Genomic DNA, 57671 nt, shown 5'->3' with positions numbered 1-57671 from the left:
ACTGACACTGTTAATGGAACAGCAAGGTCAAATTATTACTAAAAATGTCATCTCCGAACAGGTATTAAAACGTAAGTTAAGTGCTTTTGATCGTAGTATTGATGTGCATATTGGCAATATTCGTCGTAAATTTCTCCCCTTTTGTGATGATGAAAAAATTAAAACTATTCGTGGTGTAGGTTATTTGTTCTTAACAGGGGAAACCGAATGATCACGGCTAAAACAATAAAATCTTTTTTTAGCTCTTTTACTTTAAAGCTTTTCGTTTGTTTTTGGCTTATTGCCAGTATTTCTGTGGTCAGTACTCGCTTTATTTCTCATCAAATATCACAACAGACATCGAGTCAACCAACAACGCATAATATCAGCTCAGAAGATCTAAAACAGTTACACTTTATACAACGACAGATAAAGCGTGACAAAATCAACACTGTAAGCGGATTACAAAGACATGCCAAAAACCTGATAAATAAAAGGGCTAGAAATATTTGGCTTAAAAAAGCAGAAAGCGGCGATATCATTGTTGAAAGCCTGCTACCACAGCGCCCTGAAGCTAAACAAATCATAGGCGACTTTATCGTTAAGGGAGAATTTAACAAACCAAAAGCTTACTTATTCCCTCATGAGCGCTTAATTGGTCCTAAAACGGTGCATTTGAATAGCGGTAAATATCAACTGTTTATTGCTCGTAAACATTACAAGCGTAATTTTAGTCAAATGGTAGGAGCGCTACCTTACTGGGTACGCATCGCTATCCCTACCGTTGTCAGTTTATTATTTTGCTTATTACTCGCTCGCTCTTTTAGTAAACCTATTCGTATTATTAAACAAGCAACAAGCCAATTAGGGGATGGCGATCTAAGTACCCGCGTAAAAAACCTGACACGACGCAGTGATGAGTTTGGGCAATTAGCCAATAGCTTCAACCAAATGGCTGAACAATTAGAACGGAACCAAAGCGCTCAAAAACGTTTACTTGGTGATGTATCCCATGAATTGCGCTCACCCATGACAAGGTTGCAAATGGCCTTAGGTTTAGCGCAGCAAGAGGCAACAACAGATCAAGCCAGAGAGCAATATTTACAACGCTGTCAAACCGAAGTTGAGCGTCTCGATCAAATGATCGCCAATGTATTATCTTTATCTCGTTTAGAAAACACATTGCAATCAATTGATATTGAAAAAATTAATTTCAACACACTGATAGCGAGCATCATCACTGATGAACAATTTGTTGCCAACAAACGAGCCATTACCATCGTGAGTGATTTTTCTGAAGAAGTCTTCATTGAAGGCGATAGAGTACTCATTACTAGCGCAATAAGTAATGTTTTAAGCAATGCTGTTAAATATAGTCCTGATAGCAGTGATATTAAGGTAACTTTACGCAAACATGAGCAGATAGCCACTGTAACGATTGATGATAATGGCGAAGGTGTACCTGATGAATCACTATCACAATTATTCAGCCCTTTTTATCGCGTTAACTTGGCAAGAGATCGAAAAACAGGTGGGACAGGCTTAGGATTAGCCATAGCAAAGCAAGCTATTTTGGCGCATCAAGGTAAAATAACTGCACAGAATAGAACAGAAGATAATCAACTAGTTAATGAAAAAAATAAGCTCTCAAAGTCAGGCTTATCTGTTAGTATTGAATTACCTTGTTTGTAAAATTTTTGTTACTCAGTTTTATTTACCATGAATTTAATTACTTTCATTAAAAATCTATCAATACCTCAAAAAATAATCGCCTTTGTATTCAGTTTGTACCTACTATTATGGCTCGTCTCTTCGCCAGCGATTAAATACTTCGCAGCCCCTATTCTTAAAGAGCAGGGATTAAGGATAGCTCCGGGTGCCAGCCTTAGTTTCAATCCTTTTTTAACGCAAATCACCATCAGTGATATGACCGTATTTAAAGGAGATGAGAAAGTACTTTATGCTGATGAACTGATCTTTAGAGTCACTTTATACCGCTTATTATTTGATGAAATTGCTATCAGTAAATTTACCTTAAACAACGGTTATATGACTGTAACACGTGAACAAGAACAATTATTTGTCGCTGGCATTAATACCAATCAAGGCAGCACCAACCAAGGTAATAGCGCAGAAACAACAACCGCCGAGCCACAAAATAGTAATCAAGCAGCTTTACCCTATTATGTGGTACTACCTGAGCTTACCTTTAACGATATTGATATTGATATCAAAAATGACGATAAAGCGCATCATGTAAAACTTAGTCAATTTACCATTAATGAACTCTATGCTGATGAAAAAAGACAACGAGCAAATATAGATATTCACAGCTTAATTGACCAAACCGAAGTCTCTTTGTCGGTTAAAGGGGAGATGATTCAAGGTGAAGGAGCAATTGAAAGTGAGCTATCTATTTCCGATTACCCGTTGGAGAAACTAGCACCTTATATCGATAAAATATCTGAATTAAATGGTTTACTATCACTATCCAGTAAACAAAGCGTTGCTATTTCCCCTAAGCAACTAACCGTAAAAGTCAGTGAAGCAAATCTTCATAATAAAAACTTTATTGTTGGCTATGAGCAACAATATTTCACCTTAGAAGATTTTCAACACAAAATAGTCGATCTCGTACTAACACTTAAAGACAGTCAAATTAGCGAACTAAGTGGTTCAGGTGAGTTAAGCATGGCTAATGCTAATGTCTATTACCAAGAAGCACATCAAAAATTAGGTCACTTTGATCAACTTTCATTAAATGAAATCAGTTTTCATCTTGAAGAAGTGCCCACTGTAAAAGTGTCAGAGTTAATCATTGATAACATTATTGCTTCGAAAAATGAAAATAGTGACCTACCTGCCATGGTGCAACTTAAACAATTTGCTGTCACTGACATCTTATTAAATGAAGCCAAAGTGACAGTTGATAAAATCATTCTCGATAGTCTGACTTCAGATATCATTCTCAGTAAAGAAAAAGAAGTGGCAAACCTAGTTACTTTACCCATTACAGAAGAAGAACAAGAAGTCATCACAGAGACAAGCGAAGAAGTCACTGAAAAAGTCACCGCATCTAAGAATAATGTCCAAATAGCTTTAGGTAGCTTCGCACTCATTAACGATAATCAAATAGTCTTTGAAGATAATAGTGTTGAACCCGTTAGAAAACGCCAATTATTCATTGATACTCTGACTCTTGGCTCATTAAGCAATGCTGACGAGAAAAAAGAGCAAAAAACGCCTTTTGAGTTTATTGGTCGGAGTAATAAATATGCTCACTTTAACTTTAAAGGTTTTACTCAACCTTTTGCGCAGCAGCCTAGTCATCATATTGAGGGTTTTTTAAAAGAGCTATCGTTACCGGCCTTGTCTCGTTACATGAAACAAGCCATGCAAATGGAATTAAAAAGTGGCCAGCTCAATGCTGATGTGGATGTAACCTTAACTGACGATCAGCTCGACGGTAACGTTGTGTTATTACTTCAAGGATTAGAAACCGCAATAGCGAATAGTGATGAAGCCGGCGCGTTAATTGATCAAGGGGCGTTACCCTTCAATATGGCGCTAGGTATGTTAAAAGATGGTAACGGCGATGTTGAACTTGATGTGCCATTATCAGGCTCAACGTCAGATCCAGAGTTTGGCATGAGTAGTATTGTCACCTTAATTACCCAGAAAGCCATTTGGATGGCAACTCAAGATTACTTGATGACAACTTTCATCCCATACGCCAATATCGTTTCTGCAGCGATGACAGTTGGAGAGTTTGCTTTAAAACTGCGCTTTGATGACTTGATGTATGAAGTAAAACAAATAGAGCCCAACGATAAACAGCAAGATTATTTACAACCTTTTATTGCCTTAATGCAAGATAAAGAAGACACTCGCATTAACATTTGTGCCATCAGTACCCCTGCAGATATAGGTTTGCCAGCGGGTGAACAGGTGGTTGATAAAGAGCAAATTCGCCGATTAAAAGATATTGGCGAACAGCGAGAAGAAGCCTTTAAAGCTTATATTATAAAACACGGCAATATTGCTTCATCACGTTTACTACTGTGCGCCCCGAAAATTGATAGTAGTCAAGATGCCTTACCTAGGATAGAGTTGTCAGTATAACTTGTGCTTTTCTCGATACTAACAATAAAAAGGAGCTAAGCAGTGAAACCAATGGATCAACGGGATAACTTTATCTATCTCACCTTTGCCTTAATATTGCTATTACTAGGCATAGCGTTAGCTCAACAGTTTTTTGATGATTCAGCGCAACGATTAGTGCAATCTACCACAGTAATCACGCTTATTGTGGCTGTTTGGGGAGTTGAATCTAAAAACTTCTTTTTACGTAAGAAATTACTTTTTCCTCTCGCTATTTTACTCGTCTCGATTGCTTCAAATTGGCTAGGTGATGCTGGTTTTGATCAATTTTATCTGCTTCTATTGTTAAGTTTTTTTATTTTCACTGCTTTTAAAACCGCTAAACAAGTACTGTTCACCGGTGAAATTGATGGCAATAAAATACTCGGAGCCATTTGCCTGTATTTATTGATGGGACTTATTTGGGCGGTTTTATTTACATTACTACAACTAAATTTTCCTGGCTCATTTCAAAGTATGCAGCATCACAACCAGTGGTTTATGTTATTCCCCGACTTTGTCTACTTTTCTTTTGTTACTATGACAACCTTAGGGTTTGGTGATATTTCCCCATCCTTATCAACAGCAAAATTTCTCGTATACTTAGAAGCCATCGTTGGGCAATTTTACCTAGCCATTTTAGTAGCAAGTTTGGTCGGCTCTCGAATGTCGACTATCTCAAATAAAACGCATTGATAAAAATATTACAAAAGGGAATCATTATGTCAGAGCAAGTAGAAAAAGCTGAAGCGTCAACACCAACAGACAAGCAATTTAATCGCCGAGTTATTGATGTTGCTATTAAGTTAAGCGCCATAGCTATCATCATCTATTGGTGCTTCCAAATTATTAAGCCTTTTATTCTTATCGTACTTTGGGGGGCTATCATGGCAGTAGCCTTATACCCGCTGCATATTAAATTGAGTAATTTCCTTAAGGGCAATCAGAAGCTCGCCGCGACTATTATTGCCTTAGTGGGTATCTCAATAATCGCATTACCTGCAGTAAACCTATCTTCCTCTTCATTTGAATCAGCACAACACCTTTACCAAGGCATTGAAGATGGCACACTGAAAATACCTCACGCAAAGGAAAGCGTAAAAGAGTGGCCCTTAATTGGCTCACAAGCCTATAGCCTTTGGCAAGCTGCCTCTGAAGATATTCAAACAGTAGCTAGCCAATACTCAGAACAAATAAAAGCTATCTCTGCAACATTGCTGACCAAAGCTGCTGGCATCGGTGGTAGTATTATTCAGTTTATTGTCTCGTTAATTATCGCTTCAGTCTTTATGGTTAAAGCTGCAGCATGCCGCCAAGGTGTTAGCGCTTTAATGTCACGATTAATGAATGAAAGTGGCGAACGTACGATTGAAACAACCGTTGCCACCATTAAAAGTGTTGCAACAGGTGTACTAGGTGTAGCAGTAATTCAATCACTTTTATCAGGTGTTGGCTTGCTTATCGCAGGCATTCCTGCCGCTGGACTTTGGGCGCTGGTTGTCCTTATTTTAGCGATAGCACAATTACCGCCAATTCTTGTATTAGGACCTATTGCCGCTTATTACTTTTCAGTAGCTGACACAACGCCAGCTATTGCTTTTCTTATCTTTAGTATAGTTGTCAGTATGAGTGACGCAGTGCTTAAGCCACTTTTCCTAGGTCGAGGTATGGATATTCCCATGCTCGTGATTCTTCTTGGTGCTATTGGCGGTATGATAATGTCGGGCATTATAGGCTTATTTGTTGGGGCGGTAGTATTAGCATTAGGTTATCAATTAATGATGGACTGGCTAGCCCATCAAAATAAATAACATCCAAAGATTAAGTACTGCGTATTGGCAACAACCGCTAATACGCAAGAGTTAAACATTTAAATACGAGATACACATGTCTGAAAATAATACTAAAAACAAAGCTGATTTTACCCAAAAGTTCACCAAAATCATCTTAGGCTTATCCTTATTATATTTCATTTGGTATCTCGTTGGTGATCGTATTACCCCAGCAACAGATCAGGCAAGAGTGCGTTCTTTTGTGACAGCGATTGTGCCGCAAGTTTCCGGAAAAATAACAAAAATTCATAAGCTTGGTGATAAAGAAGTTTCCAATGGAGAAACGCTATTTGAAATTGAAGATACTGACTATCAACTAGCCGTTGATAAAGCCAAAACCGATTTACAATTAGCAGGACAGAATGTAGGCGCAGATACAGCTGCCGTTGCAGCAGCCAAAGCTAACCTTGAAAAAGCCAAAGCAAACTTAATTGAAAAAGAAGCCAACGCCAACAGAATTTTTGAAGTGGAAGCTCAGGGCGTTGTCTCAAAAGCCCAAGGCGATCAAGCCCGTGGTGTTCTTGCTGCAGCACAACAAAGTGTATTGAATGCACAAGCCTCTTATGAGCAAGCACAACAATTACTCGGCGAAGAAGGTAGTGAAAATACCAAGATTCAAAATGCCTTAAATGCACTTTCAGCCGCCGAACTTGATTTAGCTCGCACCAAAGTAAAAGCACCAAGCAATGGCGTCATCTCTTACTCAAAGGTAAATGTTGGCCACTATGCAGCAGTTGGCAGCAAAATCATGACGTTTATCAATACCGATTACTTTTGGATTGAAGCCTCATACCGAGAAAATAACTTAGGTAATATAAAAGCTGGCGATCCGGTTGATATAGTACTTGATTCATCACCCGGCGAGATTGTTACCGGAACCATCGTCAGTATTGGATATGGAGTAAGCTTTGACAATAGTGTCCCAGGTGAGTTACCTACCCCTGAAAAAGCCACCGGTTGGATGCGTGAAGCACAACGATTTACCGTGATCATAAAATTCGACGGCAATATAAATAAAGCATTACTCAGAGAAGGCGGCCAAGCAGACATTATCACTTATACGGGTAATAATTTTATCTTAAATGGTTTAGGTAAAATATCCATTTGGTTAACTAGTAAATTAGCTTATTTATATTAATCAATAAGCCGATAGTATTTGAGCATGCAGCTAACAAACTTATTTCCAAGGATTAACAAATTATCTCAACAAGATGTTTATATGATGAGATTTTTTGTAGGCGTCATGCTTGCGATTATTATTGCCTTAGTATTTAACTGGCCATTTGCATTTATTACTCCTGTTTTTGTGGCAAAATTTTTAGGCAGCAAAAAAAACAAACTTCCATTTAAAAAACTGAGTGCCATTTTCCTCGTTATTGTCAGCGCCATGATTTTAGGGGGCATATTCACAAGAATTTTACTGCCCTTCCCGATTGTGTTTATGCTCATCATGACGTTGCTGATATTTTGGCTATCATATTGGAATAACTCTGGTGGCAATGAGTTTGTTATTACTATGCTATTAGTTGGCTTTACTGTTATCCCTATGTTGAGTTTAATGCATCAAGAAATAGCTCAAGTATTTACCATAGGTTTTTTGTTTTCATGTTTGATGTCATTAATTATTACCATGGTTATGCATGAAGTTATTACCGATAAAGCGTCAAGTAGTCATGCTCAACAAGCCGATAAACAAGAAGAAAAAAGCCTAGCAGACAAACCAACGCGCACAAAATTTGCGTTATTAAGCACCTTGATGATCATGCCGGTAATGATTTTTTTCTTTTCATTTAACTTGAGTAGTTCTTTGCTTATTTTGGTGTTTATCGCCTTACTTGCACAAAAGCCTGACCTTGTTGCTGGCGTAAAAGGGAGCAAAGCTTTACTGGCAGGTAATGCCATTGGTGGCATTGTCGCAATTGTGATGTATAACATTTTAATCATAGCTCCTAGCTTAAGTTTTTTAATGTTGATATTTGCCTTAGTTGTTATCACATTTTCAAGAATTATCTTTTCTGATAGAGCATTAGCCCCACTTTTTGCGATGGCATTTTCCACCATCATCATCTTAATATTTGGCTCAATATTAAGTACCGCAGATGCTGATGAAAAATTTTATACCCGTATTATGCAAATTGCTTGCGCCTGCAGTTATGTTATTTTTGCCACTATTGCTGCCAACCCCCTGATCAAAAAAATATCCCAAGCCTAAGTCATACCACAGTCAATCCGTTGTAATATTTCTGTCATTATCCTGCAACATCACCGTAATATTGACTTGCTACCTTACTGACACCTCTTAGCCTCGCCATCTAAAATCTGAGCTTTTACATGAAAAAACTCACGCGTGTTAGCAGCAAACTTATCGTTTTAATTCTTATCCCACTAATCACGTTAAGCCTTATACTTTTTACTAGCTTAACCATTTCCACTGAGCGACATCAGCACTCTCAACGCACAATTGAAGCTAGGCTAGTGCAAACACAAACCTTAAATACCATTATTAGAGCTTATTCTTCTAACATTATTGATACCGCCCATAAAACACGAAGTGGCATGATGATGTGGTCTGATGCCAAGGTGCAGATAGACAAGGGGCAAAAAATGATTGAGCAGCAATGGCAAGCTTATAGCAACAGTGATTTATCTGAACCAGAGCAAAAACTCGTAAAAACCATGGAACCTCTGTACCAAAAAAGTCATCAGGCATTAACCAAAATAGCTGAGTTTATCGAGGAAGCTTCTTCTTATAGTATGGGCAATTATGTTGATTTAAAAATGTATTCAGCATTAGAGCCATTCTTACTAAAATTGGATGAATTAGTACTTTTACAAAAGCAACTCGCGCATCTTGAAATTACCAACAGCGAACAACTTACTAGCCAAACTAATCAAATAATTTTAGCGAGCGTCTGTATTATTACAGTTTTACTGTTAGCACTGAGCTTCTACCTTTATAAATCGATTAAAACACCGCTACAACATTTACAAAAAGTTATGGTCGATGTTGAAAATAACTCTAATTTGGCTCTAAGAGTTCAAATCAATGGTCATGATGAATTAGGTGAAATTGGTCAGAGTTTCAACTTAATGATGGATAGAATTGTGGATTTTGTCGATAGCTTAGCCAATATAGGCACATCGCTAGATTCTGCAGCAGAAAATACCCTAACTGCCTGTCACAATGCAAAAGAACAGGTAACCAATACTCAACATGAGCTATCTAATACCAGCGCTACTATCGAGCAAATGAATAACTCGGTTGAAATCACTCAAGGCCATACTGAACAAACGATTCAAGTAAGTTTAGACGCCGATAAGCATGCCAATAATAATGTAAAGGTTATTGAGCAATCCGCTGTTGAAATAAAGCAGCTTGCTAAAGCGATTAATCAATCAGCCGATCAAATGAATGTTTTAAGAGAACATGGTCTGCAAATTGATTCGGTATTAGCGGTTATCAAGAATGTTGCTGAACAGACTAATTTACTAGCGCTAAACGCTGCTATTGAAGCGGCTCGCGCTGGTGAGCAAGGTCGAGGATTTGCCGTAGTTGCAGATGAAGTTCGCTCTTTAGCTCACAGAACCCAAGAATCAACAATAGAAATCGAAACCGTTATTGCCAATATACGAAAAGACACCGATGAAGCGGCGACTCAAATGAGACAAAATGCTGATTTTGCTAACCAAGGGGCGCTAGCCATTAAAGAGACAGAAGAAAGCCTTAAAGTGATTACAGGCTCATTTGCCAACATTATTAGTAAAAATGAATTAATAAATACTAACCAAGGTGAGCATATACAAGCTGTTCGAGATGTAAGTGCAATGATGAATCGAATTTATTCGCTCTCACAAGATAGTAAAGAAAACACCGATGAAGTATTAACAAATGCCAAAACTGTTGAGCATTTAAGTAGTAATTTAAAAAGTGCTCTTGGGCAATTTAGCTATTGATAAGTTTATTGAAGCTACTCAAAAAGGCTTACTTTTTAAATAAGGCGCGTAGATTAGCAACCCCTTGTTTATTGGCTTGATCTTTATGTTCAGCAGTTTTTTTCGCTTGCCCTAACTCCCAGTTAAGATCATCTTGAGGTAACTCGTGTAAAAAGCGACTTGCTTCTGTGCGCGCCACCTCGCCAAACTGTCTACGCTCTTTCGCGTAAGTAAATATTAACTCACGTTGTGCCCGAGTAATGCCAACATAAGCTAAACGTCGCTCTTCTTCTATGCCATCTTCATCAATACTGGTTTGGTGAGGCAGTAAGCCTTCTTCCATGCCAATTAAAAACACATAAGGAAATTCTAAGCCTTTGGATGCATGTAGTGTCATCAATTGCACTTGATCACTACTGTCTTCTTCTTCATTACGCTCCATCATGTCTCGCAGGGTTAAACGCGTGACAATTTGCGGTAAGGTCATTGGCTCTTCATCATCAGAGCCTTCAAGCATTTGTGTTACCCAGCTAAATAATTCGGTGACATTTTTCATGCGCATTTCAGCGGCTTTCGCGCTTGGCGAAGTCTCATAAAGATAATCTTCATAGTTTATTTCACGAATCATAGCCCGTAATACCGCCGCGGTATCACCCCGCTCTGTTTGATCAGCAATATCAACTAGCCATTGAGTAAAGGCTTGCATTTTCATTAACGCACGACCAGTTAATGTTTGCTCTAACCCCAACTCAAAGCTGGCAGCAAACATACTAATTTGTCGCATATTGGCGTAATTACCGAGCTTTTCTAACGTTGCTGGTCCTAGTTCACGTTTGGGTACATTAACAATACGCAAAAAAGCATTATCGTCATCAGGATTAACTAAAACCCGCAAATATGCCATGACATCTTTAATTTCAGAGCGAGAAAAAAACGACGTACCACCACTGATTTTATAAGGAATACGATTTTGCATCAGTGCTTTTTCGAGTAACCGTGATTGATGATTACCTCGATATAAAATTGCATAATCTTTATAGTGACTACGGTTCATAAAACGATGACCAATTAACTCACCAATAATACGTGACACTTCATCTTCTTCATTTTTTGTTTGTACTACTCTAAGCTCAACACCATAATCAAGCTCACTGAACAGTGCTTTATCATAAACATGAGGATTATTTGCAATGAGGATATTGGCGCACTTTAAAATACGGCCACTTGAACGATAATTTTGCTCTAGTTTAATCAACTTTAATTGCGGAAAGTCTTTCCCTAGCAACACTAAATTTTCAGGCTTAGCACCACGCCAAGAGTAGATTGACTGATCGTCATCCCCTACCACAGTTAAACGCGCGCGCTCACCAGCGATTAATTTTACTAATTCATACTGACTGGCATTGGTATCTTGATATTCATCCACTAACAAATAACGAATTTTATTGCGCCAGCGCTCACGCACTTCTGGATAATTTTTTAATAACAGCGTAGGGATAAGGATAAGATCATCAAAATCAAGCGCATTATAGGCTTTCATATGTTGATGATAGCGCTGATAAAACTCTGCATATTCTGCGCTGTCAGCATCACTGGCTCTTTTCATTGCCGCATCAGGTAGTAACAAATCATTTTTCCAATTGGAAATCATGTTTTGTAATTTACTGAGTAAATCTTTATCGCCATCAAGCTCATCCATGGTTAACTCTTTGAGTAACGACAAGGTGTCTTGATCATCAAACAAGGTAAAACCAGGCTTATAACCTAAGGTTTTAATTTCACGGCGGACAATATCTAAACCCAAGGAATGAAATGTAGAGACCGTTAAACCACGTGTTAAATCTTTACCGAGCATTTTAACAATACGCTCTTTCATTTCACGCGCGGCCTTATTGGTAAACGTTACCGCCGCGATATTTCTCGCCTTGTAGTCACACTGTTTTATTAAATAAGCAATTTTTTGACAAATAACGCCTGTTTTCCCTGAGCCAGCGCCAGCAAGCACCAAACAAGGGCCACTAACATATTTTACTGCTTCATTTTGTCCAGGGTTTAATTTCATTGCTTATACAGTTACCAAAATGGTACATTTTCAAGGGTCGGTAATTTTACCTGTTTTTACTCATCAGCAAAACAGTTACAATGAACTCAAGCACAAATTTAGGAAAATAATTCTGGTAAATACTATGATCAACGCCAAAAAAATTGAAGAAATCGCCAAACAAGTCACCGAAGCTATACCTCCGGGTTTAAAAACCATGGCGAATGATATTGAAGATAAAACAAAAACTGTTTTACAGCGTAAATTATCGCAACTTGATGTAGTTACTCGTGAAGAATTTGATGTACAAACTCAAGTATTAATTAAAACACGTGAAAAATTATCTGAACTTGAAGCGCGTGTTGCACAGCTAGAAAAAAATGTTACAGGCGAGTAAAGCTCTACTCTTTGCATATCTAACCTTAGTAAGCTTGATGACTATGGCTAATAACCACTTTACTTCAGAAGCACAACTGGTTGAACGTCTAGAAAATGAGATCAAAATCTTTTGGCAACAAGGCCATTTTGCTCATTTTAGCGGTGTTAATAATAAACGTATAAATTATGCGAGCTTTATTCATCAACCACACAGCGGGCAAGCCAGTGAAAAGTGCCTTGTTATTTCTTCAGGCCGAAGTGAAAGTTATTTAAAGTACCAAGAGTTAAGCTATGATCTATACAATCAAGGGTATAGTGTTTTTCTGATTGATCACCGCGGTCAAGGTTTATCTGAGCGGTTATTAGCTAACCCGCATAAGGGCTATGTTGAAGACTTTCAATTTTATGTTAATGACTTAGCTTATTTCATCGAAAATATAGTAAATCCCCATTGCCTAAGTAAACCCTATTTACTTGCCCACTCAATGGGTGGTGCCATTGCGACTAGATATCTACAAGACTATCCCAACAATATAAAAGCAGCCGTACTATCTTCTCCAATGTTGGGGTTTTATGGCGGTAAAGTGCCAGACCTTATCACTGAGTTAGTGATTAAAAGTACCGCCCAAATCAATACTTGGTTTGATAACACTCCTTGGTATTTTTTCGGTCATCAAGATTTTACCCCCAAAGGCTTTGAAAATAACAACTTGATGCACTCCAAACAACGCTTTCAAGTATTTGCAGAGCTTTATAATACTACCCCTGAAATTCAGTTAGGGGGTGTAACAACAAACTGGTTAACAGCTTCGTTAACCGCTTTAGATACAATATTTGAAAATATACATAACATCACAACACCCATAATAGTGTTGCAAGCTGGTGAAGAAACGATTGTCGAAAATCAAGCACAAAATGACTTTTGCCAGCAGCTTCATGCGCTACAGCCACAATCATGCCCAGAAGGAAAACCCTTCGTTATTGATGGTGCTTATCATGAGTTATTTTTTGAACGGGACAGCCATCGAAACCTCGCGATAACAAAGATGCTTGATTGGTTTAATCAACACCCATAACAAGCCACTGTCCTTGAGGAAAAAGCTTAACAACCGCTAAGCTTTTTCCTTGGTAAGCTCTTTTTTCACCACAGAACTAGGATCATGATGAATAAATACTTCACAGGGTTCAAATGCTTCAGATATTTTACCCTCAATTTCATCACCAATGGTGTGCGCTTCTAACAGAGATAAGCTATCTTCAAGCTCTAAATGAAATTGAATAAAACGCTGTGCCCCCGATCGCCGAGTCCTTAATTCATGTATACCTAATGCATACTCATGAGATAAAACAATCGTTTTGATTTGCAATAACTCTTCATCACTTATTTCATGGTCCATTAACTGATAAACGCTTTGATAGACAATTTTTCCAGCTCCAAAAAGTAAATACAAACCTACAAGAACTGTAAATATGCCATCGGCTTGTACCCACAAAGACTGGCTTAAAAAAATGGCGGCAATTACACCTAAATTCAGCAGCAAGTCTGACTGGTAGTGCAAAGCATCAGCATTGATGGCAATAGAGCCGGTGCGTTTAATGACAAAACGTTGAAACGCTACTAATGCCAGTGTAAGCACAATTGCAATGATGGTAACAGCAATAGCAAGGTTACCTTGCACAATAACGCGAGGATTGATAACCCGTTCAACACCATTAAACATAAGTAACATGGCCGATCCCGAGACAAAAGCAGCTTGCACTAAGCCCGCTAAACTTTCCGCTTTACCATGACCAAATTTATGTGCTTCATCTGCGGGCGCTAAAGCAAAGCGCAAAATAATAATATTCATCACAGAGGCAAATAAATCTAAAACTGAATCAGTTGTTGAGGCAAGCATGGCACTCGAATCGCTTACTAGCCATGCATAAAGTTTGATGATAATAAGCAGTAGAGCTACTGAAGAAGCGCTGATAGCAGCCAAGCGTACCCAATAGGCATAGCTGTCATTAGGTACTGATTTATCTGTTGATTTTGAGCTGGCACTTTTATCTGTCATGAAAAGCAGGCTTTACTGATTTATAATCGTTATAATAGCAAAAAATTATCATTTGTACGCAATCAGAGTTTGAAATCATTATGTTAGATGTTGTTCTTTTTCAACCAGAAATTCCGCCAAATACTGGTAATATTATTCGTTTATGTGCTAATTCTGGCTTTCGTTTACATTTAATTGAACCACTAGGTTTTGATCTAGAGGATAAAAAATTACGCAGAGCGGGGTTGGATTACCATGAATTCACTAACATCAAGCGTCATAAAAACTTCAATGCTTTTGTTGAACATGAACAGCCGAAAAGAATATTAGCCATCACCACCAAAACCAATAATTTTTATGGTGACGTAACTTTTACCGCTGGTGATTATTTATTATTTGGCTCAGAAACCTCTGGCTTACCTGAAGAGGTACGCGTTCAAATTCCTGACAAAGACAAAATTCGTATCCCTATGCTTAAAGACAGCCGTAGCATGAACTTATCAAACGCTGCTGCTGTTATTGTTTATGATGCTTGGCGTCAGCTTGGGTTTGTAAATGCTGTTTAAGGACTTGAAAATTAGTTAAAGAGCTAGTTAGTGTATAAAGTTATTCGGTTTTTTGATCACGAGAGAGCAAATCAGCTGCGGCTAATTTTGCCGCCTTACCTTGATAAAGTACTTGGTAGACTTGCTCAACAATTGGCATTTCTACGCCCATACGTTGTGCAAGCATATATACTTCTTTGGTGTTTCGATAACCTTCAACAACTTGACCAATATCTGTCATAGCTTGTTCAACGCTCACACCCTGCCCTAACGCTAAACCAAAGCGACGGTTTCGAGATTGGTTATCAGTACAAGTGAGCACTAAATCGCCTAAACCAGCCATGCCCATGAACGTAGCTGGATCAGCCTTTAATGCACAGCCCAATCGGGTCATTTCTACAAGGCCACGAGTAATTAAAGCGGTTCTAGCATTGGCTCCAAAGCCAATACCATCAGCCATACCTGCGCCAATAGCAATAACATTTTTAACCGCGCCGCCTAATTGAACACCAATAAAATCTTCATTAGGGTAAACGCGAAAACATTTTTCACAATGTAATAGATCTGAAAGTTCGCGCGTAAATGCTTTATCTGTGGAAGATAAAGAAATAGCTGTGGGTAATCCAGCCGCCATCTCTTTGGCAAAGGTTGGGCCGGATAAAACCGCTAAGGCAACCTCTTCACCTAAAATACTTCTGGCGACATTTTGTAATAAGTCACCTGTTTTAGGATCTAAACCTTTCGTTGCCCACGCAAGCTTTGCACTTTCGCTTAATAATGGTTTTATTTGCTTGAGCATATCGCCAAATGCATGACTTGGCACTACAACAAGTACGTTATCACTCGCTTGAACTGCAGCAGTTAAATCGCTAATGGGTGTTAAACTATCCGGGAAGGGACAGTCCGCTAAATACTTAGTATTTTCACGCGCTTTAGCCATATCTTCAACTTGGCTAGTATCACGACCCCAGAGCAATGTTTCATGACCATTTCTTGCTAAGCAAATAGCCAAAGCGGTGCCATATGAGCCAGCACCCAAAACGGTAATTTTAGCAGAAACAGTCATATCACTACTCATCTTGAAACTTAGTGAGTTTCTGGGCTTTCTGGAGCGTTTACTTTTGCTTCGTTAGCGCGTTGTTGTACGTAAGAGGCAAATAATGCTTCAAAGTTAACAGGGGCTAAATTAAATTGCGGGAATGAACCACGATTCACTAAGCTAGCAACAGTTTCACGTGCGTATGGGAATAATGTTGTAGGACAAAAAGCACCAATCGTATGCGCTAATTGCGCTTCTGGTAAGTTACCGATAGTAAAAATACCTGCTTGCTGAACTTCCGCTAAAAAGGCTGTTTGATCTTCAACAGTTGCGGTTACAGTTACAGCTAATATAACTTCATAAGTATCATCAGCTACCTTGTTAGAACGAGTATCAAGGTCTAATTTAATTTCAGGTTTCCACTCTTTTTGGAAAATCGCAGGTGAGTTAGGTGTTTCAAATGAAACATCTTTTGTGTAAACACGCTGAATAGCAAATTGTGGATCAGCTTTAGCTGCTGCTTCTGATTGGTTTTGGTTTTCGTCGCTCATAAGAGTTCCTATATTATCTTTTCAAAAATGTAATGGTTGCTTACGCTTTCGCAAGCAAGGTATCTAGATTATTTTGCATTTCAAGGGCCACTAACTGATCACAGCCGCCAACATATGCATCATCTATAAAAATTTGTGGCACGGTAAAATTGCCTTGACTACGTGCTATCATCGTCTCACGCAAAGCCATATCACCGTCAATTTTAATTTCGTTCACCGTTAAATCAGCATACTTTGCTGACTTTTCAGACAATAACGCCAACGCTCGCATACAGTATGGACAATATGCTTTCGTATAAATATCTACAGTTGCCATGGTTAAACCTTGAAAGATTACTTATTCGTTACAGGTAAGCCAGCACCAGTCCATGCGCTCATGCCACCTTTTAAAATACTTACACGGGCAAAACCTTGCTTATGTAAATCATTAGCCACTTTCACGGCACTCATACCAGCGCTACATACAACTATGATGGGAGTATCTTTATGCTTTTCAAGGCTAGCGAAACCATTTTTCGTAATTTTTTCATTAGGCAAGCTAATAGCATCTAAAATATGATTGCTTTTAAAATCTTTTTCCGCACGAATATCGAGGGCAACGCCTTGCTCTCTATTCACTAAAAAAGTTAACTCTTGCGGGCTTATTTGCTTAACCGGCGACATTTTAATTTTAATTGTTGTCACAATAATCATTACAACAAGAGCAACCCAAACCGCACTTAACATGCCATTGTTGCCGATAAAAGTAATAAACTGTTCCATAAATGGTGACCCTTTTAATACTAAGTAAAGGTGAATAATAAAAACCGTGACAGTATACAGATTATTAGTTTTTTTGCTATGAAGAATTGGTAACTAGGGGTGAATCATTTCTTGCTTAATTAAACTAACACTTATGTGTACAATAATGGCAATTCAATTAGAAATTTATAAAGGTACGACAGTAATGGCACATGCAAACAAAAAATCTATGGTTTTAATTATATTAGATGGCTGGGGCTACCGAGAAGATGGTAGTAATAATGCTATCCAAACCGCCAATACGCCAGTATTAGATAAATTAAAAACTGACTACCCTAATATGCTAATTCAAACTTCAGGTATGGCAGTAGGCCTACCTGATGGGCAAATGGGTAATTCAGAAGTAGGTCATGTCAATATTGGCGCAGGTCGTATTGTTTACCAAGACTTTACTCGTATCACTAAAGCAATTGAAGAGGGTGATTTCAATCAAAACCCTGCGCTTTGTCAAGCGGTTGATAAAGCAGTTTCGCAAGATAAAGCGGTACATATTTTTGGCTTAATGTCGCCAGGTGGTGTTCATAGCCATGAAGATCATATTTTTTCCATGATTGAATTAGCAAAAAGCCGCGGTGCCAATAAAGTTTATTTGCATGCATTTTTAGATGGTCGCGATACACCTCCACGCAGCGCAAAAGCCTCATTAGAAAAAGCGCAAGAGAAATTCACACAATTATTTCCTGATGGTAATAGCCAAGTAGCTTCACTTGTTGGCCGCTACTACGCCATGGATAGAGACCAACGTTGGGATCGTGTTGAAGCTGCATATGATGTAATGGTATCAGGCATTAGCCAGTATCAATATAACGATGCTATTTCTGCACTAGAGGCCGCTTATGAGCGTGATGAAAATGATGAATTTGTCAGTGCCAGCGCTATTTTAAACCCAGCAGGTCAAGCGATAGAAATTGACGATGGTGATGCCTTAGTTTTTATGAATTTTAGAGCTGATCGTGCTCGCCAATTTAGCCGCTGCTTCACAGAGCAAGATTTTTCTGGATTCGAACGCAAAAAAGTACCTGCCATCAGTGATTTTGTCATGTTAACGCAATTTGCTGCTGACATTGATGCGAGCTGTGCATTTGCACCAGAGCCTTTACATAATGTGATGGGTGAATGGTTAGCGAAACACGATAAAACTCAATTGCGTATATCAGAAACAGAAAAATATGCCCATGTAACTTTCTTTTTTAGTGGTGGACAAGAAGACACTTTTGACGGCGAACAGCGAATTTTAGTGCCTTCTCCTGATGTAGCAACATACGACTTACAACCTGAAATGAACTCAAGCGTATTAACTGACAAGCTTGTTGAAGCGATTGAAAGTGGCGAGCATGACTTCATTGTTTGTAACTACCCAAATGGTGACATGGTAGGCCACACGGGTGATTTCAACGCTGCTGTAAAAGCTTGTGAAGCCGTTGATACCTGTATCGGCCGCGTAGTGAGTGCCCTACAAAAAACCGGTGGTGAATGTTTAATTACCGCTGATCACGGTAATGCCGAGCTAATGCTAGATGAAAAAACTGGCCAAGCTCACACAGCTCATACCTGTGAGCCTGTACCGCTGATTTATGTAGGTAGAAAGGCTACACCCGCTGATACAGGTGCTTTGAGTGATCTGTCTCCAACCTTGCTACATTTAATGGCAATGGAACAACCAAAAGAAATGACTGGCTCGGTATTGATGCAATTAGATTAATACGGCACACTGGAGCGGATTATTTTAATAATAAAAAAATACCGTACTAATGCCACGTCAGTTTCATAATTTTACCACCATAATAAACAGCTTACTTTGTTTAAGCTGTTTATTATTTCCCCTTGCTAGCACAGCAAATAGCGATCACGAGAAAAATAAAGCGCAGAGCAATGCGAAACTCAATGATGTTCAACAAGCCATTGCCAAACAGCAGTCCAATATTTTTAATACCAATCAAGCACGTGAAAAATTAGAACAACAATTAAAACAAGATGATTTAGCTATCGCGAAGGTGGCAAAAGCTATCAATGAAACCGAACAAAACTTAAAGACCACAAATGAAAAAATAAAGTCCTTAAATGAAGAAAAACAACAATTAACCACTCAAAAAAAGCAACAAGAACAATTACTCGCCAAACAACTTCGTACAGCTTATACCACAGGAAAACACGACTACTTAAAACTCATATTAAACCAAGAGCAAAGCGAAAAAATACAACGAACCATTAGTTATTATCAGTACTTAAATAAAGCGCGTATACAAGAAATTGATAATTTTCAGGCAACCATTTCAGCGTTATTACAAGTGACCACTGAACACCAAGAGCAAGTCGCTCAATTAGAAACATTAAAAAAAGCTCAACAACAACAGCGTGTTGAATTAAACAGTAATAAATTAAAACGTAAGAAAACCATCACCGCATTAAATAAGAAACTTTTATCTAGTACACAGCAACTTGCTAAATTAAAAGCTGAAGAAGCAAACCTAACTGCAGCCTTAAAAAAACTCGAAGCTATCATGCAAGCAGAAATCCGTTTAACAGGTTTAAGTAAGTTAAAAAACAAACTTTCCTGGCCAGTAAAGGGACGGAAACTTCGAAGTTTTGGTAGCCGAAAACAAGGTCATTTGAAATGGAAGGGGGTCTTAATTGGCGCACCTCTTGGCCGCCAAGTACATACCATCCACAATGGTACAGTGTTATTTTCTGATTGGTTAAAAGGCTATGGTTTATTAACGGTTATTGACCACGGTAATGGTTATATGAGCCTTTATGCCCACAATCAAACCTTACTTAAATCAGTGGGTGATAGAGTTGAAACAGGCGAGCCCATTGCTTTAGTCGGCCAAAGTGGCGGTTTAGATCAAGCCAGTTTATATTTTGAAATTCGCCATCAAGGTAAAGCCGTTAACCCTAAACTCTGGTGTAAGTAATTGCTGTAAAAATTTTAACTAAGTGCTATGCTTTTGTTATCCCCCACTTTTAATAACAACAACTAAATGATTTCAGCAGTTTCGAAATTTTTTATTTCCTTTTTACTTTTTCTTATCCCCGCCTGTTTTTTTAAACCGCTATATGCTGCGCCAGCAAAAGTGGCCATTGTTATTGATGATATAGGCTATCGCTACACAGACAAGCACGCACTTAGCCTTCCTGGTAACATTACCTACTCTGTTTTACCCCACACGCCTTATGGAAAAGAATTGGCACTACAAGCGAATTCTCAGCAAAAAGATGTCCTACTACATATCCCCATGGAGGCAGAAAACGGCAAAAAATTAGGCCCAGGTGCGTTAACTAGTGATATGAACAAAACAGAAATTACTAATAGTCTGCGCGCTTCTTTGGCTGAAATTCCTTTTGCTATCGGTATTAACAATCATATGGGGAGTCATTTAACGCAATTAGATAATCCAATGACATGGACAATGACTTTTTTAAAACAACATCGTTTATTATTTTTAGACAGTAAAACCAGCCCTAACTCTAAGGCTGGCAGTATTGCCCGTAGTTTAGGGGTGCCCGTACAACGAAGACATATTTTTTTAGATAACCAGTTAACAAAAGCCTATATTAGCAAACAATTTCAACAGCTGGTTCAATACGCCAAGAAGCAAGAGTTTGCTATTGCCATTGCTCATCCCCACCCTGAAACAGTAGTAGCATTGAAAGAATTAATTCCTACATTGGCACAAAATAATATACAGTTAGTACCTCTATCAACTTTATACACTCCAAAATCAACTGTTCAAACAGTAGCAACAATTAGCGAATAGCGATTATTTTGACAAGGATAACTCATGAATAAGACCATTACTTCACTGCTAACTATACTGACTTTCAGTTTATCAACTCTAGTTCAAGCACAAAGTTTTCATGGCCAAGCCTTACACAAAAATGAACATGAAGCGCGCCAGCATGCCATTGCTGATTTACAACAAAATTTATATGTTAATGTTGAGAGCTTAACTCAAACACATCAGTCTAATAAAAGCGAAGACGTATTCAAATTTACCAGTAAGTTATCATCTACTTTACCTATTTTAGGCGCCCAAACAGAATGTTTTTCTGCCTATGACGTTACTCAATGTGATGCAAGTATGAGCCGTGAAAAAAGCTCTCCTATGTATCAAGCAGCCATAGTACAAAAACAAAAGCTCATTGATAGTCAGTGGCAGAAAACTAAAAATATCAGCGCTGCGCAAATAAAGTACCAAGCGTTAGCTAAACTCTTAACCTTGATTCAAGAAACTCAACAACTAACATTGGTACTTAGCATAATCGACCCTGACAACAATATAAGCCCATCGGCAATTAACTCAGCCGATGTTAACCAAGCCATGTTGCATCTTGAAGAAGTCGCTAACGGCTTACCTATGGCAGCCTTATTACTGAATAAACGTATTATCAAAGCTAAAAAATTAGCTAAAGCTAAAATACTCGTTAAACCTTTTACACCATATGATTCATCAGAAATAACCCCTTTCGCCAGCGCATTACAAACGCAACTAAGCAGTCAAATGAGTACGGTATTGTCAGAGGAAGAGGCTGATTACATCTTACAAGGTAAGTATCAAGCAACCGACAAGCATATTAATTTAGAAGCACAGCTCATTGACAGTTCGGGCAATATCGCCACTGCAGCGGTTCTCAGTGTCAATAAAGATTCGGTAGCTAAATTTGATCATCAACCTAAACAAATGGACTTTGAAAGATTACTCTATTCAGGGCAAATTGTTGGCGGCTCATTTACGGCGAAATTAACTACCAATAAAGGGCAGCGTGATCTACTTTTCCACCAAAAAGAAACTATTCAACTGTTAGTGAAAGTGAATAAGCCAAGTTATTTCTATATTGTCGGTCATACACATAATGAAGAACAAAAACTGAGCTATTTACTCGACTTAAGCGATGCACCTGGCGATGATAAGTTTATCTCTTACCTTGGCTTTGATGAAGTCAATAAATGGGTAGTGATTGGTGAATTTGAGGCAGAAGCCCCATTTGGTAATGAAAGCTTACAGCTATTCTCATCAACGCTAAAACCACTGTCCATGTTACCAACCACTAAGTTTGATGGTACCTATCACGTTATTGCCGGTAAGCGTAACAAAACCATTGTCAAAACACGTGGTTTAGTCAGAAAACAAAAGAAAGTCGCTAAAGATGGTAAAGAAAAAGCTGAGGTCGCTGAAGCCGTAATTAGTTTAACTACAGCTAAGTAATAGCCCATAAGCCCTAATATTGACGTTTAACAAGCGTGTAGTGTCATCATAACTACACGCCTTCCCTCTTCCAAGCTCTAGTTGCTTTTCAAGTTCAAATCTATGCTCTTTACTTACTATCATGGTTAAAGTGATTTAAAGGTAAGTACCTGCAATAAACCAACAAGCTTTTAGTGAATATTTAAAGTTTAATCTTATGCTCTTTTATAATTTCATGTAGATACTTTACGGGGATGGCATATGTAATACCACTTGGGTTACTTATCACCCCTTCTTTCGTTTCTTGAACAAACACTTTATTAATAATGCCAAGTACTTCGCCAGTTTTCATATCATACATAGCGCTACCACTATTGCCTGGATAAGCGGTAGCATCTAACTGATACACTAGATAGGGGTTACGCATTCTTCTAAGCATTTTAACTGTCATTTGGCCGGCTGATTGCACTGGAGTAACCGTAGGTGTAGTGCTAGCTATCATGCCGCGATGCGTAACTGGGTATAAGCCTAAAATACTGCCAATAGGAAAGCCTGTAAATGCAACATAACTACCGTCAGGCCTAAAATCACTATTTGCCAATGTCATGGCTGGTAAAGGAGCGCCTGAAATTTTTAAAATAGCTAAATCATATAAATCTGAGGTTGCGACAATGTCAGCATGCCTCACTTTTGCCTGTTTTCCTGAGCCAATAAAAACCGCCATTTTTTGTAATAAGTCTTTATCGAGCTGCTCAGGTAAAACATGGGCATTTGTGACGACATAAAGGCCATTGCCAATAACAAATCCAGAGCCCATTAGAATATTTTGTGGCTGAGAGGTTGGTGTATGAACACCGATACCAACTACCGAAGGTTTAATGTTGGCCACAACGTCAACAAATTCAGCATTCGCCACAGGTATCACAAAAAGAAGAAGACTAAAGAGTAAACCGTATATTGTTTTCATAAACGTCCTTTATTGTCGATAAATTTCCACTAAATAGCTGTCGAGATTAAATTCTTATTTCTACTACTATTAACAATTAAGCATAACCTTAATTCACAACTAAAGCATCACAGGCTTTCTGCAAGGATATTAGGTAAACATAATTCTCTTTTAGTCTACCTGAAATCAAATATGGATAGAACATTCGCAAAATTTCAACTCTTGTCCATACTTAGAAATAACTGGTTAATTTATAGAGAGAAACAATGTCTAGTAATATCATTCCCATTTTTGCAGGTGGCGGCACACGATTACCCGCACACTTAGGTGTATTAAGAGCGTTAAATGATTTAGATATCCATTTTGAGAGTTTAGTGGGTGTATCTGGTGGTAGTATCGTTGCCAGTTTTCATGCTGCCGGATTAACACTCAATGAGAGTAGAAAAATTGCCTTTGAAACCGACTATAACCGCTTTAGAGAATTCTCTATTTTCAAGCTCATTCGCCACGGAGGCTTGAGCTCAGGGGATGTATTTGAAAAATGGGTGGATAAAAAACTCTCGGGAAAGACATTTCAGGAACTAGACAAAAACCTACACATAGTTGCTACCGATGTCACCAATGGCAAGCCTGTTATCTTTAATCGGGAAAATACACCCACCATGAAAGTATCAAGAGCAGTAAGGTTTTCGATGTCCATTCCATTAGTTTTTAGTTTTCAATCTTTTGGCAAGCATATTATGGTGGATGGCAGTATTTTATCTGAAGATGCCTTACACCGAGACTGGGATAGCCAAGGCACACCAATATTGTGTTTTCGCCTGCGCAGTGAAAATGAATATGATGAAATAAAAACTTCAGGATTTTTCCCTATTTTTAATTACATTACTTTATTGATTAGAGCTTTTATGACCACTATTTCTCGTGAATATATTAACGAAAACTTTTGGCATAATACTATTGTCATCAATACAGGAGAATGCTCAGGAGTTGATTTTAAAATGTCACAAGATCAAAAAAACACCTTATTTGATATTGGTTACCAAACCGCTAAAGAAATCATCCCATTAAAAATGAAGATGTAAAAGTTACTGCTATCAACTTGCTTGAGGGTATCTTTCACTGCAATAATAGTTGCCTCGATTTTTTATAAAAACAGATTAGCAACAATTGCTTATCAACTTATTGTGTTATCAGTAATTTTCAGGATGATAAATGACCTCCTTTGTACATGAATTAATTAGCCAAAGCGCGGTAAAATACCCAGAAAATACTGCTATCACTTTAAAAAACCAACAACTTAGCTATCAAGAGCTCAATCACTATATAGATAGTGTGACTCTTAGTTACCACGCCCTGCTCGTTGAACAACAGCAACGTGTTGGTATTTATTTGCCAAAAACCTTTGAAAATGTCGTTGCTATGTTTGCCTGCAGTAAAGCTAATGCTGTGTTTGTGCCGATTAACCCTGTGTTAAAAGCCCCGCAAGTGCAACATATTATTAATGACTGCGATGTAAAAATCCTCATAACCAATACAGCTCGATATAAAGCCTTACTGCCTGTACTAAAAACGCTAACCTCTTTAATTACAATCGTATTAACTGATTCAAACGCAACAGAAATTGACACTGCAGAACAGGTATCAATTTTGTCTTGGTCAATTTTCTTTGAACTTACTGGCGAAGCTAAAAAAATCAAGGACACTCACAGCAGTGATTTAGCCGCTATTTTATATACCTCGGGGAGTACAGGAAAGCCGAAAGGTGTTATGTTATCTCATACGAATATTGTCCTTGGCGCAAAATCAGTTGTGCAATATTTACAAAATACTGAGAAAGATAAAATTCTTGCACTACTTCCTTTAAGCTTTGATTATGGCTTGAGCCAATTAACTACAAGTTTTTTAGTGGGCGCAGAATGTGTGTTATTAGACTACTTACTGCCAAATGATGTTATTAAAACCATAGTTAAACACAAAATTACTGGCTTAGCTGCCGTGCCACCGTTATGGTCACAACTGTGTAAATTAACTTGGCCAGAAAATGCTAGTCGCTCAATTCGTTATTTCACTAACTCTGGTGGCGCTTTATCAACTACTATTTTAAAACAACTTCGTGATTTAATGCCTAATGCTGCACCTTTTCTCATGTACGGCTTAACTGAAGCCTTTCGATCAACATACCTCTGCCCAGATGAAATTGATAATAGAATTGGATCTATGGGGAAAGCGATACCAAATGCCGAAGTATTAGTATTACGGAAAGACGGTAGTGAATGTGATGTAGGTGAGACAGGAGAGCTAGTGCATACCGGCCCTTTAGTTAGTTTAGGCTACTGGAATTTAGCCGATAAAACCGCTGCAAGGTTTAAACCCATACCCAATCAAGCAGATGTAGAAAACAGTCAAAAGTTAGCGGTATTTTCAGGCGACTCTGTAAAACGAGATAAAGACGGGTTTCTATATTTTGTCGCACGTAATGATGAAATGATCAAAACATCAGGTTACCGCATTAGCCCAATGGAAATTGAAGAAATATTATATCAACACAAGAAGGTATCTGAAGCAGTAGCCATTGGTGTGCCTCATTCTGATTTAGGACAAGCTATAGTGGCTATTGTATGTACCAATGAGCAAGTGCCTATCCAGTCAACAGAAAAATTACTATTACAGCATTGCCAAAAACAACTAGCTAACTATATGATACCTAGAAAGTTTATTGTTCTACCCTCGATGCCTCATAATGCCAATGGTAAAATAGATAGAAATAAACTACATCAAGCATACAGTAACATTTTTAATGATAACGCATAAGTAGCCCCTCATGACAACAAAGCAACCGCCTAAACACCTAAATATCAACCAATTTTCCAGTCAAAATAATGAGCTGGTGCTTGGCGGTAAAACAATTAGTCAAATAGAAAAACTTATTGGCAGCACGCCATTTTATGCCTATGACAAAGCTTTAATAGCCCAAAAAATAGCAAACCTAAAAGCTGCTTTACCTGATAAAATTCAATTACATTATGCTATTAAAGCAAATCCGTACCCGAGTTTAGTACATTTTATGACGGGTCATATCAGCGGCTTTGATGTAGCCTCAAAAAAAGAAATGTTATTAGCGCTTCAGTCAGGTATGCCTATAGATGAAATTAGCTTTGCGGGTCCAGGGAAGACTCACGATGATATTCAATCAGCCATAGTTGCTGGCATTACCTTACATGTAGAGTCTGAAACTGAAATTGAACGAGCCATTTCCATCGGCGCTGACTTAGCCATTAAGCCCAATATTGCAATTAGGGTAAATCCCGCTTTTGAGCTGAAAGCTTCAGGTATGAAAATGGCAGGCGGTTCAAAACCATTCGGTATCGATGAAGAGTATTTACCTGAGCTATTAACAAAGCTTCCTTATGAGCAAATTTGCTTTAAGGGCTTTCATATTTTTACCGGCTCACAAAATTTAAAAGCAACCGCTATTATAGAAGCCCATGAAAAAACATTCGCTCTGGCTAAAAAGCTAATTTCATTAACACCAGTAAAAATTAGCTACATCAATATTGGTGGCGGCCTTGGTATTCCTTACTTTCCTAATGAAGAGCCTATTTCGGTCACAGAGATAAGCACAAACTTAGCAAAGCTATTAACACAACATCAAGCTCTACTAACCGATATTAAAATTGTCATGGAGCTTGGACGCTACTTAGTTGGTGAAGCCGGCGTTTATGTCACTAAGGTTATTGATAAGAAAGTTTCTCGAGACACAACGTACCTTGTGTGTGATGGAGGTCTACATCATCACTTAGCTAATTCAGGCAATTTTGGTCAAGTTATTCGAAAAAATTACCCTGTTGCTATTGGTAATAAATTATTCAGTACCGAGGAAATGCATGCGACAAAAACTGAACTCGTCAATATTGTTGGCCCATTATGTACACCATTAGATATATTGGCGGATAAAGTTAACCTACCTCAAAGTCATGTCGGGGACTATGTTGTCATTTATCAATCAGGTGCCTATGGCGCTTCAGCAAGCCCAAAAGACTTTTTAAGTCAACCTGAATTAAATGAAATATTGCTTTAAAAATAAAGATATACGCGCTAAATTAATATTTTTCATAGCTATTTAAGATAACTAGCTATACTAATAACTACTATCAGAATAAAACGGACTCAACATGAGCGAATATTCAATAGCTGACAACTTTAATCAGTATTTCAGGATTAGATTTGCCGACACTAAAGACTTAAGGCAAGAAGCCTTTAAAATACGCTATGGCGTCTATAGTGATGAGCTAGGTTGGGAACCAGCTAATGAAAGTAAAATGGAAACAGATGAATGTGATAGTTACTCATATCACTGTATTCTAGAGCACAAAAGAACTGGAGTTTTCGCAGGCTGCATTAGGTTAGTTATCCCTCCAGCCAGCAATCCAGAACTCAAGTTACCTTTTGAAGAACATTGTTTAGATAGTGCAATTCCGGGGACAGTTGATACACAGACTCTTCCTCGTGGCGGTTTTGGTGAAATATCGAGACTAGCTGTGCTAGCTGACTTCAGAAGACGGGAAAAAGAAAAGAATACACCTTTTGTATTAAATAGTGTCAATCCTGATACCGTTTTTAGTGAAGTAGAACGTCGAAACTTCCCCAATATAGCCATGGGATTATATTTATCTGGCTTAGCCTTGGCAGAAATATGCAACCATGTTGGCATTATGGTGATGATGGAACCGAGACTAAATCGACGTTTACAACGCTTCGGCTTACCCTTTGAGCAAATAGGCGAAGAAACAGATTATCATGGCAGAAGAGCTATGTTTTATCTCTGTAGAGAAAAATTTCATGTTCAGCTTACTCAGCCAATTGCTGAACTGTATAAAATAATTCATGACGATATAAAGCACCAAGTGTTCTTTCTTCCTTATACCAACTTAGCAGATAAATAATTCAGAGATACCTATGGAAAACCTATTTGATTACGACTTAGCTTTTTCTAGAAATATTGGCTGGGTTACCGAAGAGGAGCAACAGCTACTCAAGACCAAACGTGTTGCCATTGCCGGTTTAGGTGGTGTTGGCAGTACTCATTTACTGACCTTAATTCGCTTGGGTATCACTAAATTTAATTTAGCAGACTTCGATGAATATGCCTGTGAAAATACTAATAGGCAAGCAGGTGCAACTACGAAAACCTATGGTGTAAAGAAGCTAGATGCCATGATCGACATGGCATTAGCCATTAACCCTGAATTAGAAATTAAATCATTCTCCAACGGTATTAATGCAGAGAATATGGATGACTTTCTAGAAGGTGTTGACTGTTATGTTGATTCACTAGATTTCTTTGTCATGGATGCACGCCGACTTGTTTTTCAAAAATGTGCCGAAAAATCGATAGCAGCCACTACCGCAGCCCCTATAGGCATGGGTACAGCGTATTTAAATTTTTTACCCGGTAAAATGACTTTTGAAGAATACTTTTGCTTAGAAGGTTGCTCTGAAAACGAACAATATCTAAAATTTTTTCTTGGACTGACACCAGCTGCCCTACAACAATCTTATTTAGTTGATCCCACACGTTTAGACTTAGCGAATAAAAAAGGCCCTTCGACTATTATGGGCTGTCAACTCGCTGCAGGGGTAGCCGCATCACAAGTTATTAAAATATTTTTAAATCGTGGTGATGTCCTCAATGTTCCTTGGGGGCTTCACTTTGATGCCTATTGCAATAAATTCAAAAAAACTTGGCGTCCTGGTGGTAATAACAACCTAATACAAAAACTTGCTTTTGTTATTGGTAAAAAAAGAATGGGTATAACTTAAAGGCGAGTTAAATAAAATATGCTATCAGAAAAACAAAAACAGCGCTTAATTGACGCGGCAATTCTTGCGCCTTCTGCCGATAACAGCCAACCTTTCCAGTTCCATTGGCAAAATGATAACACGCTTGAACTGTGGATTGATCCTAAACGATCTGGCAAAGCGTCTGATAATAGGTTTGTGCTATCAGATATTGCACTAGGGGCAGTTATTGAAAATATCATCATTTGTGCTGAAAGCCTTCCTTTATCCACAAAAATAGATTATTTTCCTGATGAACAACATAATGAGTTACTTGTAGCCCACATATACTTTTTACCTTCATTAACACCTGCGAATGAGACAGAAGCGCTCGTGGATGAAATTCCTAAGCGTTGCACCGATAGACGCTTTCCATTTAAAGGGCCAATTAAATCAGATACATTAAGCCTACTGACTAATGCCGCTAAATATCATGAATGTAACTTATTAACTTTTACTAGTAAAAAAGCCATAAAAGCCGTATTACCCGTTATTCAGCAAGCTGAGACCATCCGTTTTAAGAGTAAAATTTTACATCAAGAATTATTTTCTACCGTACATTTTGATAATGAGAACTCAGAGGAAGGCATGCCTGTTTCTGTTCTTGCTATTGAAAAGCCAGCTCAGCCAATGTTCAAGCAAATGAAAAAATGGTCTGTAATGAACTTTATGAACAAGATTGGTGGTGCAGCAATGCTAGGGTTCCGCTCAGTACGTATACCAATTATTTTATCTCCTGCATTAGTATTAGTCACAATGAAGGATAAAGATCGCCAAAGTGTCATCAAAGCGGGCCGAGCAATACAAAGAGTATGGTTACAAGCTAGCCAGCAAGGATTATCAGTACAACCTTACGCAGCCCCAGGAATATTCTCGCTAGGTCATATTGCTTGCGAAGATGAATTAAAGCCTCAATTAAATACTATAGCCACTAAAATGAGTGATATAGTAAATAAAAGTGCTTCATCTAAAGAATATGGCTTAATGTTTTTACGTATCGGCTATAATGATAAACCGATAAAGCGCAGGAGTAACAGGCGAACAGCTGACACTTTTGTGAGATAATAAAGTTATATATTAAGTATTTTTTGTATTGCTTAATTTAGAACCTAGCAATCGCCCGATCCAAAAAGATCTTTCACGATCATTTCCAACCAAAAAAAGTGTCTGCTTTTTTTACACTCATTAGCAACCCCAAAATAGCACCGAAGCAAAACACTGTAAAAACATATAAAAAACAACAAATTAAAAAAAATATAAAATATTGGCATACCATCTGCTTATTACTGAGCACGGAAACCGAAAACTTAACAAATAGAATTACAATTGGAGAATTACAATGAATACATTTAAGAAAGGTTTATTAGCAGGTGCTGCAGCACTTACTTTAGCATTTTCAGCACAAGCATCTGAAATCAATGTTGGCGGTGTAGTTTGGGATCCTGAGAGTGTTGACTCTTATCCTTCATTACAAGATTTTGCTTCTCATGGTAATATCGTTGAAGTACCAGTAGCAGGTATTCCAGGTGAAATTTTAACAGGTTTTGGTATTTTTGATAAATTAAACAGCGATCCAGCTAATCCAAGTGATTTTTGTCCAGGTTGTGAATTAACTTTCACTTTTACTGCGGAACTTGTTGAATTTGTTGCTATTTCAGGAACTATTGGTGATATTGGTAACATTGGTACATTTGAATTTACTGATTTAAAAATTGATATTTGGGTAGATGATGACGCAGATTACGCTGCAACAAATGGTACTGCTGGAGATGGTGTTCTTTGGTTATCATTAGAATCAGATACTTTATTTGGTCTAGCTTCTGACTTAGGTACTGGTCAAGATGACGGTACTGGTTCTGCATTCCTAGACGTAGTAGGTGGTTTAGCTGCTGGTAACTTCGATACTAATTCATTAATAAATGGACATGATTTAAAACTTTCTTCATCATTCCAACCACGTGGTAACACAGGCCTTTTATCAGGTACTTTCGATTTAACTGGTGACTCTATTCCGGAGCCTTCTACAATCGCTTTACTAGGTTTAGGTTTATTAGGATTCGCAGCACGTAAGCGCAAAGCATAACATTAACTTATAAATGCTTATGTCTATGAGCATGGATAGCTAACTTGTTAAGTTTTAATAAAAAGCCACTTCATTTGAAGTGGCTTTTTTCTATGTGTAATCTGGCTCTCCCTAAATTTTTGTTGTCTGAACCTAAAAGAGTTTTACGCATTAAGAGATTGTTTATGATGATTTAAAAAAACCGCCGAAACTAAGTTAAGTTGACTGATGTCAGAAATTTATACACAAAGATAGCGTCATATATATTTTCAATAATACCGGCTAAATACCATAGTTAATTATGTAGCGATAACTAAATAGATTCATAGTAAGGAGAAGCTTGACTGTAACTAATGGTTATTCCCACCTGAAAATTAATAATGCATTTTATAACCACTTAGGCTCGCCCTTATTAAGCTTGTCAGGAAAGTGATAACAACCCAGTTTTCTTTGTTAAGGAATGACTATCACTGCATCAATGTAGCTTTTGCTAACTGCCATGTTACTGCGTTGAATTGCGTAAAAACTTTTTTATTTGGTAAAAATGTATGCTCAATACATAAAAAAACCTGTCATCCCTCTTTATCAGAATGACAGGTTTTTAATTTAGACAAATTGAAAGCTTACTGATTAAGCGCTGCTTTAGCCTTGGTTAAACTTAATTCAACCCCTTGATCTTTTGAGCCTCTATTTAAAGCTAACTCTAGAAGTTCAATTGCCTTTTCATACTGCTTGTTAGCTTCTAAAACAACACCATAACTTTCAATAATTGCTAAGCTATTAGGGGCCAAACTATACGCATGTGCTAAATTCTCTTGAGCTGAAGCAATATCGCCCACTTTATATTGGTTCCAAGCTAAGTTATTTAACACACCTACATTATCGGGTGATGCCTTACTAATAGCTAAATATTGTTTAATCTTCTTTTCCCGATCTTCAGCACTATAAAGCTGCGCTAACAATAAGCGTATTTTCAGGTTGTTAGTTTCAGCAACATAGGTTTCCATTATGTATTCGGCTTCACTTTGCTGCTGGTTAAATTTCAATGCCCTCGCTAAACTTATTAAATTCTCGTCAGTCGGACTTCCTTCAAAAGCAATCGATAAATGCTCTACTGCTTCAGGATAGTTTTTATCTGCTAAAGCGATATGCCCATGCACAAAATCTAATAAGTGATGATTGAAATTTTTACTTCTAGCAAATTGTAACGCTTCAGTAGCTGCATCAATATTGTTATCTTTCAGTTCATAATACGGTAATAATATAATTAGCCTATCATTATCCGGATAATGCTCTTTAATTGATTTTACAGTATCAAGCGCATCTGAATACCGATTAAGGGATTCAAGTGCCCCGATTTGCCTTAAATTAAGCGTGTAGTTATTTGGCGCTAGTTTTAATCCTGCGTTAAAAGCAACCTCTGCTTTATCTATTTTTTTAATTGATAAATAACTTTCACCTAAAATAGACCAATACGTCGCTGTTAATTGCTCTGAATCCGAGTAGCTTTCTAATACTGATATAGCCTCATTTACTTCATTGTTCAAACGTAAACTCTGCGCTAATGCAATAGTTAAGATTAAGCTATTATCACTATCAAGGCTGCGTAAGAAATCGCGTGAACGAGTCAACTGATTATTATTTTTTGCTACATTAAGATATTGAACCAGAGCGCCAGCATGGCTTGGTGAGTTACGAATTAACTGTTCAAAATAATTCATTGAAGCATCTATGTCTTTCTCACTTTTATAGATCATAGCTAGGTTATATAAACCGGCAATGCTATCAGGATCTAGTGATAAAACTTTCTCAAATGACACTTTTGCACCATCAATATTCTCTGCTTTTGCTTCAATAATACCCTTTAGCAGATAACCTGCCGGGTTCTGTTGATGATTTGAAATTAATTTATCTGCAATATTTTGAGCTTTGCTATCTTCGCCAATTTTGAGGTATTGAATGCCTAACTCTAGATCTACATTAGTTAAACTTGGATCTAACTCAACAGCAAGCTCTAATGACTTTATACCTTCATTGGTATTTTGATTTAATAAAATCAAACCTTTTTGCGCTTGCACATTAGCATTATTTGGCGCTAATTTTTCAGCTTTTTCAATTAATTTTTGTGCACTTTCTAAATCACCGACACTGATTAAAGTAGCGGCAGATTGCTGTAAAAAGATAGCATCATCGCTAGTTAATCCCTCTAGGGCAACTAAACTTTCAGTAACCTCTGAGCCATAACCAAGTTGCATCTTTGTTACAGCTAACATCTTTTTCACTGGGTGTGTATCAGGTAAAAAGTTCTCCAATAACCTTAGATGATTATATGCTTGTTCATAGTCTTTTAAATGAAAAGCACTAACACCTGCAACTAATCTAGTCAGTGCTAGATCTGAGCCTGCTTGAATAGCTTGTTCAGCTGTTGCTTTAGCATCTTTATATAGAACCTTCTGATATTGTAATACTGCTTTATAATGCAGTGCAAAGGCAGCATTTTTAAATTTTGCCAAGATCTTATCTGTAATAACTTCCGCTTGTTCAAAAAGCTCTGCTTTTATTAAACTATCTATTTCAAAATAACGCACACCGTAATCCATTGGGTGCTTGGTTAAATAACTGGCAAAAGCGCCTGCTGCCTGCTCATAATCTCCTAAAGAAAACAATAGATGCGCTTTTAATAATAAGGCTTCAGATAAGTTAGGATTTTCTGCTAATAGCGCCTCAATATCAGTTAAGCCTTGGCTATATTCTTGTTCTGAACGTGCTAAATACGCCTTACCTACTTGGCTATAAACAGCTGTTTCACTAATAGCAATAGCCTGACCTATATAGTCTTGCGCTTTATCGGCATCATTATCGGATAAAGCAGCAATCCCCGCATAGGTTAACACAATAATATAATCATCATCATTCAGATCAGCGCTCACTTCGATAAGGTCATAAACAGCTTGTGAATCGAATAATTTTGCCTTAACTTGTGCTAATAAAGGCAAAACACTAGCCAAATCTATACCAAGTTGCTGTGCCCTTTCTAACTCTTTTTCTGCGAATATATAATTACCTTGTTCTAGGTATGCCACGCCCAATGCTAAGCGTGCTTGAGCATTTTTTGGCGCAATGCGAACCGCATTTTTAAGTTCAATGACTGCGCTGCCAAAGTCACGTTTAGCGCTATGTTCACTGGCTGAAGTTAATAATTGCTCTAATGATTTTTGCTCACTACAGGCGCTTATCCCTAAAGCTAATGCAACAGCTGATGCTATTATTGTTGTTTTATTCATCTTTCATCCTTATTATTTACAGTAAGCTGGCTAATTTCGACTTTTTAGCCGTTTGCTCTGGTGTTGAAGGTGACACTTGTTCTAATAGTGTTTTCGCTTCATTTTTTCTTGCATTAGCAATCAATGCTTCAACATAGTTAAGTTGTATATCTATATCCTTACCTTTTGCTAACTCAGATGCTTCACTGGCTTTTTTCAAAGCAGCACGTTTATCACCTTTTTTCAGCAACACTTGTCCGTATGTATCAACGACATTGGCTACCTGTGGTGCCAGCGAAAAGGCCTTTTCTGCATAAACTAACGCATTATCTAAATCGCCATTATCCATATATAGCCAAGCAAGGTTATTATTGACGACTACACTGTTTGGTTTACTTTGTGCAATTTTGACATAGCTTTCAATCGCCTTATTTTTATCGTGACTGATATACATACCCGCTAAAATTGCTCTAACGCGGCTATCATCCTCATTTTTACTAAGGTATTGTTCTAATAAAGTAATAGACTTCGCAACATTATTATCACCCTGATAGGCTGAAGCTAAATACAAAACGTTTTGGCTACTTGCATAGTTTTGATATAAGGTTTCAAGTTTAGGGATAGCTAATTTGTATTTTTTCTCAAGCAAATATATTCGTCCCTTCAAACCTTGCTTTAATGCATCATCAATGTCCCGCCCTTCAATAGTGTTATATAGATTTTTAGCTTGATATATCTGTTTATCACTTAGTAACAACTGCATTTTTACCAGCTGTAATGTTAAGTTGTTTGGGTGATGCTCAAAGCCATTATTCACTACACTTAATGCACGCTCAAAGTTTCCTTTACTGGATTGAAAGTCAGCTAACAGTACAATAGGTTCAAGGTGGAATGGACTAGCCTTCCGCCACTTTTCTAAAGTAAGCTGTACATTGGTATTGTCTTGTTGCCCCTTATAAATCACCACTAATAACTGCCAATAACGCTTAGGTAATTTCGTGTTTTTTTCATACTCTCTTAAAATTTTTAAAGCTTTATCTGATTTTTTCAAATGAACCAGTGCTTCACTAACTAACATACCTTTCTGCAAGTCATCTGTATCGAGTTGATACGCTGTCATCAACACTTGTAGCGCCGCTTCATCACGATTCAAACCAAAATATAAACGTAATGCCCTATTGTTATTTGGATAAAGCTTAATGAGGTGATCTGCTCTTTCTTGTGCTAAAGATTCATTTTTTCGAAATGCAGCAACTCTTACTTGTTCTGTCAAAGCAAAAACATTATCAGGCTCAAGTGCCAAGCTTTGCTCAAGCGCCTTTTCAGCACTGCTAAATTCTTGCTGTTTAATATGAATAGAAGCCATTAAGTTATATGCCCCTGATTTATCAGGGTATTGCTTTTTCCATTTTTCTGCGATAGCGGTAGCTTGCTCTATATCTCCCGTTTGCACAGCAGAAAATGCTAGAGCTAATTCAGCTTCTATCAGTTCAGGATTTAGATTTACAGCATCTTGTAAATCTTGCATCCCTGATGGATCATTCATCATTAATTTCAAAATACCTTGGCGCGCATTTTGTACAGCACCCAGATCAGAGACATCACCACTTTGTTCAACTAAAGTTTTGGCTTCATCAACGGCGCCAAGTTCAAGAAGTTTATAGCTTAGCGAAGCTAAAAACTCTGCGTCAGATTCATTTACAGGGGTAAAGTCATGCAAGGTCTTGCTAATATCATCCACTAAACCTAACTCTAATTGGCTGACGGCAAGCATTCTTCGCGCTTGATGGTCAGTGGGTAGATATTGCACAATAGCACTTAAGTGATGATTGGTTTGCTCCCAGTTTTTCAAATGAAAAGCACTTGCACCTGCCACTAATTTTAAATTGAACTGATTAAAGTTTGCCGATAAAGCAGCCTCTGCGTGCTCGCTTGCTGGGGCATAATCTTTTGCTTGAAAGCGGGCCATTGCTTTAATGTAATGCGCAAAAGGCTGACTACTGACCGCAGCTAATATCGCATCTGCATATTTTTCTGCCTCGTCATACTGCTCTGATTTCAATAACGAATCAGCTAAAAGCAGTTGAACAATGCCTGATTTTGGCTGTTCTGCTAAATATGCCTTAAAGCTAGTTACCGCTTGTGGGTAATCTTTATTCGCCGTAGCTACTTGGCCTTGAAGCATAAGGGCATCTGGATTTTGACTCGATTCAGCCAAAGCAAGATTAACCAAAGCACTTGCTTGCTCAAAATCATTTTCTGAAAAAGCTACATAAGCATTGGCTAACTTACTATACATACTTTCAGGATCTGCGGTATTGGCCAACTTTGCACTTTCTTTCGCTAATTCTGGTTGTTCACTACGCAATGCCGCTAAGGTTTTGTAAGCCAAAAACTGGCTTGATGCTTCGTTGGTTAACTCTTTGGCTGACTCGGATAAAGCCAGCACATCATCATCTGCATCAGTTAAAATATAAGCTCTCGCTAGAAATGGAATTAGTTTTTCATGTTTATATTTTAGGCTTTGCGCACGCTCTAATTCTTTTACAGCATCAACGCCATTACCCTGATTAAGGTAAGTTTCCCCTAATAAAAACCTTGCTTCACCACTTTTTATATCAGCACGAATTGCATTTTTTAATTCAATTACCGCTTCACTGGTTTTCTTCGCTTCAGTATAAGATTTTGCTTTCGTTAGGTGAGAGTCAACGGATTCTTTTTCACTACAAGCGCCTAGTGCCATCATTACACTTAAACAAACTGTGGCTTTTACAAATTTCATTTTATTATCCTTAACGGCTTCTTTTATTATATCTATTCCAATCAATATTCTACTGATTAGGTACATGCATACTCTTATGGGTATTCAGGCTTTCAAGTGTTTATCATTTAATAATTGTGATGCTTATCACCTAGTTAACCCTGCATAAAACCCTTATTTTTAAACCAACAAAGCCCATTATTACAATGGGCTTTGGCTTTAGGCTCTAGTATTTAACAAAGGGGTTGTGAGCGTTAAATTGCTATAACACTCGTGATCTGTCACTAAAATAATCACATCTGCCCAGTTATCTATTTCATTGAGCGTTGTAATCCTTGGACAATCCCAATGTGCAACATAGGGATCATGGTAACTCACCTCGACACCCGCTTGATTAAAATGTGCCAAAATAGCTTCTGCTGGCGACTCACGACAGTCATCAACATTCGCTTTATATGCGACACCTAAAATGCCCACTTTCTTACCTTGAACATCACTGCCTAATAAAGCTAATGCCTGTTCTGCGACAATACTTGGGCGCTTGTCATTTATTACTCTCGCTAAACGCACAAACTCACCTGCTTGAGTGTTTTCGACTAAAAACCAAGGGTCTATTGGAATACAATGACCACCAACCCCTGGGCCTGGCGTTAATACGTTTACCCGAGGATGACGATTTGCCAAGCGAATAACTTCATAAACATCAACATTTAATTCTTGGCAAATCAATGACAGTTCATTGGCAAAGGCGATTCCTACATCTCGAGAGGTATTTTCTACTAACTTAATGCATTCGGCTGTTGTTAAGTTAGTTAAGAACACTTCACCTTTGACAAAGCTTTGATAAATAGCTTTTACTTTCAATTGTGCAGCATGATTACTCGCGCCAATAATACGATCATTGTGCACTAATTCATGTAACGTTTGCCCAGGAATGGCGCGCTCAGGGCAGTGCACAACATCAACACTTAAACCGGCATCTTTAAAACGTTGCTCTACCGCTATACTGGTTTGCGGTGAAATAGTAGACTCAACAATCACCGTTTGGCCATTTTCGGCAACTTTTATGATTTCATCAACAGCGCTAAATACGTATGAACGATCACAGGTATTGTCTTTGTGCGGTGTCGGTACAGCAACTAAATAGGTTTCACTCGAAGGGATTTCTGTACTTGCCTTTAAAAATCCTTGCTGTACTACTTGTTGAATTAATTCAGGCAGCCCAGCTTCATCAAAAGGACATTCACCGCGATTAATTGCATCGACCTTATCACTATTTAAATCTACACCGGTCACACTATAACCCGCTTGTGCAATAAGGCTTGCAATAGGAAGACCCATATAGCCCATTCCTACGACACAAAGGCTTTCATTGTTAGCAACGATAATTTCATCAGTGCTGCTCGTTTGGGTGCTAGTGATAATATCTAAAATCAACTCCGCTACATGACCATCACCAAACGGGTTTTTCCAGCTATAGTCACTACTTTCACTAGATAACCATTTATCAGCGGCTGCGAGCGCTTTATCAGCATCTCGGCCAACTAGCACATTAGCGCCCACTTCTATTGATTCTGGGCGCTCAGTATTTTCACGTAAAGTAATACACGGCACACCGAGTAAACACGCTTCTTCTTGAATACCACCTGAATCGGTTAAAATCAATTGAGCATGCTTTTGCAATTGAATGAAGTCTAAATATCCAATTGGCGGAATCAGTTTCAAGTAACTTGGTACTTCAATGGAAAATTCTTTTAGCTTGGCTTGTGTTCTTGGATGAATAGGCCAAACAATTGCCTGACTATATTTGCCATGTAATTTATCAAATAAAGCCAGCAACTCTAGCAAGTTTGCCATGACATCAACATTAGAAGCACGATGAGCGGTAACTAAGAAAAACTCTCCAGAAACCACACCCAAATCAGCCAATATAGTACTTGTATTAGCTGAAATATCTAAATGTTGAAATAAAGAGTCAGAAACAGTATTACCTACCGTGAAAATTTTATCAGCTTCAATACCTTCTTTTGCCAAAATAGCATGTTGATTTGGGCCTACGGCAAATAAATATTCACTAATATGATCAGTCATTATGCGGTTAGTTTCTTCTGGCATAGTTCTATCGTAACTACGCAATCCCGCCTCAATATGACCTACTTTGATATCTAATTTTGATGCCGCTAATGCGCCAGCTAAAACCGTATTAGTGTCACCTTGAACTAAAACGACATCCGGTTTTTCTTCTATTAAAATTGGCTCCATTTTAATTAAAATGTTACCGGTTTGATTACTGTGTAAACCTGAGCCAACACCTAAATTATAATGAGGCGTAGGTAGCTGTAATTCTTTGAAGAAAATACTGTCCATTTCTTCAGAGTAGTGTTGGTTAGAGTGGATTATAAAATAAGGTATGCCACGGTTTTGACATTCACGTATAACCGGTGCCATTTTGATGATTTCGGGGCGAGTGCCAACGATAATCCCTATTTTCATTTTTAAATCCTTAAAGCTGCTTAATTAAAAAATTTACAATGGTAACAGTGTACTGCGGCGAAAGTTATTTTGCAGTAGTTTTTTATCTTGCCAAGACAATATTGGCAACGGTATTTATACCCTTTGAGCTATCATTGCTTTTCGACTGCTTAGCAATCAGGATGAGAAGGTATTTATACGCACTCTAAATTAGTCTCAAAATGCCGGTTACCCATTACTATGAAGCTGTAGTAGAATATTCAAACTCAGGATACGCGCAGAATGTTATCTCACCTAAAGCACAAATTAGACTTATTGGAGTAATAAAGCCAAAACTTCTTGAGTTTTACGTGTCATTAGCGCTTTATCCCCTTTAGACTCAACATTTAATCTAACAACCGGCTCGGTATTACTGCTACGCAAATTAAAGCGCCAAGTGCCAAATTCCATGCTGATACCATCCGTTTCATCAATAATACTAGCCTCATTCTTAAAGTGTTCAAACACGCGAGCGATAGCTGCTTTGGGATTAGCGATTTTATTATTAATTTCACCTGACGAAGGATAGGCGGCAATACGCTCTGCCACCAGTTCAGATAGGGGCTTTTTACGTAAACAAACCAGTTCTGCAATTAATAACCAAGGGATCATGCCACTGTCACAATAGAAAAAATCACGAAAATAATGATGGGCACTCATTTCACCACCATATATGGCATCTTCACTACGCATACGCTCTTTAATAAACGCATGCCCTGTTTTACTTTGAATGGCTTGGCCACCAGCTTGTTCAACAATATCAATGGTGTTCCATGTTAAGCGAGGGTCATGAATAATTTTTTGAGTTTGCGCCGAGCCGTTTACAGCGCAAGATTTAGCTAAAAAGTTGTCGGCTAATAGGCCAACAATATAGTAGCCTTCAATGAATTCTCCCTGCTCATCAAATAGAAAACAGCGATCAAAATCACCATCCCAAGCAATGCCCATATCGGCATTATGTTCGATAACTGCTTCGCGGGTAGCTGCCCTATTTTCAACGAGTAGTGGATTTGGTATGCCATTTGGAAAGTTACCATCCGGCTTGTGATGAATTTTAATAAACTCAACAGGTACACCTAATTGTTTGAAAGCCACCTCAATAGCATCAAGTGCAGGCCCAGCAGCACCATTACCAGCGTTAACCACAAGTTTTAGCGGTGTAATATTTGTTACATCGATATAAGTAAGTAAATGCTCGGTATAGGCTTGGCTAATATCTTGGTTTGATAATTGTCCTTTTGCCTCAACCTCGACAAAATCTCCGCATTCCGCTAAGGCTTTAATATCAAACAAGCCAGTATCACCGCTAATAGGTTTAGAGTTTTCTCTCACCAATTTCATACCATTGTAATCTATAGGATTATGGCTAGCAGTTACCACAATACCACCATCACAATTTAGATGACTGGTAGCAAAATATATATGTTCAGTTCCCGCTAGTCCTAAATCAATAACATTTGTACCGCCATCCATCAAACCATTGGCAAGCGCTAATTTAAGTTCTTCACTGGTTAAGCGAATATCACCACCAACGATCACTTGTTTAGCTTGAGTGTGTTGCGCAAATGCACGGCCAATACGATAAGCAATATCGGTATTTAACTCTTCGCCAAGTTTGCCGCGAATATCATAAGCTTTGAAACAGTTTAAAGGGGATAAATTCATTATTAAATTCTCATTATGTTTGATCTATGAGTTAGCTACCAACAAGGTATCGACTCTTTGTACCAAAAAGTTTTTGTATAAACACAATCATGGAAACACACGTAAGTAACATTATTATTGCAATGACACCGTACATGACAATATCACCCTCGACTTTACTACCAAGAAACCTCTCACAAAACATTTTACTGGCAGTTAGAACGTATGAATGAATGAAGAATACACCAAAGCTTGTATTAGCAATCACATGAATTAACTTATATTCTAATGCCTCACCCAACTTTATGAGTAGACCTAAGAAAAACAGTGACATGGTTATTTTCTGTAAATAATTTAAGTATGTCATTGTCCCCGTCATAAAATAATATTCAGAGGCAGCCAAGCCTAGAATTAACAAAGCAAAAAAGGATAATACGCGTGGTGTACTAATCCTCGGATTCACATAAGCCTTATAGTGGCTACAATACATACCTAATAAGTATACTGAAAAGAAGTGGATAAAGCTTTGAGGGGGTAATCCTCGACCAATAAAACAAGAAACGACTATGGTTAAGGGTAAAATCCAGTAAAAATACTTATGTTTATCCGCCTGAACCAGGAGCGGCGCAATAACATAAAATAAGCTAATCATGGGAATAAACCACAATGGCGCTAAATGTAAGCCCGTTAGGTAAAAATAAATAACCTGTAACCATTGTGGGTTATCATAAAAACCATGCCAGACAGTATCTCTATGCAAGACAGTGACAAAAATGACTATGGCTGGGATAGACACTAGAAAATAGGGCGTGATGACATTTTTAAATTTATTTAAAAAATACTTTTTGTGTTGATATTTTCCCATTAAATGTTGGAACAAATACCCGGCAATAAACACAAATAATACAGAGCCGTTACTGATAAAAATACGTAACAACCTTTCTACTGTATATTTATCTGCAGGCCAAATAAAAAAATCAATGGTGTGACCTGCAACGATAAAAAATATGGCTAAAGCTCTAAAAGAGTGTATATAACCTAAAAACAATATTCTCTCCTTGAAAACGCTTCGCTATAAAATAAGTTACGCCCGTCCATACCTATCTTCAAAGCGCACTATGTCATCTTCACCTAAATAACTGCCCGACTGTACTTCAATCATTTCTAACGGTAATTTACCAGGGTTTTCAAGGGCGTGTACAACACCAATAGGAATATACGTAGATTGGTTTTCACTCAATAAAATAGTTTCATCATCTAAAGTAACTTTGGCTGTCCCAGACACAACAATCCAGTGCTCAGCTCTATGGTGATGCATTTGCACAGAAAGTTTTGCACCTGGGTTTACCGTAATGCGTTTAACTTGGAAGCGCTCACCATTATCAACGCTGTCATATTTACCCCAAGGGCGATATACCTCTCGGTGCAATTTAGCTTCAGAACGTTGCTGATTTTTGAGTTCATTGACAATCTCTTTAACGTTTTGCACCTTATCTTTATCTGCGATAAGTACTGCATCTGGCGTATCAATCACCACAAGGTTATCAACACCTAAAGTGGTAATTAATTTATTTTGACTATGAAGGTAACTATTACTTGTATCATGGGCAATAACATCCCCTTTAATGACGTTACCATCTGCATTTTGCTCGCATACCTCCCACAATGCCGAATAAGAGCCAACATCACTCCAGCCGGCATCAAGAGGCACTACAACAGCATCTAGTGTTTTTTCCATCACGGCATAATCTATAGATTCATCTGCACATTGCAAGAAAGCCTCACGTTCAGGGCGGGTAAAATCCAAATCTTTATCCGCACTAGCCATGGCGTTTTGGCAAGATGCTAAGATATCAGGTCTGAATTTTTCTAACTCTTCAAGGTAGCGACTTGCTTTAAATAAAAACATACCACTATTCCATAAGTAATCGCCTGCATCCAAATAATTTTGAGCCGTTTCAGCATTAGGCTTTTCAACAAATTGAGCCACTTGAAAAACATCATTACCTTGTGTTTCACCTTGCTTAATATAACCATAACCAGTTTCGGCATGAGTAGGTACGATACCAAAGGTAACTAGTTTCCCTTGTTGCGCAACAGCAGTAGCATTTTCAATAGCTTGATGAAATTTCTCTGTATCTTTTATGACATGATCAGCCGCTAGCACGAGTAATAATGCATCCTTATTAGTGCCAAGTGCACTAATCGCGGCAAGCGCAACGGCCGGCGCTGTATTTTTACCTTGTGGCTCAAGTAAAATATTCGCTTGCTGACAATTTATCTGTTTAACTTGCTCTGCCACTAAAAAGCGATGATCTTCGTTACAGATAAATACGGGTGCTTGATGAGCCACAGGTAAGCGTGACACAGTATCTTGCAGCATGCTCGTTTCATTCACTAAGGGAATAAACTGTTTAGGGTATTGTGCTCTTGAAAGTGGCCATAAACGTGTACCGCTACCGCCACACATAATAACAGGTAATACTGGTGCTGAAGATGTCGATTGACTCATTGATATTCCATTAAATATTGATAATAAACATTATTGAACAATCATAAGCTAAGACACTTTATTTGGGAACCTTAGAATAGAGAAGTTTTAATGTAAGATTCACTTTAATAATTTGATAATCGTTGAATAAATTTAGTGGTAATTTTTTCAACCTGCTTTTTATATTCAAGCGATGAAAAAGTATGATCCGCACTGATTACTCGGTGTATTTCATTACTTTTATGCCAAAGCTTTTCCCAGGCCTTATTTGTTTTAGTATGCTGTTCAAACTCCCGCGCGGTAAGATCATCGCCGCTTAATATCAAACAAGTTTTCCCTTGATAAGCTTGAAAACCTGCTAGCATACGCGCTTGATAACTACCGCTTACTTGTTGCCCTGAAGCCACACTGCTTTTTGCAAAACCTTTTGCTTCACGAGCACTTTTGGCAAGATTAATCTTTCCGCCAAATAATTTCTGCCAAAAACTTTTTGAAAATAACCGTTGTAAATAATAATGCTTTAACATGGTTTTTCCTGTGGTTTGTTCACTACGAAGCCAAGGGTTTAATAACACTAAACCGCAAATTCGACTATCTTGATGAGCATAAATCATCGCCGCTGATGCTGCATCACACAAGCCCCAAATAACCACTTGTTGAATATGTGCTTGCGCGTAAAAAAAAGTATCTACAGCGGCTTTAATGTCACTACAAAGTGCATCAAAATTCTTTTTCTCACCAAAGCTATCCCCCATTCCTGTTGCATCAAAACGCATGGAGCTAATACCTTGAAGGGCTAATGAGCGTGAAAGTTGTACAAACTGTCGGTGACTACCTGCGCGATATTGAGGACCTCCAACGACCACCAGTACTCCGGTATTATTTTGCTTTGCTCCATGGTGTAATATTGCCAGTAGCTCTTTATTATCAACCGTAAAAGTTAGCGCTTGTTCAGTCATTATTTTGCTACCGCGCTTAATGTGAGTTGTTCAAGTTCAGGTAAAGAAAATATTTCGGGTACCTGCCAAAAAGGAGGACAATCTAGACAATAAACCTGTACGAGAGCTTCATTCCAAGTTGAGGTTAAACGTTTAGTTATCGGAGTGGCTTCACTTGCCGCTAATTCAAAACAATCTATAGGAGACAGAGGTTTAATATCTTGATTCGTTGGTAACGCTTCCATCGACTTTAACATAGTTTGATTAAGCATATAGCCACCTACTTCGACATCATCACCCGCCAACACCTTTTCACGCCAATTTGTTTTTTCGCCAGCGTTATTCACTATACTACTGGCTTGTTTTAATCGTAAAAATTGCCCAGCAAATAATTTTCCATTAGTTACAGGTTTCCATAGTATTTGTTTGCTAATAGGTAAGTTTTGATGAAGTTTTTCTTGGTGACTTAACAATAACAAAGCACCAAATCGCACGCCCCACATTATAATCTTAGTAAAACCTTGCTGCTGAATGAACTCACCCGCGGTGATAATATTTTCAAGCCAAATATCTGTATTCGCTAATTCAAATTCACCCTCGCTATCACCCGTGCCATAATAATCAAGAACAAAGCAAGGTAAGTCACTTTCTGCAAAAGCCTGCGCTTGTTTCCCAACAACGCTTCTGGCTAAATTCATTTCTTCGATAACAGACGGCAGGCATAAAATAGCGGTATCACCCGTCACTTCACCAAATTGAGTTATAAATATCTTACCTTGAATACTTGGAACAAAATGACCTAAAAGCACAACTTAGCCTACTTTTTCAGCGATAAAAGCCACTAAACTACCTAAAGTTTCAAATACTTCTGCAGTTACTTCATCATCTTCAATAATAACACCGTAATGTTCTTCAACCAGTGTTAACACAGTCACTATGGCCATTGAGTCAAATTCTGGAATTGCACCTAATATTTCAGTTTCTTCATTCCAACTTGCCACTTCATCAAGCTGGAGTGCTGTGGTTAGAATGTTTTGAGTGTCTGTAAGTAACGACATGTGTTTCCTTGGTAATTATTTACGTTTATGTCTAAAAAGTAACTTTTTTATTTTAGCTAACAATATATAACGAATAGCCAGTACATTCCCAATAAAGCTTCGTTCATTAAATACTTGCACGGTTCGTCGTTGACGCTTTTTACTCATCCAGTCGTGTTTGTATGGCTCGCTGCCCATCCCAAATTCTATGCTTGTTGCTTTATCAATATCAATAACATGTTTTGATAAAGCCAGTGAAAGAGTGGAGCCAACAGAATAAGTTTTGAAAGCAGGATCATAAGCTAGCTTAAAAATAGAGGCCGTACCTTGTTGTAAAAGCCAAAGTTGAACAGCCACAACCTGTTTATTGACAAGTAATATTCCCATACGTAATTTATTTTGTTTCGCCGCCGCTATACATACTTGTTCAATAAAGTCGAAGCTTGCTTCTTCTCCTTTCCAACTAAGCTGATAAACGCGTTTATAGTCAGCAAAACAATCTTCGAACTCTTCTTTTGTTATAACAATCTTGGTGTGATACTCATGCTCTTTCGCTAACTTTTTTTCTTTACGTTTAATGGTATTTTTTAATTGACTAGGTCTTTGCTCATAATAACTTTCAAAGCTATTAATATTGTCAACATACCAATTGTCAGCACAAGCATAGACTTTAGAATATTTAAAATGAGACATGATCAGCTTAAATAAAGGTTCTTCAACAGGGCCTAACTTCATTTGCTGCCAAGGGTAATTGCCTTTAATTGCCTTTAATAATAATGCAACTGACTCTTCATGGCTTAATTCATTTGCAGAATTTTGTTCGAAGACTATTTGAGCTTGAACAGATGACTTGAAGACATCTGGAAATTTATCACTTGTATGAAAAACATGAATCGGCGTCGTAACCGCTGAATAAAAACTTGTGAGAGAACAAATTATTTTACTTTCTGACTTTATAGCGTGCACTAGAGGCCAGGCAACTAATAACTTATCTGACTTATTTTCTTCCACATCAATTAAACAGTGAACAAGAACTTCCTCTTGCTCCGTAAGCATGAATTTAGTTGTGGCTTCAAGCCAAGTAGGTGTTAATTCAAAAAGTGGTAAGGAGACCGTATCGACAGCAAATAATGTTAAAAAATCACTTAATGTTATTTGCGTATAAAAAACGGCCATATTTATCTAATTATGCTCTTATTGCTGGTAAAACGCTCGGTACCATTGCACAAAATTATCAACACCTTGTTCAACTGTCATACTTGGTCGATATGAAGTAGCTGCAAATAAGTCTTCCACTTCAGCATAAGTTTGATAAACATCACCAGCCTGCATTGGCATCATGTTTTTATTCGCTGTTATGCCTAATGAGCTTTCCAGTGACTCAATAAAAGACATCAATTTAACAGGGTTGCCATTACCTATATTAAATATACGATATGGTGCAGAGCTTTGTGCTGCACTACCTGATTCGACTTTCCAGTCATTATTTTGCTTTGGAATAACGGCCTGTATACGAATAATGCCTTCAACAATATCATCGATATAAGTAAAGTCTCTTCGCATATCGCCATTGTTATAGACATCTATAGCCTTACCTTCCACAATCGCTTTAGTAAACTTAAATAGCGCCATATCAGGACGACCCCACGGACCATAAACAGTAAAAAATCGTAAGCCAGTGGTTGGGATGTTATATAAATGAGAATAGGTGTGTGACATTAATTCATTCGATTTCTTAGTAGCAGCATATAAAGAAATAGGATGATCAACACTATCTGATGTGGCAAAAGGGACTTTATTATTCAGACCATAAACAGAACTAGATGAAGCATAGACTAAATGTTCAACATTATTATGTCGACATCCTTCAAGTATGGTTAAATGACCGACTAAATTGGAATCTGCATAAGCTAGTGGATTATCTATTGAATAACGCACCCCCGCCTGTGCTGCTAAATGAATTACACGATTAAATTTTTCTTTTTTAAATAATTCAGCAATGCCATCACGATCAGCTAAATCAATCTGAATGAAGGAAAAAAGAGGGAGTGCTTCTAATTCCTTTAATCGCGCCAACTTTAAATTAACATCGTAATAATCATTGAGGTTGTCAATACCAACAACCTCATGACCTTGCTCACATAAGCGTTGAGCAACATAAAAGCCTATAAACCCTGCTGCCCCTGTAACTAAAAACTTCATCTGTATCCCTAATGGTTATACTTTTTTAACACTTTCACCGCGGCCAATTCCGTAATAAGCAAAACCACGTTGTTTCAATAATTCAGGATCATACAGATTACGTCCGTCAATGATGACTTTGTGAGATAAGGTTTTGGCGATTAACTCGAAATCTGGCGCTCTAAATTGACTCCACTCAGTACAAACAACAAGCGCATCTGCACCATTAAGAGCTGATTCTTTAGTACCAACAAGGGATAAGTCGTCTCTGACCCCATAAATACGTTGGCACTCTTCCATAGCTTCAGGGTCATAGGCCTGTACTTTTGCACCGGCTTTCCACAAAGATTCCATTAGAACCATTGAAGACGCTTCTCGCATATCATCGGTTTGAGGTTTAAAAGATAGCCCCCACACAGCAACCGTTTTACCTGTTAAATCACCATTAAAATAACTACTCAAGTTATTAAATAATTTTTGTTTTTGTGCATAGTTAACCGTTTCAACTGCTTCTAATAATGCCGGTGTATATTCGATACCATGAGCGGTGCGCACTAACGCTTGAACATCTTTTGGAAAACATGAACCACCGTATCCACAGCCAGGGTAAATAAACTGATAACCAATTCTAGAATCTGAGCCTATACCATGACGAACAGCTTCAATATCGGCACCTAATAGCTCAGCCAAATTTGACATTTCATTCATAAAAGAGATTTTAGTGGCGAGCATACAATTAGCAGCATACTTAGTAAGCTCTGCAGAGCGAACATCCATAAATATCATGCGATCATGATTACGATTAAAAGGTGCATACAACTCACGCATTGCATTGCGTGAATTTTCATTATTAGTGCCCACAACAATGCGATCAGGTTTCATACAGTCGCCAACAGCCGCACCTTCTTTTAAAAACTCTGGATTAGAGACTACGTCATAATCTAACTCTAAGCCTCTTGATGCTAATACAGAAGCCACCTTGTCTGAAACTTTATCGGCTGTACCAACAGGAACTGTCGATTTATCAATAATTATTTTAGCTTCACTCATATGAGTTGCGATGGTTTCTGCCACTGCCAATACATATTTTAAATCAGCAGAGCCATCTTCATCTGGCGGGGTGCCCACGGCAATAAATTGCACAACGCCATGTGCTACGCCTTCCGCAGCATCAGTAGTGAAGTTTAACTGGCCATTTTTATAGGTTTCTTGTACTAAGGGAGTTAAACCAGGCTCATAAATAGGTATATTACCTTTTTTTAACTCTTCAACTTTAGCTTCATCAATATCAACACAAATAACATCATGTCCAACTGAGGCTAAAACAGCAGCTTGAACTAAACCAACATAACCTATACCAAATACGGTAACCTTCATTTTTCATCCTTTTAATAAATCTATTATTTATTATCGCTTAACAATATTTTAGCAGTTTTACCACTTAAGAAATGATACTATCACTGATTCTGACACTATCTTAATAAACATTTCAGCAAAGAACAAAAATATTGCTATATTAGTCATACTTTTTACATTGCTAATCATAAGATCATTCTGTTAAAGGGCATTAACGATGACCAACCGACACTATATTAAAAAGTATTTATTACTACTGTTATTAATTACCTTCTGCAACAATACTTTCGCTCAAAATACCGAAACCTCAAAAGAAGATAAAAAGTCAACGTTACAGCGTGTCTATGAACAATGTAATCAAGACAATAGCTGCCCTGATTATTTTAAGACATCACCCCAAAACAATGTTGATAAAGCTCAACCCTTAAATACAATCCAAATTGAAAAAGCACCAACAATAAATGTCCCTGTGAGTGCTCAAACAACCGAGACAAGTATACCAGCTAGCCACTTTCCCACAGAGAATTTACTGACCCACTTTAATGTCAAAGAATCAGCTGGAGTTGGTCACCAGAATTTCCCTATATCTATGGTAGTGCCACTACTCTACGGTGAATTTCAAAAAACAGACTCTTTCTATATTTTAGATGCAAGCAACAATGTTGTACCTGCTCAATTCGAGGTATTAAATCGATGGTGGGGGAAAGACAATTCGATACGACATTTGCTAGTGCACTTCAATGTAACAACTGACCCCTTTATCACCAATAAGCCGAATTCAGGTATCTCTCAATATGCCTTATATTCACATAAGCTAACAGGCTCAAACAAACCAAGGCACAGCAACACAAGTTCCTTAACAAATATTGCCCCTAAAAACCCAGTAAGTATTCAGGCGAATTCAAATAGCATTGTGATGAGCAATGATATTATAAAGCTGCAGATCAATAAAAAACCCTTTGAAGTTATTACACCTGCGGGCAAGTTGACCTCTATTTTTCAAAAAGAAGATGGCACAACTGACTACTCATTTGATCATGAACAGATTACCTATGAAATAGAAGAAAATGGCCCAATGCGTACCATTTTGAAAGTATCCTCCTTAACTCAATATCAAACTCCTAACGAGATTAAACATGGTTGGGCGATAAGAATATACACGTATGCGAATTCTTCATTAGTAAAAGTAGATTTTCAACTACAAAACTCCGCCTTAAACACCCCTATTTCAGCCCCTTTGTATTTTAAGTCTCATACATTGCGCTTAGATAACTTCCATAGTGACAGCTCAGAGCAAGTTAAAGCAGACGTCATTCCTAAAGCTGGTATTAAACAATTACCTTTAGGCGTTATTCAAGGGGCTAATGCTACTGTTTTTTTACGTAATTTTTGGCAAACTTTCCCTAATGGCTTATCAACAAATGGCAAAAGTCAATTAAACGTTGAGTTATGGCCAGCATGGTCAAAGCAATTTTTCGATACCCGTTTTGTTGAGCCCGATATTTATTGGCTTGATGATATGAAACAGGTTTATAAAGAAATTTTGTTCGACTTTTCTCAAGACTCAAGCAAAGAAAAAGCATTACAGCTAGCAACAACATTTCAATACCCACCCGTTGCGGTAATCCCGCAATCCTATTACGCCGAGACTAAAGTAAGTTTAGCCTTCAGCGGTGCTTTACCAGCATCACCAGTAAACATTCACACCTCAAGGACTCCTTCGTATAGTCAAGCTGCGTACAACCTAAACAGTCCAAATGGTTATCAGTTTGGTATGGATAATTTTGGTTTAGATCTTAGCAGAAAACACAAAACGCATGGAACGGGTGGCTGGGCTTATTCTAAACAACAATTTTTCGTTAGCGGTGAACCCACAGATTATTATAACGCTCAAAATTTTGCACTCGCTGAATTAAATATAAGGCCTCAATGGCTTGCTGGCTATTCAGATAAATCAAATTATAAGTTACTCACACCTACATCTAACCCTTATGGCGGCAGTACATGGCGACGTTTTAAAGGACATAACGCAAAAAAAACTACAAGAAAGTATATGAAAGGTACAAAGCAAACAGCCCGTCCCAGAGACGATCAACATGCTTGGTTTTATCATATTGAGCATGCCTATCTAATGTCAGGTAATAAGTGGATTAAAGACTGGTATCAATTTATGAGTGAATTTAAAAAAATTTACCTCAGTAAGCGAGATCCTTATCCAGACAGAAGTCATAGAGCCGAAGGGCAAGCCCTAGCTGTTGCTATAGCGGCATACAAATACACAGGTAATACATCACTTGAGCCTTTTTTGGAAAACTATATTGAAAAGTTTCATAATAAGCATGTTTTGCCGCCACACAATATAAGAGCCTTTAAAGGAAAGATAGCGGGCTTTCAATTAGGTTTTTTACTGAGAGGCTTTATCGATTTATATACTGAATTTCCAGACAACGACGCAACACTTTCTATGATCGAAAACTATGTGGATTGGAATTTTAGCTACGGACAATTTAGCTATTACAAGTCAGCTACCGATAAAAAAGTGGCATCAAAAGCTTCTGGAACCTCATTAACATTAATCGACCCTGTAATTTGGTTTGCCGAGAAAACAGATACGCCTAAATACGCTGACCATGCGATCAATTTCGTCGAAAAAGGTATTGGTGGCGTAAAACCTTATGGTGAATGGCAAAGCTGGGTTGGACAATATGAAGGTGCTATGTATCACTATTATCAGCAGCAACGTTCAACAACATCGCACGAACATTGAGGAGAGGTAATTCAAGGTAAAGAAACTAACGGGCATGGCGTTAACCATTGGCATAAAGAGGATGGAAAATAGGGAAACTTAGATAGGTCTGCTTCCTCGCGTGAGGAAAAATAATGGTTATTATCATATTGCTTATCTGAATCTTTACTCACCACAACATTGCCCTCTAATATCACTTCTACCATATCCACAGCGCTTTCATTTACAGACAGTAAGGTATTTTTTTTAATTCTTTCTAAGAGAATGATATTATCAGTTAAAGCCACTTTATTTTCTTTATGTCTTATCCCCTCTAAACCATAACCTATCGCTTGCCCATTTACCGACATATGTCCTTGATGAAGAAAAGATTGCCTTACCGTTAGTAAACCTCCATTTGAAATATCTATTAAGCGGCTATCATTTTCTCCCATTGAGCTAATTAATGTATGGGAAATGAAGGTTTCTTTGCCTCGATTTTTTACAGCATGCCCTTCATCTTTAGTAGCCAAGAAAAGACTATTTTGGATAAAAACATTCGCTTTATTGCTATATACACCATGTGCCCTTCCCGATTTCCCTAACTGCTCAAATCGACTATCACTGATATAAATAGAACCTTCAGCTTTAGCCGTTTCAAGAATGCCATTCTCACTATGATGAAAATAAACATGCTCTACAGTGAGGCCTAATCCTTCTTGACGTATACAAGCCCCATTTTTATCTTTGGCCGCAATAAAACGACATTCGATATTCTTAACCGTTAGGTTATCCCCTTTACTCACAATAAAACCTTTACCGTTAAAGGCTGACTTTTCTAGCACCACATGTCCATAGCCCTTAATGGTTACATCATGCTTATCTATAGCAAAAGGTTGTGTAAAAACCCCCTGATGAAATTGTAATTCATCACCAGACTTAAGCGATTGTAAGGCTAACGCCAACGACTCAAATTTTATACCATTCACTGCTATCGTTTGCTTTTGTTTTGAGGAGGTTGTTAATGGTTGCCAAGGCTTAAATATTGCTGCGATCTGCTGATTGGTAGACTTCTGCATTACTGTGGAAAACTTATCTAACTCTCTTTCTGCAGACTTGTTGTAATAATAATCCACAGGTATTGCTACAAGTTTACCCAGAATACTTGGTTGCCATAAAAAAAAGGCAAGTAGAAATACATTAGCAATAGCGCCTGTAAAAACAAAATAACTAAATATTCTTCCTTTCACTTGCTTACTCTCTTTCAGCCATAAACTTTAATGTTCGATTAGGGTTAGTTAGATTGAGTTTATTTTTACAAAATGTTTCACCTGCATAAGCACCTATGTAGGAGATTTTCGTTGTTCGTGCGCAAAAGTCTATCCTTGATACATGCTGATTTTGTGCTTTAGCAGCGACTAAACCTGTTAAAGGCGGTGTTGTTATCCATTTGAAGTCACCATTTACTGGAGCATCAAATATATCATTTAAACCATCAGCAGCAGTAAGCCATTTCAAAGGAACTACTAAATTATTCTGATTTTCGATTATTTGACCACCATTTCTCGTAGCAATTCTTCCCGAAACAACATTATTCAAAATTATCGCTGAAGTTTCTTTATAGCGAACATCAATGCCCATAGAGTTGTATAAAGTATTGTTGGCAATATAGGCATTAGAGGCCTTATTTAAATATATGCCAACATCATTCGCGCAGTTCATAATGATATTATTATTTATCACCCCATTAGCATGCTCAAAACTGTTGCCGTTTCTATGTATTGAATTAGCGGAGCCGCCACCACCTAAAGATAGCCCTATTGCGATACTTTTTTCCAGCAAATTAGCATTACACATGATGAGATTACGAGAAAATTCACCATGTTGAGACCCCCCTTTGAAAAAAGCCCCGTAACTTACTTTATTACCTTGAGCTTTAACAAAATCAAAAATAAAGTTCTCTTTAACCTGCCAATAATCTGCATGCATTAAATCTATTGGCGTTACAGGGTTTACGGTTTGACGAGCGCTAGTATTATAAAATGTATTACTGAACACTTTACCATGATCAGGATATTTTCCCTCCACACCATTAATTTTAATGGCTGCATTAAAGTCCTGAAAAATATTATTTTGAAAACTAACATGATGACCATTACCCACAACATGAAAAGCATGTTCACAATTAGAATGCTGCTTACAAGCGCCAACAAGGTGTAAATTTTGAAAATGCCAATAAGGCGCATTCACTAAAAAGCCTTCACCTTGCAACTTTAAAGTAACATCACCTAATTGTTGAGCTACAAGCTTAATTGGCGCATTTTTCAAACCAGCATTCCGTATTTTTACACGTGACTGCTTTATCGAATATTCACCTGGCAACAACTCTATTACATCTCCTGCTTGTGCCTTAGAAAGCGCCTTAAGTAACATGTTTGTATTGAAAACTTTTATGCTTGAATAAGGGCTATTGAAGTATTCATTAGTATTCGCGCCAACTCCTTCCCAATTATAAGGGTCAACAAAAAAATTATAATGTTCTTCTACTTTCCAACTTGAAATAGTGCTTAACAAAGGGTTCAGAAAAGGTGCTACGTTGGGGTTATTTTTATTAATTTTAAGATACGTTTTTTCAGCAAAGAGAGGCAATGGCAAACCAGTATCTACAACCGCCTTAAGACTGAACGCCAAAACAGCCACTAAAGCGAGATGCAATAGTACACCTGAAATGAATAAATATATTCTCCTAATTTCAGTCATTGTTTCAATTCTAATGCGAACAGCCGTATTATAACTCACTAAAGTGAGTACATTACTTACAATTCACCTTTCTATGCTATTAATATGTATAAACTTTATCGTATACTATCGGCTTCAAGCTAAAAACGGTAGATATTTCCATGGTAAAACTGTATTTAATTTCTTCTGTTTTATTAATACTGTATTTAACCTAACAGCTTCTAGGTATTATTTTATATGGACACGCCAACGCCCTCTCCTTTATCAAAAAAAATACGTAAAGGCCTATTCTGGACTGTCGGAATGCGGTGGAGCAATAAAATAATAAGTTTAGTTAGCATAACTGTTTTAGCTCGCTTACTAACACCTGAAGATTATGGCTTAGTCGCATTATCTCTCGTCATCATCGGAAGTATCCAGATTTTTTTTGAGATTGGCGTAGAAACCTCCTTACTTAGAGATGATAAGTCAACAAAAGATGATTTTGATACCGCTTGGAGTTTAAGGCTACTTCAATCCCTCTTGCTTTGTATTGCCCTGCCACTGCTTGCACCCTATGCAGCAGACTACTATCAAGATGAAAGATTAATTGAGATATTCTATTTATGTAGCATTGGAATTTTCATTAACGGCTTCGAAAATATCGGCATCGTAAAATTCCGCAAGGAATTGAACTTTAATAAAGATTTTATTTTTAACGTAGCTTCTAAGTTTTTAGGCACAGTCGCGACAATATCATTGGCATTTTATTATCAGTCATATCACGCGCTTATCATTGGTACCATTGTACAAAAAACAATGAATGTTGCACTAAGCTACACTCTAATAAATTACCGCCCTAGCTTTACGTTAAGTCGCTTTAATACGGTTTGGGCTGTATCAAAGTGGATGCTTGTTAAGAATTTTGCTAATTATGCAACACGAAATGGTGAATACTTAATCGTTGGTAAATTAATGCCAATGGCATCCCTAGGGCACTATCGTTGGGCTCAAGAGCTAAATGGCATGGTAAGCCAAGAGCTTTTACAACCTATTTCAAGAGTACTACTTCCAAGTCTAGCTAGCATACAATCTGATAGTAAACGATTATATAACGCTTACTTAAAATCTCTTAATTTTATTGTGTCGCTTGCAGTTCCCATTATTCTAGGTTTAGGTACTATTGCAGCTGAGCTAATACCTATTTTACTTGGCGGAGGAGAAAAGTGGCTTGCTGTAGTGCCATTGCTGGAAGTCGCTGTGTATATAGCTTTTTTCGGTGCTTTGCATTCCATGACAAACAGCTTACTCATTATAATAAATAAAATTAAATATACTGCCTATATTGATATTTTTAAAACTGTTTGGGTGCTCGCAATGATTTACCCTGCATTTCAAATGTTTGGCATTGTCGGTATACTTTATGTGAAACTAATAGCTGCCGCTTGTACAATGGTATTTTATTACTACCTCTTAGTTAAATACACCCAGATAACTTTACTGCAGCTTTCCAAAGTTATCTGGAGACCTTGCGTATCAGGTCTCAGCATGAGTTATATCATATTTAATTTCGTTAGTTTTTCTAACGTAAACATTATAATACTGTTAATTATAAAATTAACGATTGCAGCCTTTATATATACCTTTTTAATGATATTGTTATGGTTTCTTAGTGGCAAACCCGACAGCTTTGAAAAAGCGGCAATTGATAAAATATCAAACTTCATTAACAAAAAAGGAAATCGATAGTTGAATAATATATTATTTTTATCCCTTACTTTATCTGAAGATAACAGGGATAAGCTCACCTATAATTTTATTGCTAAAGAAATGAAAGGGCTAGTCGAGCTTGGATATAATGTTTATCACTTTCATCATGAAATTGAAAATGAAGTGGTCGATAATATTATTTACTGTGGAAAAAATGAAGTAGAAAGTATTTCCCCTATAATGACAGTTGCCTTTATAGCAAAGCACTTTAAAACCTACCTACCTTTGCTTGCGATAGATTATAAGCAGGCATTGTGGTCTGCCAAGTTAGAGCAGGCCATTGGTAAATTAATTATCAAGCACAAAATAGATATAGTTCACAGTCACTTTATGGCTCCTTCAGGGTTATCAGCCACCACAATATGTAAGCAATTAAATATACCTGTCATTAGTACTATGCGTGGTGCGGAGCTCTATAGCGAAGACAGACTATCATATGGAGCGATGAGATCTGACTTTTTCCGAAAAGCAGCACATATAGCGGCCAGGAAAATTCAACTACTCACTGCGCCTAATAAAGAAATGCAAGCCATAGCCTGTGAAATGTTTAATTTAACTAAAGAGTCTGTTATTTACTTACCTAACGGCATTGAAAACACATTAATTGGCCGCTTTTCTGATGAAGAAAAAACTAAAGGCAGTCCATTAAAGTTAATCGCTATTGGTAGGCTCATCTATCGTAAAAACTATTTTTTATTGCTACAAGCAATGCAAAAGTTATCCTCAGCTAACGTTGAGTTAACTCTTGTGGGCGAAGGTGATTTAACAGAGAATTTTGCCACATATATCCACACACATAATTTGAATAACGTTAATTTAATCAATGAAATACCTAAAGATGAACTCTACAACTTAATTCATCAAGCTGATTGCTTAGTACACCCAAGTTATATTGAAGGCTTACCGAATGTAGTTATAGAAGCACTAGCTATTGGCAAACCCTGTTTAGTTTCCAATATTGGTGCT

At 37.7% G+C, this 57671-nt stretch carries 46 protein-coding genes (2 of these 46 running past the window's edge); 25 read left to right on the top strand and 21 right to left on the bottom strand.

Annotated features, from left to right (window positions below; genetic code table 11):
• The 8 genes from AC27GZ_RS15775 to AC27GZ_RS15740 form a co-directional block, all read left to right on the top strand.
• Positions 1–211, top strand: the end of a protein-coding gene (locus tag AC27GZ_RS15775; protein WP_487096328.1) for a response regulator transcription factor. 506 nt of this gene lie to the left of the window's left edge; the window shows 211 of its 717 coding nt (coding positions 507–717); its start codon lies off the left edge, out of view; the stop codon is at positions 209–211.
• Positions 208–1671, top strand: coding sequence for an ATP-binding protein (locus tag AC27GZ_RS15770; RefSeq protein WP_487096327.1), 1464 nt, complete (start codon positions 208–210; stop codon positions 1669–1671). The genes AC27GZ_RS15775 and AC27GZ_RS15770 overlap by 4 nt, the downstream gene beginning before the upstream one ends.
• Positions 1672–1698: 27 nt before the next feature.
• Positions 1699–4101 (top strand): DUF748 domain-containing protein, encoded by a 2403-nt coding sequence (locus AC27GZ_RS15765; RefSeq protein ID WP_487096326.1) that lies wholly within the window; start codon positions 1699–1701, stop codon positions 4099–4101.
• A 51-nt stretch (positions 4102–4152) separates the two neighbouring features.
• Entirely contained in the window at positions 4153–4815 is a 663-nt protein-coding gene (locus tag AC27GZ_RS15760) for a potassium channel family protein (RefSeq protein ID WP_487096362.1), read from the top strand.
• 26 nt (positions 4816–4841) lie between these two features.
• The gene (locus AC27GZ_RS15755; protein WP_487096325.1) at positions 4842–5930 is read left to right on the top strand and encodes an AI-2E family transporter; all 1089 of its coding nucleotides are present in this window, start codon (positions 4842–4844) and stop codon (positions 5928–5930) included.
• Positions 5931–6006: 76 nt separating this feature from the next.
• Positions 6007–7089: an HlyD family secretion protein gene (locus AC27GZ_RS15750; protein ID WP_487096324.1), complete on the top strand. Its 1083-nt coding sequence runs from the start codon at positions 6007–6009 to the stop codon at positions 7087–7089.
• An 81-nt stretch (positions 7090–7170) separates the two neighbouring features.
• Positions 7171–8163, top strand: coding sequence for a DUF2955 domain-containing protein (locus AC27GZ_RS15745; protein WP_487096323.1), 993 nt, complete (start codon positions 7171–7173; stop codon positions 8161–8163).
• Positions 8164–8282: 119 nt separating this feature from the next.
• The gene (locus AC27GZ_RS15740; RefSeq protein WP_487096322.1) at positions 8283–9905 is read left to right on the top strand and encodes a methyl-accepting chemotaxis protein; all 1623 of its coding nucleotides are present in this window, start codon (positions 8283–8285) and stop codon (positions 9903–9905) included.
• A gap of 28 nt (positions 9906–9933) precedes the next feature.
• Here AC27GZ_RS15740 and rep read toward each other — a convergent pair whose 3' ends face one another.
• Positions 9934–11946, bottom strand: coding sequence for a DNA helicase Rep (rep, locus tag AC27GZ_RS15735; RefSeq protein WP_487096321.1), 2013 nt, complete (start codon positions 11944–11946; stop codon positions 9934–9936).
• 124 nt (positions 11947–12070) lie between these two features.
• On the opposite strand from rep, the gene ubiK reads away from it, so the two are divergent.
• Positions 12071–12322 (top strand): ubiquinone biosynthesis accessory factor UbiK, encoded by a 252-nt coding sequence (gene ubiK / locus AC27GZ_RS15730; protein WP_487096320.1) that lies wholly within the window; start codon positions 12071–12073, stop codon positions 12320–12322.
• A 43-nt stretch (positions 12323–12365) separates the two neighbouring features.
• Positions 12366–13379, top strand: a complete 1014-nt coding sequence (locus AC27GZ_RS15725; protein ID WP_487096319.1) for an alpha/beta fold hydrolase — start codon at positions 12366–12368, stop codon at positions 13377–13379.
• 36 nt (positions 13380–13415) lie between these two features.
• On the opposite strand, the gene AC27GZ_RS15720 is transcribed toward AC27GZ_RS15725, so the two are convergent.
• Positions 13416–14360, bottom strand: coding sequence for a cation diffusion facilitator family transporter (locus AC27GZ_RS15720; RefSeq protein ID WP_487096318.1), 945 nt, complete (start codon positions 14358–14360; stop codon positions 13416–13418).
• A gap of 80 nt (positions 14361–14440) precedes the next feature.
• Between AC27GZ_RS15720 and trmL the strand changes: the two genes are divergently transcribed.
• Entirely contained in the window at positions 14441–14905 is a 465-nt protein-coding gene (gene trmL / locus AC27GZ_RS15715) for a tRNA (uridine(34)/cytosine(34)/5-carboxymethylaminomethyluridine(34)-2'-O)-methyltransferase TrmL (protein WP_487096317.1), read from the top strand.
• Positions 14906–14945: 40 nt separating this feature from the next.
• Here trmL and gpsA read toward each other — a convergent pair whose 3' ends face one another.
• From gpsA to AC27GZ_RS15695, 4 genes are read right to left on the bottom strand one after another with little or no spacing between them, the layout of a single operon-like run.
• Positions 14946–15950: an NAD(P)H-dependent glycerol-3-phosphate dehydrogenase gene (gpsA, locus tag AC27GZ_RS15710; protein ID WP_487096361.1), complete on the bottom strand. Its 1005-nt coding sequence runs from the start codon at positions 15948–15950 to the stop codon at positions 14946–14948.
• Between the two features lie 20 nt (positions 15951–15970).
• Positions 15971–16474, bottom strand: a complete 504-nt coding sequence (gene secB, locus AC27GZ_RS15705) for a protein-export chaperone SecB (protein ID WP_487096316.1) — start codon at positions 16472–16474, stop codon at positions 15971–15973.
• A gap of 40 nt (positions 16475–16514) precedes the next feature.
• On the bottom strand, positions 16515–16790 hold the full coding sequence (grxC, locus tag AC27GZ_RS15700) for a glutaredoxin 3 (protein WP_487096315.1): 276 nt from the start codon (positions 16788–16790) through the stop codon (positions 16515–16517).
• 17 nt (positions 16791–16807) lie between these two features.
• The gene (locus AC27GZ_RS15695; RefSeq protein ID WP_487096314.1) at positions 16808–17236 is read right to left on the bottom strand and encodes a rhodanese-like domain-containing protein; all 429 of its coding nucleotides are present in this window, start codon (positions 17234–17236) and stop codon (positions 16808–16810) included.
• 145 nt (positions 17237–17381) lie between these two features.
• Here AC27GZ_RS15695 and gpmI point away from each other — a divergent pair, with 145 nt between their 5' ends.
• The 4 genes from gpmI (at position 17382) to AC27GZ_RS15675 (ending at position 22482) form a co-directional block, all read left to right on the top strand.
• Positions 17382–18977, top strand: coding sequence for a 2,3-bisphosphoglycerate-independent phosphoglycerate mutase (gpmI, locus tag AC27GZ_RS15690; protein ID WP_487096313.1), 1596 nt, complete (start codon positions 17382–17384; stop codon positions 18975–18977).
• Positions 18978–19026: 49 nt separating this feature from the next.
• Complete coding sequence (locus AC27GZ_RS15685; RefSeq protein ID WP_487096312.1) at positions 19027–20190, top strand: murein hydrolase activator EnvC family protein; 1164 nt, start codon at positions 19027–19029, stop codon at positions 20188–20190.
• Between the two features lie 66 nt (positions 20191–20256).
• Complete coding sequence (locus AC27GZ_RS15680) at positions 20257–21033, top strand: divergent polysaccharide deacetylase family protein (protein WP_487096311.1); 777 nt, start codon at positions 20257–20259, stop codon at positions 21031–21033.
• A 24-nt stretch (positions 21034–21057) separates the two neighbouring features.
• Positions 21058–22482: a hypothetical protein gene (locus AC27GZ_RS15675; protein ID WP_487096310.1), complete on the top strand. Its 1425-nt coding sequence runs from the start codon at positions 21058–21060 to the stop codon at positions 22480–22482.
• Positions 22483–22663: 181 nt separating this feature from the next.
• Here the strand turns inward: AC27GZ_RS15675 and AC27GZ_RS15670 are convergent, their stop codons facing one another.
• The gene (locus tag AC27GZ_RS15670) at positions 22664–23428 is read right to left on the bottom strand and encodes a S1 family peptidase (protein ID WP_487096309.1); all 765 of its coding nucleotides are present in this window, start codon (positions 23426–23428) and stop codon (positions 22664–22666) included.
• A gap of 245 nt (positions 23429–23673) precedes the next feature.
• Between AC27GZ_RS15670 and AC27GZ_RS15665 the strand changes: the two genes are divergently transcribed.
• The 7 genes from AC27GZ_RS15665 to AC27GZ_RS15635 all read left to right on the top strand — a co-directional run bounded on the left by AC27GZ_RS15665 (position 23674) and on the right by AC27GZ_RS15635 (position 31331).
• Positions 23674–24492 (top strand): patatin-like phospholipase family protein, encoded by an 819-nt coding sequence (locus AC27GZ_RS15665; RefSeq protein ID WP_487096308.1) that lies wholly within the window; start codon positions 23674–23676, stop codon positions 24490–24492.
• A 130-nt stretch (positions 24493–24622) separates the two neighbouring features.
• On the top strand, positions 24623–26221 hold the full coding sequence (locus AC27GZ_RS15660) for an acyl-CoA ligase (AMP-forming), exosortase A system-associated (RefSeq protein ID WP_487096307.1): 1599 nt from the start codon (positions 24623–24625) through the stop codon (positions 26219–26221).
• A gap of 10 nt (positions 26222–26231) precedes the next feature.
• Complete coding sequence (locus tag AC27GZ_RS15655) at positions 26232–27488, top strand: pyridoxal-dependent decarboxylase, exosortase A system-associated (RefSeq protein WP_487096306.1); 1257 nt, start codon at positions 26232–26234, stop codon at positions 27486–27488.
• A gap of 94 nt (positions 27489–27582) precedes the next feature.
• Positions 27583–28353 (top strand): PEP-CTERM/exosortase system-associated acyltransferase, encoded by a 771-nt coding sequence (locus tag AC27GZ_RS15650; protein WP_487096305.1) that lies wholly within the window; start codon positions 27583–27585, stop codon positions 28351–28353.
• Positions 28354–28366: 13 nt separating this feature from the next.
• A complete protein-coding gene (locus tag AC27GZ_RS15645) occupies positions 28367–29230 on the top strand; it encodes a ThiF family adenylyltransferase (RefSeq protein ID WP_487096304.1) in 864 nt (287 codons plus the stop codon).
• An 18-nt stretch (positions 29231–29248) separates the two neighbouring features.
• Positions 29249–30313: a nitroreductase family protein gene (locus AC27GZ_RS15640; RefSeq protein ID WP_487096303.1), complete on the top strand. Its 1065-nt coding sequence runs from the start codon at positions 29249–29251 to the stop codon at positions 30311–30313.
• Positions 30314–30587: 274 nt separating this feature from the next.
• A complete protein-coding gene (locus AC27GZ_RS15635; RefSeq protein WP_487096302.1) occupies positions 30588–31331 on the top strand; it encodes a PEP-CTERM sorting domain-containing protein in 744 nt (247 codons plus the stop codon).
• Positions 31332–31933: 602 nt separating this feature from the next.
• Here AC27GZ_RS15635 and prsT (AC27GZ_RS15630) read toward each other — a convergent pair.
• The 12 genes from prsT (AC27GZ_RS15630) to AC27GZ_RS15575 form a co-directional block, all read right to left on the bottom strand.
• Complete coding sequence (gene prsT / locus AC27GZ_RS15630; RefSeq protein ID WP_487096301.1) at positions 31934–34594, bottom strand: XrtA/PEP-CTERM system TPR-repeat protein PrsT; 2661 nt, start codon at positions 34592–34594, stop codon at positions 31934–31936.
• Between the two features lie 16 nt (positions 34595–34610).
• A complete protein-coding gene (gene prsT / locus AC27GZ_RS15625) occupies positions 34611–37355 on the bottom strand; it encodes an XrtA/PEP-CTERM system TPR-repeat protein PrsT (protein WP_487096300.1) in 2745 nt (914 codons plus the stop codon).
• Between the two features lie 198 nt (positions 37356–37553).
• On the bottom strand, positions 37554–39827 hold the full coding sequence (gene wecB, locus AC27GZ_RS15620) for a non-hydrolyzing UDP-N-acetylglucosamine 2-epimerase (protein ID WP_487096299.1): 2274 nt from the start codon (positions 39825–39827) through the stop codon (positions 37554–37556).
• A gap of 291 nt (positions 39828–40118) precedes the next feature.
• A complete protein-coding gene (locus AC27GZ_RS15615; protein WP_487096298.1) occupies positions 40119–41510 on the bottom strand; it encodes a phosphohexomutase domain-containing protein in 1392 nt (463 codons plus the stop codon).
• A gap of 31 nt (positions 41511–41541) precedes the next feature.
• Positions 41542–42537: an acyltransferase family protein gene (locus AC27GZ_RS15610; protein ID WP_487096297.1), complete on the bottom strand. Its 996-nt coding sequence runs from the start codon at positions 42535–42537 to the stop codon at positions 41542–41544.
• Positions 42538–42573: 36 nt separating this feature from the next.
• Positions 42574–44001, bottom strand: coding sequence for a mannose-1-phosphate guanylyltransferase/mannose-6-phosphate isomerase (locus AC27GZ_RS15605; RefSeq protein ID WP_487096296.1), 1428 nt, complete (start codon positions 43999–44001; stop codon positions 42574–42576).
• 104 nt (positions 44002–44105) lie between these two features.
• Positions 44106–44939: a hydrolase 1, exosortase A system-associated gene (locus AC27GZ_RS15600; protein ID WP_487096295.1), complete on the bottom strand. Its 834-nt coding sequence runs from the start codon at positions 44937–44939 to the stop codon at positions 44106–44108.
• A complete protein-coding gene (locus AC27GZ_RS15595; RefSeq protein ID WP_487096294.1) occupies positions 44939–45727 on the bottom strand; it encodes an alpha/beta hydrolase family protein in 789 nt (262 codons plus the stop codon). Before AC27GZ_RS15595 ends, AC27GZ_RS15600 begins: the two co-directional genes overlap by 1 nt.
• Before the next feature lie 3 nt (positions 45728–45730).
• Positions 45731–45976, bottom strand: coding sequence for an acyl carrier protein (locus AC27GZ_RS15590; RefSeq protein ID WP_487096293.1), 246 nt, complete (start codon positions 45974–45976; stop codon positions 45731–45733).
• Positions 45977–45991: 15 nt separating this feature from the next.
• Complete coding sequence (locus AC27GZ_RS15585) at positions 45992–47131, bottom strand: GNAT family N-acetyltransferase (RefSeq protein ID WP_487096292.1); 1140 nt, start codon at positions 47129–47131, stop codon at positions 45992–45994.
• An 18-nt stretch (positions 47132–47149) separates the two neighbouring features.
• Entirely contained in the window at positions 47150–48157 is a 1008-nt protein-coding gene (locus AC27GZ_RS15580) for an NAD-dependent epimerase (RefSeq protein ID WP_487096291.1), read from the bottom strand.
• A 15-nt stretch (positions 48158–48172) separates the two neighbouring features.
• On the bottom strand, positions 48173–49513 hold the full coding sequence (locus AC27GZ_RS15575; protein WP_487096290.1) for a UDP-glucose dehydrogenase family protein: 1341 nt from the start codon (positions 49511–49513) through the stop codon (positions 48173–48175).
• A 196-nt stretch (positions 49514–49709) separates the two neighbouring features.
• Here AC27GZ_RS15575 and AC27GZ_RS15570 point away from each other — a divergent pair, with 196 nt between their 5' ends.
• Positions 49710–52259, top strand: a complete 2550-nt coding sequence (locus AC27GZ_RS15570) for a hypothetical protein (RefSeq protein ID WP_487096289.1) — start codon at positions 49710–49712, stop codon at positions 52257–52259.
• 11 nt (positions 52260–52270) lie between these two features.
• Here the strand turns inward: AC27GZ_RS15570 and AC27GZ_RS15565 are convergent, their stop codons facing one another.
• Positions 52271–53467 (bottom strand): right-handed parallel beta-helix repeat-containing protein, encoded by a 1197-nt coding sequence (locus tag AC27GZ_RS15565; RefSeq protein ID WP_487096288.1) that lies wholly within the window; start codon positions 53465–53467, stop codon positions 52271–52273.
• Positions 53468–53471: 4 nt separating this feature from the next.
• Positions 53472–54977 carry a right-handed parallel beta-helix repeat-containing protein gene (locus AC27GZ_RS15560; RefSeq protein WP_487096287.1) on the bottom strand — a complete coding sequence of 502 codons (1506 nt, stop codon included), beginning with the start codon at positions 54975–54977 and terminating at the stop codon, positions 53472–53474.
• A 216-nt stretch (positions 54978–55193) separates the two neighbouring features.
• Between AC27GZ_RS15560 and AC27GZ_RS15555 the strand changes: the two genes are divergently transcribed.
• Together AC27GZ_RS15555 and AC27GZ_RS15550 are read left to right on the top strand one after the other, a co-directional pair.
• Positions 55194–56684: a lipopolysaccharide biosynthesis protein gene (locus AC27GZ_RS15555; RefSeq protein ID WP_487096286.1), complete on the top strand. Its 1491-nt coding sequence runs from the start codon at positions 55194–55196 to the stop codon at positions 56682–56684.
• Positions 56685–57671, top strand: partial view of a glycosyltransferase family 4 protein gene (locus AC27GZ_RS15550; protein ID WP_487096285.1) — the 5' portion only. Its footprint extends 228 nt past the window's final position; only the first 987 of its 1215 coding nucleotides appear in the window; the start codon lies at positions 56685–56687; its stop codon lies beyond the right edge, outside the window.

The organism is Colwellia sp. SU-HH00943, from assembly GCF_057546125.1.
The sequence above is the reverse complement of the archived record's forward strand: the minus strand, read 5'-3'. Positions and strand labels throughout refer to the sequence as shown.

What these genes read in the sequence shown, in the direction of transcription:
- prsT (WP_487096300.1), bottom strand. Translation starts at nt 37,355, where the DNA reads ATGAAATTTGTAAAAGCCACAGTTTGTTTAAGTGTAATGATGGCACTA.
- AC27GZ_RS15720 (WP_487096318.1), bottom strand. Translation starts at nt 14,360, where the DNA reads ATGACAGATAAAAGTGCCAGCTCAAAATCAACAGATAAATCAGTACCT.
- AC27GZ_RS15650 (WP_487096305.1), top strand. Translation starts at nt 27,583, where the DNA reads ATGAGCGAATATTCAATAGCTGACAACTTTAATCAGTATTTCAGGATT.
- AC27GZ_RS15570 (WP_487096289.1), top strand. Translation starts at nt 49,710, where the DNA reads ATGACCAACCGACACTATATTAAAAAGTATTTATTACTACTGTTATTA.
- AC27GZ_RS15685 (WP_487096312.1), top strand. Translation starts at nt 19,027, where the DNA reads ATGCCACGTCAGTTTCATAATTTTACCACCATAATAAACAGCTTACTT.
- grxC (WP_487096315.1), bottom strand. Translation starts at nt 16,790, where the DNA reads ATGGCAACTGTAGATATTTATACGAAAGCATATTGTCCATACTGTATG.
- AC27GZ_RS15575 (WP_487096290.1), bottom strand. Translation starts at nt 49,513, where the DNA reads ATGAAGGTTACCGTATTTGGTATAGGTTATGTTGGTTTAGTTCAAGCT.
- AC27GZ_RS15660 (WP_487096307.1), top strand. Translation starts at nt 24,623, where the DNA reads ATGACCTCCTTTGTACATGAATTAATTAGCCAAAGCGCGGTAAAATAC.
- AC27GZ_RS15580 (WP_487096291.1), bottom strand. Translation starts at nt 48,157, where the DNA reads ATGAAGTTTTTAGTTACAGGGGCAGCAGGGTTTATAGGCTTTTATGTT.
- wecB (WP_487096299.1), bottom strand. Translation starts at nt 39,827, where the DNA reads ATGAAAATAGGGATTATCGTTGGCACTCGCCCCGAAATCATCAAAATG.
- AC27GZ_RS15675 (WP_487096310.1), top strand. Translation starts at nt 21,058, where the DNA reads ATGAATAAGACCATTACTTCACTGCTAACTATACTGACTTTCAGTTTA.
- ubiK (WP_487096320.1), top strand. Translation starts at nt 12,071, where the DNA reads ATGATCAACGCCAAAAAAATTGAAGAAATCGCCAAACAAGTCACCGAA.
- AC27GZ_RS15740 (WP_487096322.1), top strand. Translation starts at nt 8,283, where the DNA reads ATGAAAAAACTCACGCGTGTTAGCAGCAAACTTATCGTTTTAATTCTT.
- AC27GZ_RS15680 (WP_487096311.1), top strand. Translation starts at nt 20,257, where the DNA reads ATGATTTCAGCAGTTTCGAAATTTTTTATTTCCTTTTTACTTTTTCTT.
- prsT (WP_487096301.1), bottom strand. Translation starts at nt 34,594, where the DNA reads ATGAATAAAACAACAATAATAGCATCAGCTGTTGCATTAGCTTTAGGG.
- AC27GZ_RS15755 (WP_487096325.1), top strand. Translation starts at nt 4,842, where the DNA reads ATGTCAGAGCAAGTAGAAAAAGCTGAAGCGTCAACACCAACAGACAAG.
- AC27GZ_RS15615 (WP_487096298.1), bottom strand. Translation starts at nt 41,510, where the DNA reads ATGAATTTATCCCCTTTAAACTGTTTCAAAGCTTATGATATTCGCGGC.
- AC27GZ_RS15560 (WP_487096287.1), bottom strand. Translation starts at nt 54,977, where the DNA reads ATGACTGAAATTAGGAGAATATATTTATTCATTTCAGGTGTACTATTG.
- AC27GZ_RS15645 (WP_487096304.1), top strand. Translation starts at nt 28,367, where the DNA reads ATGGAAAACCTATTTGATTACGACTTAGCTTTTTCTAGAAATATTGGC.
- AC27GZ_RS15765 (WP_487096326.1), top strand. Translation starts at nt 1,699, where the DNA reads ATGAATTTAATTACTTTCATTAAAAATCTATCAATACCTCAAAAAATA.
- AC27GZ_RS15670 (WP_487096309.1), bottom strand. Translation starts at nt 23,428, where the DNA reads ATGAAAACAATATACGGTTTACTCTTTAGTCTTCTTCTTTTTGTGATA.
- AC27GZ_RS15605 (WP_487096296.1), bottom strand. Translation starts at nt 44,001, where the DNA reads ATGAGTCAATCGACATCTTCAGCACCAGTATTACCTGTTATTATGTGT.
- gpsA (WP_487096361.1), bottom strand. Translation starts at nt 15,950, where the DNA reads ATGACTGTTTCTGCTAAAATTACCGTTTTGGGTGCTGGCTCATATGGC.
- rep (WP_487096321.1), bottom strand. Translation starts at nt 11,946, where the DNA reads ATGAAATTAAACCCTGGACAAAATGAAGCAGTAAAATATGTTAGTGGC.
- AC27GZ_RS15760 (WP_487096362.1), top strand. Translation starts at nt 4,153, where the DNA reads ATGGATCAACGGGATAACTTTATCTATCTCACCTTTGCCTTAATATTG.
- AC27GZ_RS15590 (WP_487096293.1), bottom strand. Translation starts at nt 45,976, where the DNA reads ATGTCGTTACTTACAGACACTCAAAACATTCTAACCACAGCACTCCAG.
- secB (WP_487096316.1), bottom strand. Translation starts at nt 16,474, where the DNA reads ATGAGCGACGAAAACCAAAACCAATCAGAAGCAGCAGCTAAAGCTGAT.
- AC27GZ_RS15585 (WP_487096292.1), bottom strand. Translation starts at nt 47,131, where the DNA reads ATGGCCGTTTTTTATACGCAAATAACATTAAGTGATTTTTTAACATTA.
- AC27GZ_RS15770 (WP_487096327.1), top strand. Translation starts at nt 208, where the DNA reads ATGATCACGGCTAAAACAATAAAATCTTTTTTTAGCTCTTTTACTTTA.
- AC27GZ_RS15750 (WP_487096324.1), top strand. Translation starts at nt 6,007, where the DNA reads ATGTCTGAAAATAATACTAAAAACAAAGCTGATTTTACCCAAAAGTTC.
- trmL (WP_487096317.1), top strand. Translation starts at nt 14,441, where the DNA reads ATGTTAGATGTTGTTCTTTTTCAACCAGAAATTCCGCCAAATACTGGT.
- AC27GZ_RS15600 (WP_487096295.1), bottom strand. Translation starts at nt 44,939, where the DNA reads ATGACTGAACAAGCGCTAACTTTTACGGTTGATAATAAAGAGCTACTG.
- gpmI (WP_487096313.1), top strand. Translation starts at nt 17,382, where the DNA reads ATGGCAATTCAATTAGAAATTTATAAAGGTACGACAGTAATGGCACAT.
- AC27GZ_RS15655 (WP_487096306.1), top strand. Translation starts at nt 26,232, where the DNA reads ATGACAACAAAGCAACCGCCTAAACACCTAAATATCAACCAATTTTCC.
- AC27GZ_RS15555 (WP_487096286.1), top strand. Translation starts at nt 55,194, where the DNA reads ATGGACACGCCAACGCCCTCTCCTTTATCAAAAAAAATACGTAAAGGC.
- AC27GZ_RS15725 (WP_487096319.1), top strand. Translation starts at nt 12,366, where the DNA reads ATGGCTAATAACCACTTTACTTCAGAAGCACAACTGGTTGAACGTCTA.
- AC27GZ_RS15665 (WP_487096308.1), top strand. Translation starts at nt 23,674, where the DNA reads ATGTCTAGTAATATCATTCCCATTTTTGCAGGTGGCGGCACACGATTA.
- AC27GZ_RS15635 (WP_487096302.1), top strand. Translation starts at nt 30,588, where the DNA reads ATGAATACATTTAAGAAAGGTTTATTAGCAGGTGCTGCAGCACTTACT.
- AC27GZ_RS15745 (WP_487096323.1), top strand. Translation starts at nt 7,171, where the DNA reads ATGATGAGATTTTTTGTAGGCGTCATGCTTGCGATTATTATTGCCTTA.
- AC27GZ_RS15640 (WP_487096303.1), top strand. Translation starts at nt 29,249, where the DNA reads ATGCTATCAGAAAAACAAAAACAGCGCTTAATTGACGCGGCAATTCTT.
- AC27GZ_RS15695 (WP_487096314.1), bottom strand. Translation starts at nt 17,236, where the DNA reads ATGGAACAGTTTATTACTTTTATCGGCAACAATGGCATGTTAAGTGCG.